Source organism: Paraburkholderia solitsugae (assembly GCF_013177695.1).
Lineage (GTDB): Bacteria > Pseudomonadota > Gammaproteobacteria > Burkholderiales > Burkholderiaceae > Paraburkholderia > Paraburkholderia solitsugae.
This window is the reverse complement of sequence record NZ_WOEY01000092.1, coordinates 1-54,140: the sequence shown is the minus strand read 5'-3', so window position 1 is coordinate 54,140 and position 54,140 is coordinate 1. Positions and strand designations below refer to the sequence as shown.

The 54,140-nt window shown below is 61.3% G+C and carries 63 protein-coding genes and 1 other RNA gene (1 of these 64 running past the window's edge); 15 read left to right on the top strand and 49 right to left on the bottom strand.

Annotated elements, in window-relative coordinates:
- A protein-coding gene (locus GNZ12_RS24250) for a hypothetical protein (RefSeq protein ID WP_172314409.1) crosses the window boundary here: on the bottom strand, window positions 1-417 show its 5' portion. It extends 300 nt beyond the left edge of the window; 417 of the gene's 717 nt are visible here — the first part of the coding sequence; the start codon lies at window positions 415-417; its stop codon lies beyond the left edge, outside the window.
- 97 nt (window positions 418-514) lie between these two features.
- The gene (locus GNZ12_RS24245) at window positions 515-721 is read right to left on the bottom strand and encodes a helix-turn-helix transcriptional regulator (protein ID WP_328806067.1); all 207 of its coding nucleotides are present in this window, start codon (window positions 719-721) and stop codon (window positions 515-517) included.
- Window positions 722-1,108: 387 nt separating this feature from the next.
- On the opposite strand from GNZ12_RS24245, the gene GNZ12_RS24240 reads away from it, so the two are divergent.
- From GNZ12_RS24240 to GNZ12_RS24220, 5 genes are all read left to right on the top strand, one after another.
- Window positions 1,109-2,797, top strand: coding sequence for a hypothetical protein (locus GNZ12_RS24240; protein ID WP_172314407.1), 1,689 nt, complete (start codon window positions 1,109-1,111; stop codon window positions 2,795-2,797).
- 47 nt (window positions 2,798-2,844) lie between these two features.
- Window positions 2,845-3,087, top strand: a complete 243-nt coding sequence (locus tag GNZ12_RS24235; RefSeq protein WP_172314405.1) for a hypothetical protein — start codon at window positions 2,845-2,847, stop codon at window positions 3,085-3,087.
- Window positions 3,088-3,568: 481 nt separating this feature from the next.
- Window positions 3,569-3,973, top strand: a complete 405-nt coding sequence (locus GNZ12_RS24230; RefSeq protein ID WP_172314403.1) for a hypothetical protein — start codon at window positions 3,569-3,571, stop codon at window positions 3,971-3,973.
- The gene (locus GNZ12_RS24225) at window positions 3,970-4,359 is read left to right on the top strand and encodes a hypothetical protein (protein ID WP_172314401.1); all 390 of its coding nucleotides are present in this window, start codon (window positions 3,970-3,972) and stop codon (window positions 4,357-4,359) included. Before GNZ12_RS24230 ends, GNZ12_RS24225 begins: the two co-directional genes overlap by 4 nt.
- Before the next feature lie 156 nt (window positions 4,360-4,515).
- Entirely contained in the window at window positions 4,516-5,217 is a 702-nt protein-coding gene (locus tag GNZ12_RS24220; protein WP_235993862.1) for a DUF6680 family protein, read from the top strand.
- Between the two features lie 22 nt (window positions 5,218-5,239).
- On the opposite strand, the gene GNZ12_RS24215 is transcribed toward GNZ12_RS24220, so the two are convergent.
- Together GNZ12_RS24215 and GNZ12_RS24210 are read right to left on the bottom strand one after the other, a co-directional pair.
- A complete protein-coding gene (locus tag GNZ12_RS24215; RefSeq protein WP_172314399.1) occupies window positions 5,240-5,422 on the bottom strand; it encodes a hypothetical protein in 183 nt (60 codons plus the stop codon).
- On the bottom strand, window positions 5,419-6,174 hold the full coding sequence (locus tag GNZ12_RS24210; protein ID WP_172314397.1) for a DUF5677 domain-containing protein: 756 nt from the start codon (window positions 6,172-6,174) through the stop codon (window positions 5,419-5,421). The genes GNZ12_RS24215 and GNZ12_RS24210 overlap by 4 nt, the downstream gene beginning before the upstream one ends.
- A 242-nt stretch (window positions 6,175-6,416) precedes the next feature.
- Here GNZ12_RS24210 and GNZ12_RS24205 point away from each other — a divergent pair, with 242 nt between their 5' ends.
- The gene (locus GNZ12_RS24205; RefSeq protein WP_172314395.1) at window positions 6,417-7,109 is read left to right on the top strand and encodes a GIY-YIG nuclease family protein; all 693 of its coding nucleotides are present in this window, start codon (window positions 6,417-6,419) and stop codon (window positions 7,107-7,109) included.
- 182 nt (window positions 7,110-7,291) lie between these two features.
- Here the strand turns inward: GNZ12_RS24205 and GNZ12_RS24200 are convergent, their stop codons facing one another.
- From GNZ12_RS24200 to GNZ12_RS24180, 5 genes are all read right to left on the bottom strand, one after another.
- Window positions 7,292-7,753 carry a hypothetical protein gene (locus tag GNZ12_RS24200; protein ID WP_172314393.1) on the bottom strand — a complete coding sequence of 154 codons (462 nt, stop codon included), beginning with the start codon at window positions 7,751-7,753 and terminating at the stop codon, window positions 7,292-7,294.
- 251 nt (window positions 7,754-8,004) lie between these two features.
- Window positions 8,005-8,658 (bottom strand): hypothetical protein, encoded by a 654-nt coding sequence (locus GNZ12_RS24195; RefSeq protein WP_172314391.1) that lies wholly within the window; start codon window positions 8,656-8,658, stop codon window positions 8,005-8,007.
- A gap of 2 nt (window positions 8,659-8,660) precedes the next feature.
- Window positions 8,661-9,491, bottom strand: coding sequence for a hypothetical protein (locus GNZ12_RS24190; RefSeq protein ID WP_172314389.1), 831 nt, complete (start codon window positions 9,489-9,491; stop codon window positions 8,661-8,663).
- An 86-nt stretch (window positions 9,492-9,577) separates the two neighbouring features.
- A complete protein-coding gene (locus GNZ12_RS24185; RefSeq protein ID WP_172314387.1) occupies window positions 9,578-9,760 on the bottom strand; it encodes a hypothetical protein in 183 nt (60 codons plus the stop codon).
- Between the two features lie 29 nt (window positions 9,761-9,789).
- On the bottom strand, window positions 9,790-10,005 hold the full coding sequence (locus tag GNZ12_RS24180) for a hypothetical protein (protein ID WP_172314385.1): 216 nt from the start codon (window positions 10,003-10,005) through the stop codon (window positions 9,790-9,792).
- Window positions 10,006-10,463: 458 nt separating this feature from the next.
- Between GNZ12_RS24180 and GNZ12_RS24175 the strand changes: the two genes are divergently transcribed.
- Window positions 10,464-11,765, top strand: coding sequence for a hypothetical protein (locus GNZ12_RS24175; protein WP_172314383.1), 1,302 nt, complete (start codon window positions 10,464-10,466; stop codon window positions 11,763-11,765).
- A gap of 11 nt (window positions 11,766-11,776) precedes the next feature.
- Here GNZ12_RS24175 and GNZ12_RS24170 read toward each other — a convergent pair whose 3' ends face one another.
- The 19 genes from GNZ12_RS24170 to GNZ12_RS24085 all read right to left on the bottom strand — a co-directional run bounded on the left by GNZ12_RS24170 (window position 11,777) and on the right by GNZ12_RS24085 (window position 22,272).
- Window positions 11,777-12,511: a pentapeptide repeat-containing protein gene (locus GNZ12_RS24170; RefSeq protein ID WP_172314381.1), complete on the bottom strand. Its 735-nt coding sequence runs from the start codon at window positions 12,509-12,511 to the stop codon at window positions 11,777-11,779.
- Between the two features lie 152 nt (window positions 12,512-12,663).
- Complete coding sequence (locus GNZ12_RS24165; protein ID WP_172314379.1) at window positions 12,664-13,014, bottom strand: KilA-N domain-containing protein; 351 nt, start codon at window positions 13,012-13,014, stop codon at window positions 12,664-12,666.
- A gap of 29 nt (window positions 13,015-13,043) precedes the next feature.
- Entirely contained in the window at window positions 13,044-13,364 is a 321-nt protein-coding gene (locus tag GNZ12_RS24160; RefSeq protein ID WP_172314377.1) for a hypothetical protein, read from the bottom strand.
- Window positions 13,357-14,154, bottom strand: a complete 798-nt coding sequence (locus GNZ12_RS24155) for a hypothetical protein (RefSeq protein WP_172314375.1) — start codon at window positions 14,152-14,154, stop codon at window positions 13,357-13,359. The genes GNZ12_RS24160 and GNZ12_RS24155 overlap by 8 nt, the downstream gene beginning before the upstream one ends.
- A 561-nt stretch (window positions 14,155-14,715) precedes the next feature.
- Window positions 14,716-15,051 carry a hypothetical protein gene (locus GNZ12_RS24150; RefSeq protein ID WP_172314373.1) on the bottom strand — a complete coding sequence of 112 codons (336 nt, stop codon included), beginning with the start codon at window positions 15,049-15,051 and terminating at the stop codon, window positions 14,716-14,718.
- Window positions 15,052-15,056: 5 nt separating this feature from the next.
- Entirely contained in the window at window positions 15,057-15,713 is a 657-nt protein-coding gene (locus tag GNZ12_RS24145; RefSeq protein ID WP_172314371.1) for a TolB family protein, read from the bottom strand.
- Between the two features lie 48 nt (window positions 15,714-15,761).
- Window positions 15,762-15,992, bottom strand: a complete 231-nt coding sequence (locus tag GNZ12_RS24140) for a hypothetical protein (RefSeq protein ID WP_216673338.1) — start codon at window positions 15,990-15,992, stop codon at window positions 15,762-15,764.
- On the bottom strand, window positions 15,989-16,375 hold the full coding sequence (locus GNZ12_RS24135) for a hypothetical protein (RefSeq protein WP_172314367.1): 387 nt from the start codon (window positions 16,373-16,375) through the stop codon (window positions 15,989-15,991). The genes GNZ12_RS24140 and GNZ12_RS24135 overlap by 4 nt, the downstream gene beginning before the upstream one ends.
- Window positions 16,376-16,386: 11 nt before the next feature.
- Window positions 16,387-16,557 (bottom strand): hypothetical protein, encoded by a 171-nt coding sequence (locus GNZ12_RS24130; protein ID WP_172314365.1) that lies wholly within the window; start codon window positions 16,555-16,557, stop codon window positions 16,387-16,389.
- 45 nt (window positions 16,558-16,602) lie between these two features.
- A complete protein-coding gene (locus tag GNZ12_RS45080; protein WP_268959049.1) occupies window positions 16,603-16,737 on the bottom strand; it encodes a hypothetical protein in 135 nt (44 codons plus the stop codon).
- 73 nt (window positions 16,738-16,810) lie between these two features.
- On the bottom strand, window positions 16,811-17,185 hold the full coding sequence (locus tag GNZ12_RS24125; protein WP_172314363.1) for a hypothetical protein: 375 nt from the start codon (window positions 17,183-17,185) through the stop codon (window positions 16,811-16,813).
- Window positions 17,186-17,242: 57 nt separating this feature from the next.
- Window positions 17,243-17,434 carry a hypothetical protein gene (locus tag GNZ12_RS24120; RefSeq protein ID WP_172314361.1) on the bottom strand — a complete coding sequence of 64 codons (192 nt, stop codon included), beginning with the start codon at window positions 17,432-17,434 and terminating at the stop codon, window positions 17,243-17,245.
- 411 nt (window positions 17,435-17,845) lie between these two features.
- On the bottom strand, window positions 17,846-18,421 hold the full coding sequence (locus GNZ12_RS24115; RefSeq protein ID WP_172314359.1) for a hypothetical protein: 576 nt from the start codon (window positions 18,419-18,421) through the stop codon (window positions 17,846-17,848).
- Between the two features lie 68 nt (window positions 18,422-18,489).
- Window positions 18,490-18,627, bottom strand: a complete 138-nt coding sequence (locus GNZ12_RS24110) for a ribbon-helix-helix protein, CopG family (RefSeq protein ID WP_172314357.1) — start codon at window positions 18,625-18,627, stop codon at window positions 18,490-18,492.
- 59 nt (window positions 18,628-18,686) lie between these two features.
- On the bottom strand, window positions 18,687-19,637 hold the full coding sequence (locus GNZ12_RS24105; RefSeq protein ID WP_172314355.1) for a phage antirepressor KilAC domain-containing protein: 951 nt from the start codon (window positions 19,635-19,637) through the stop codon (window positions 18,687-18,689).
- Between the two features lie 368 nt (window positions 19,638-20,005).
- A complete protein-coding gene (locus tag GNZ12_RS24100; RefSeq protein WP_172314353.1) occupies window positions 20,006-20,353 on the bottom strand; it encodes a hypothetical protein in 348 nt (115 codons plus the stop codon).
- Window positions 20,354-20,355: 2 nt separating this feature from the next.
- Window positions 20,356-20,526, bottom strand: coding sequence for a hypothetical protein (locus tag GNZ12_RS24095; protein WP_172314351.1), 171 nt, complete (start codon window positions 20,524-20,526; stop codon window positions 20,356-20,358).
- A gap of 907 nt (window positions 20,527-21,433) precedes the next feature.
- Window positions 21,434-21,949 carry a DUF1376 domain-containing protein gene (locus GNZ12_RS24090; protein ID WP_172314349.1) on the bottom strand — a complete coding sequence of 172 codons (516 nt, stop codon included), beginning with the start codon at window positions 21,947-21,949 and terminating at the stop codon, window positions 21,434-21,436.
- Complete coding sequence (locus GNZ12_RS24085; protein ID WP_172314347.1) at window positions 21,949-22,272, bottom strand: hypothetical protein; 324 nt, start codon at window positions 22,270-22,272, stop codon at window positions 21,949-21,951. The genes GNZ12_RS24090 and GNZ12_RS24085 overlap by 1 nt, the downstream gene beginning before the upstream one ends.
- A 530-nt stretch (window positions 22,273-22,802) precedes the next feature.
- Here GNZ12_RS24085 and GNZ12_RS44530 point away from each other — a divergent pair.
- Window positions 22,803-23,258 carry a hypothetical protein gene (locus tag GNZ12_RS44530; RefSeq protein ID WP_235993861.1) on the top strand — a complete coding sequence of 152 codons (456 nt, stop codon included), beginning with the start codon at window positions 22,803-22,805 and terminating at the stop codon, window positions 23,256-23,258.
- A gap of 43 nt (window positions 23,259-23,301) precedes the next feature.
- Here GNZ12_RS44530 and GNZ12_RS24075 read toward each other — a convergent pair whose 3' ends face one another.
- The 10 genes from GNZ12_RS24075 to GNZ12_RS24030 all read right to left on the bottom strand — a co-directional run bounded on the left by GNZ12_RS24075 (window position 23,302) and on the right by GNZ12_RS24030 (window position 34,585).
- Window positions 23,302-23,862, bottom strand: coding sequence for a hypothetical protein (locus GNZ12_RS24075; protein ID WP_172314345.1), 561 nt, complete (start codon window positions 23,860-23,862; stop codon window positions 23,302-23,304).
- The gene (locus GNZ12_RS24070) at window positions 23,859-24,191 is read right to left on the bottom strand and encodes an STAS-like domain-containing protein (protein WP_172314343.1); all 333 of its coding nucleotides are present in this window, start codon (window positions 24,189-24,191) and stop codon (window positions 23,859-23,861) included. The genes GNZ12_RS24075 and GNZ12_RS24070 overlap by 4 nt, the downstream gene beginning before the upstream one ends.
- Window positions 24,188-25,036, bottom strand: a complete 849-nt coding sequence (locus tag GNZ12_RS24065; RefSeq protein ID WP_172314341.1) for a hypothetical protein — start codon at window positions 25,034-25,036, stop codon at window positions 24,188-24,190. Before GNZ12_RS24065 ends, GNZ12_RS24070 begins: the two co-directional genes overlap by 4 nt.
- A gap of 659 nt (window positions 25,037-25,695) precedes the next feature.
- Window positions 25,696-26,748 (bottom strand): tRNA dihydrouridine synthase, encoded by a 1,053-nt coding sequence (locus GNZ12_RS24060; RefSeq protein ID WP_172314339.1) that lies wholly within the window; start codon window positions 26,746-26,748, stop codon window positions 25,696-25,698.
- A gap of 341 nt (window positions 26,749-27,089) precedes the next feature.
- A complete protein-coding gene (phaR, locus tag GNZ12_RS24055; RefSeq protein WP_172314337.1) occupies window positions 27,090-27,707 on the bottom strand; it encodes a polyhydroxyalkanoate synthesis repressor PhaR in 618 nt (205 codons plus the stop codon).
- Window positions 27,708-27,839: 132 nt separating this feature from the next.
- Window positions 27,840-28,580 (bottom strand): 3-ketoacyl-ACP reductase, encoded by a 741-nt coding sequence (locus GNZ12_RS24050; RefSeq protein WP_074284259.1) that lies wholly within the window; start codon window positions 28,578-28,580, stop codon window positions 27,840-27,842.
- Between the two features lie 192 nt (window positions 28,581-28,772).
- On the bottom strand, window positions 28,773-29,954 hold the full coding sequence (locus tag GNZ12_RS24045; protein ID WP_172314335.1) for an acetyl-CoA C-acetyltransferase: 1,182 nt from the start codon (window positions 29,952-29,954) through the stop codon (window positions 28,773-28,775).
- A 135-nt stretch (window positions 29,955-30,089) separates the two neighbouring features.
- Complete coding sequence (phaC, locus tag GNZ12_RS24040; RefSeq protein WP_172314423.1) at window positions 30,090-31,895, bottom strand: class I poly(R)-hydroxyalkanoic acid synthase; 1,806 nt, start codon at window positions 31,893-31,895, stop codon at window positions 30,090-30,092.
- A gap of 543 nt (window positions 31,896-32,438) precedes the next feature.
- A complete protein-coding gene (gene pgeF, locus GNZ12_RS24035) occupies window positions 32,439-33,296 on the bottom strand; it encodes a peptidoglycan editing factor PgeF (protein ID WP_172314333.1) in 858 nt (285 codons plus the stop codon).
- Window positions 33,293-34,585, bottom strand: coding sequence for an RluA family pseudouridine synthase (locus tag GNZ12_RS24030; RefSeq protein WP_172314331.1), 1,293 nt, complete (start codon window positions 34,583-34,585; stop codon window positions 33,293-33,295). The genes pgeF and GNZ12_RS24030 overlap by 4 nt, the downstream gene beginning before the upstream one ends.
- Window positions 34,586-34,623: 38 nt before the next feature.
- Here GNZ12_RS24030 and GNZ12_RS24025 point away from each other — a divergent pair, with 38 nt between their 5' ends.
- Complete coding sequence (locus GNZ12_RS24025; RefSeq protein WP_074284264.1) at window positions 34,624-35,484, top strand: outer membrane protein assembly factor BamD; 861 nt, start codon at window positions 34,624-34,626, stop codon at window positions 35,482-35,484.
- A 114-nt stretch (window positions 35,485-35,598) separates the two neighbouring features.
- Here GNZ12_RS24025 and rlmD read toward each other — a convergent pair whose 3' ends face one another.
- The 6 genes from rlmD to surE form a co-directional block, all read right to left on the bottom strand.
- On the bottom strand, window positions 35,599-37,017 hold the full coding sequence (rlmD, locus tag GNZ12_RS24020; protein WP_172314329.1) for a 23S rRNA (uracil(1939)-C(5))-methyltransferase RlmD: 1,419 nt from the start codon (window positions 37,015-37,017) through the stop codon (window positions 35,599-35,601).
- A 155-nt stretch (window positions 37,018-37,172) separates the two neighbouring features.
- Window positions 37,173-37,949: a 3'-5' exonuclease gene (locus tag GNZ12_RS24015; protein ID WP_172314327.1), complete on the bottom strand. Its 777-nt coding sequence runs from the start codon at window positions 37,947-37,949 to the stop codon at window positions 37,173-37,175.
- Window positions 37,950-37,953: 4 nt separating this feature from the next.
- On the bottom strand, window positions 37,954-39,036 hold the full coding sequence (gene rpoS, locus GNZ12_RS24010; protein ID WP_172314325.1) for an RNA polymerase sigma factor RpoS: 1,083 nt from the start codon (window positions 39,034-39,036) through the stop codon (window positions 37,954-37,956).
- An 11-nt stretch (window positions 39,037-39,047) separates the two neighbouring features.
- Window positions 39,048-39,986 (bottom strand): peptidoglycan DD-metalloendopeptidase family protein, encoded by a 939-nt coding sequence (locus tag GNZ12_RS24005; protein ID WP_172314323.1) that lies wholly within the window; start codon window positions 39,984-39,986, stop codon window positions 39,048-39,050.
- 5 nt (window positions 39,987-39,991) lie between these two features.
- Window positions 39,992-41,083: a protein-L-isoaspartate(D-aspartate) O-methyltransferase gene (locus GNZ12_RS24000; protein WP_172314321.1), complete on the bottom strand. Its 1,092-nt coding sequence runs from the start codon at window positions 41,081-41,083 to the stop codon at window positions 39,992-39,994.
- A complete protein-coding gene (gene surE / locus GNZ12_RS23995; protein WP_172314319.1) occupies window positions 41,080-41,838 on the bottom strand; it encodes a 5'/3'-nucleotidase SurE in 759 nt (252 codons plus the stop codon). The genes GNZ12_RS24000 and surE overlap by 4 nt, the downstream gene beginning before the upstream one ends.
- Before the next feature lie 228 nt (window positions 41,839-42,066).
- Here surE and GNZ12_RS23990 point away from each other — a divergent pair, with 228 nt between their 5' ends.
- Entirely contained in the window at window positions 42,067-43,041 is a 975-nt protein-coding gene (locus tag GNZ12_RS23990; protein WP_172314317.1) for an NADPH:quinone oxidoreductase family protein, read from the top strand.
- A gap of 123 nt (window positions 43,042-43,164) precedes the next feature.
- Here the strand turns inward: GNZ12_RS23990 and GNZ12_RS23985 are convergent, their stop codons facing one another.
- The 5 genes from GNZ12_RS23985 to ffs all read right to left on the bottom strand — a co-directional run bounded on the left by GNZ12_RS23985 (window position 43,165) and on the right by ffs (window position 48,743).
- Complete coding sequence (locus GNZ12_RS23985; protein WP_172314315.1) at window positions 43,165-44,397, bottom strand: CaiB/BaiF CoA transferase family protein; 1,233 nt, start codon at window positions 44,395-44,397, stop codon at window positions 43,165-43,167.
- A 122-nt stretch (window positions 44,398-44,519) separates the two neighbouring features.
- Complete coding sequence (recR, locus tag GNZ12_RS23980; protein WP_063496327.1) at window positions 44,520-45,116, bottom strand: recombination mediator RecR; 597 nt, start codon at window positions 45,114-45,116, stop codon at window positions 44,520-44,522.
- Between the two features lie 267 nt (window positions 45,117-45,383).
- Window positions 45,384-45,710 carry a YbaB/EbfC family nucleoid-associated protein gene (locus GNZ12_RS23975; protein ID WP_007182071.1) on the bottom strand — a complete coding sequence of 109 codons (327 nt, stop codon included), beginning with the start codon at window positions 45,708-45,710 and terminating at the stop codon, window positions 45,384-45,386.
- Between the two features lie 63 nt (window positions 45,711-45,773).
- The gene (dnaX, locus tag GNZ12_RS23970) at window positions 45,774-48,437 is read right to left on the bottom strand and encodes a DNA polymerase III subunit gamma/tau (RefSeq protein ID WP_172314313.1); all 2,664 of its coding nucleotides are present in this window, start codon (window positions 48,435-48,437) and stop codon (window positions 45,774-45,776) included.
- Between the two features lie 207 nt (window positions 48,438-48,644).
- Window positions 48,645-48,743: signal recognition particle sRNA small type (ffs, locus tag GNZ12_RS23965), an RNA gene on the bottom strand.
- Window positions 48,744-49,186: 443 nt separating this feature from the next.
- Here ffs and trxA point away from each other — a divergent pair.
- The 5 genes from trxA to GNZ12_RS23940 all read left to right on the top strand — a co-directional run bounded on the left by trxA (window position 49,187) and on the right by GNZ12_RS23940 (window position 54,123).
- Complete coding sequence (gene trxA, locus GNZ12_RS23960) at window positions 49,187-49,513, top strand: thioredoxin TrxA (protein ID WP_054039468.1); 327 nt, start codon at window positions 49,187-49,189, stop codon at window positions 49,511-49,513.
- 237 nt (window positions 49,514-49,750) lie between these two features.
- Window positions 49,751-51,019, top strand: a complete 1,269-nt coding sequence (gene rho / locus GNZ12_RS23955; protein ID WP_006048863.1) for a transcription termination factor Rho — start codon at window positions 49,751-49,753, stop codon at window positions 51,017-51,019.
- Window positions 51,020-51,199: 180 nt separating this feature from the next.
- The gene (locus GNZ12_RS23950; RefSeq protein ID WP_172314311.1) at window positions 51,200-51,721 is read left to right on the top strand and encodes a MerR family transcriptional regulator; all 522 of its coding nucleotides are present in this window, start codon (window positions 51,200-51,202) and stop codon (window positions 51,719-51,721) included.
- Complete coding sequence (locus GNZ12_RS23945; protein WP_172314309.1) at window positions 51,718-53,274, top strand: MFS transporter; 1,557 nt, start codon at window positions 51,718-51,720, stop codon at window positions 53,272-53,274. The genes GNZ12_RS23950 and GNZ12_RS23945 overlap by 4 nt, the downstream gene beginning before the upstream one ends.
- A 15-nt stretch (window positions 53,275-53,289) precedes the next feature.
- Complete coding sequence (locus GNZ12_RS23940; RefSeq protein ID WP_172314307.1) at window positions 53,290-54,123, top strand: M90 family metallopeptidase; 834 nt, start codon at window positions 53,290-53,292, stop codon at window positions 54,121-54,123.
- Window positions 54,124-54,140 lie beyond the last annotated feature (17 nt).

Below are 54,140 nucleotides of genomic sequence, written 5' to 3'. Positions count from 1 at the left end.
TGGATTGGTCACGCCGAGCGTCTTGGCGGCCTTGTCGAACGCCGGAGCGAGCGCCTTCAGCATCGCGCCGTCGGTCGGCGTCTGCGCAGCGGTCGGGCCTGCCTTCAGCGTCTTGATGATTGCCGCCTGGTCGAGCCCATCGTTGAACCGGACGACCTCACGCGGGCCGCTTGCCACCGGCAGCGCCTTAGTCACCGTTTCTTCAGCCTTGGCGTTATTCAGTTCTTTGAGCAGCCCAGCAAAGCCGCCCCGGCTTCCGGTCTTCTTCAATTTCGACCTCCGTTTCTTGACCGCTTCGGCAGCGTCGTCTTCTGCACTCGTTGCGCTGGAGCCGATCACCTTCTGCGGATTGTCGGGGCTGTGGGTTACGGCGTCTTTCGCGCCGTGCATTACTTGCAGCCGGTCTTGTTCACTCACTTGCCACCCCCGTTCCTTTTGGCCGCCGCGATCCTGCGTTTAAGCTCGGCCTTTTCCGCGCGGTAACCAGCGCTTAGACGCTTAGCGTGTTTTGCCTTCATTCCGCCACTCCGTTCGCCGCGTCGATGCGGCCTTGAATCCAGTTATCTACTGAGATTTCCGGCCACGCCACCGCGGTCGCGGTCAACCTCACAGGGCTCGGGAACTCGTCTCTCTTGATCAGCGCGTACAGCGTGGAGCGGGTAAGCGCTGTGCGATCCATTACTTCAGCGAGCCGGATCAGCCGCTCTTTGGTTTCATGCACATTCGCACTCCCATGGAAACGTCAGGATATGAATGGATGTTCGTATCACGACGCGGACACGTCTGGACTTCCTCGGACACGTCTGGACTTCCTCGGACACCATGGTTCGCACTTTATCGACGGTCGCACCCACCCACACCATGCAGAGCGGCAATTGAGCCGCAGGACTCGCCGAGATTCGCTGCGTGTGCAATGGATTCTTTGTGGCGGCAAGCGCGCACGAAACTAGCACGATGGATAACGCACAAGCGGAAAGAGCAGACCGCCCATGGTTGCCCACGCATCTATCGAAAATCATCGGTATGCAAAGGGTTTTTGGCCCCTTCGCACGGGGGAGTAGTGACAGCCCAATAGAGCCTATCGAAAAGAGAACAGACAGGCGGCATCATGAGTTATCGCGAAAAGGTCATTCCAGTTTTTCGGTCAATCGACCGGCCCATCGTGATCATGCGGCCCGAGGACGTTGTCCTGAAGCCCCACGCCGACTATCCGGACATCAAGACCTTCCATTGCGCGTCGCTGAGCGCCGATCTTCAGGCATCGACGTGCAAGGCGAATCACCTGGCCGAAGTTGGTCCGATGGCCTGCAAGGGTTGCGCCGTGGGCCGCATGCACGCGGCCGGCAAGGTCCGCAAGGTCTACAGCCGCCATGCAGCCATCGAAGCCAGCTATGGGCTCGCCTGCATCCGCTGCGAGCGCTCTGGATCGACCGCGACGAAGTTCATCGGCCGCTTTAAGCTCGTCCGCAAGCACAGCCTGTGCGTAAGCTGCTTCAATCGCGAGCGCGAGGTTGAGAAAGGGGCGAACAGCAAGGGCGCAACGCCAGTCAAGCACTCGGGTCTGCGCCCCGCCACTATCACCATTGAGATCGACGGCAAGCGCGAAACGTTAGGCATCGGCATGCGCAGCGGATACTTGGAATGCTCGCGCTACGTCGAGCGAATCCACCCGGGCGCAACACTCATCGAGACTGCTATCGACGGCGAGATCATCCCGCAGTTTTCGTTGTGGACGCCATTGCCGTTTTCGCCGTGGGCACCGAAGGCACAGCCCAAGCTCAAACTGGTTAAGCCCAAGGCTCTGCGCGCAGCGAACGACCGCGAGGCCGCCGAGACTGAAGACAAGCCGCTCAGGCCGCGCAAATCGTGGCTCCCGCCGATGACGCCCGAGCAGGCCGCCGAATACGAGGCATCGTTTGAGGACGACGAGCCGATCATCACTGCGCCGGCCGACGCGGTTGAGCCACCGTGCGCCGACGAGTCTATCCCGCTGCAGAGCGACGACGACATTCTCGTGCTCGACGCATGGCCCGCGCTTGAGGTCAATCCAGAACTCGGACTGGCCCCGTTCATCAATTGGCTCACCGAAGACTGGCCCGAGCCGCGCGCATCCGATGCAATGGCTGCGCAGGTAGCGGATATCGAAGGCCAACGCTTCGGCCGTCTGCTGGCTACCGGGTTCTTAGGGACTGGCGTGGGCAGGAATGCCATGTGGCGATTCGCCTGCGACTGCGGCGGCAATGTAGACACTCGTGCCGCCGACGTAAAGGACGGCAGCACGCAATCCTGCGGATGCCTGTATCGGGAGGCAGCACGGAAGCGCGCTGCGCCGTCCGAAGGCGTATCCGCCACTGAAGCGGATGCAGACCTCACGTGGGCAGGCAAGACGCTCGCGCACTGGTCTAACTCCACTGGCATGTCCGTCGATGTGCTGGCCGCCAACATGGTCCGCACCGGCTCACCGTTCGTAGACACGCAGGCGAGGATTCGCCCGGCACCGTCGCACAGTCAGCCCGTCGCGCCGCCCGAGCCGGTTGCCGATGTCAACGCGCGGCCCGAGATCATCGTGCCGGTTGTGCAGGCCGTAGCGCAGCCGCAGCCGTCGAAGAAGTGGCTTGCGAAGCAGGCCGCACGCCGCGAGCGCGAGGTACGTAAGGCAGCAGCAGAGCAGAAGCGCGCAATCCCGCTCCCTGCCACCCGGGCCATGCAGGGCGCTATCGCGGCTCGCGGTGCGGCACTGGTCGCGCAGTTCCTCAACTACAAGCTCGCGCTTACCGAGCCTAAGCGCACCGCCTGATCGTGACGCGAATCTGCAAGTACGCCTTACATACCAAGGGGAAAACCATGAACTCGCCAGTCGGCCAACTCGTAGGCGCGCTGCACACGAACACCCTCCACACGCTGCGCGACGTTGTCGTGCCCGTCTACGCGCCGAGCCTGTTCGATGCGGGCGTCGTACGTTGGCTCGAAGCCGAAGGCCAGCGTTTCCGCCACGAACTACCGAGCGATGATCCGGACAGCGTTCGCTTCGCCCGTCACCTGGCCGTGTTCCGCTACACGCGCCACGCTCGCACGCAGGGGCTGTGAGCATGCGTCGGCCGTACCGACAGCTTTACGATGGCCTCACAATCCAGCAGCACCGGAGACGCCCAATGAACACTCCATTCAACGCGGCGGCCACGCTGGCGGCATTCCAGAAAGAAGCACTGCGCCGGCTGCTCGCCAATGGCAGCGTGATCGAGCCGAAGTCATGAGCGGCAGGCCAGCTATTGACCTCGCCGGGCGCACGTTCGGGCGCTTGCGCGTCGTATCGCGTGCCGGGTCGCAAAAGAGGTACGCGACATGGAACTGCGTTTGTGACTGCGGCAATACCGCCGTGGTCAGCGGCTGCTGCATGACGCGCGGCGATACCTTGTCGTGTGGCTGCCTAGTCAGCCTCGTTCGTCGCTCGCAGCCAGCGACCCTCTACGATGGCCTTACGCTCGCCGAACACGTGGCACGCAGCGGCATTCCGAGAACCACACTACAGAAGCGCGTACGCAAGTACGGTCACCCATTTCCGCCACATTTGAGCGACGAACTACGTGTTTTCGAGCAGGACCGCGAGAACAACCGCAGGGCGCGATCCAAGAGAATCGGACGCGCAGCGAACACCCACAAGCAGGCCAACGTATTTTCCGGAAGCGCGACGAACTGCGGCACACGCGAGATTGCCGAAGATCGCGACAGCGCCGAGTACCTTGCCGAGTGGATTGCTCGCGCCAACGAGCAGCGTGCAAATATGATTCAGGCGGTCGAGCCCGAGCCAGCACGCGCAGAGATTGGGCGCCCGGTCGAGGAACCCGACGGCCATGACGTACTGTGGAAGGGTCTAACGCTCGCCGAATGGTCGCGCCTGAGTGGCGAGACTGTACGGACGCTCTTTGTGCGCATGCTCACCACCGGGACGCCATTTCCCGAGCGCCTATCATGATCGCGGCGAGGGTCTACGACGGCTTGACGTTGGCCGAGCATGCCGAGCGTAGCGGCATCAGCTATCAAACGCTCAACCAGCGCGTGAAGAAGTATGGTCACCCCTTCCCCGAGAAAGGTCGCGGCACGGACTACACGGGTAAGCGCTTCGGAAAACTCACGGCATTGCGGTACAGCGACCGGGATGGTCCGCACGGCGCGCGATGGGTATTCATGTGCGTCGAATGCGACCGGGAAACCATCTTGCCCGTCAGCGGAATTCTCATGGCGCAGTGCCAATGCGGGAAAAAGGCAGCGCCCCTATGGCCGTTTCCGCGCGTCGTAGGTCTGGACGGCCTGCCAGTCAGCCCGATCTGGAGAGCCGCCGACTTACAGGACGTTGCTTAGACAGGCTCACAGGCATCCAGGAATAGACGAGGCGGGCGGAGCGGACCAGGTCCATGCGAACTGGTGCCCAACCCTCGGCACGGCTGGATGGCTCTTTACCGCCCTGATAGACTCCCGCGGTAGACGGGAAACAACGGGGCGAGGAAAATGTCGGCAATGGAAACGAAAGACTGGGTGACGGTTGGAGCGACGATCGCCGGGCCGATCCTTGCCGTCCAGGCCCAAAAGTGGGTCGAACGTGCCCGAGCTGCTGCGCAGCGGAAAGATTGGGTCTTCAGCACCCTGATGGCAACGCGGCAAGCCCGCGTCTCGCCCGATCATGTCCGCGCACTGAACATGATAGACCTCGCCTACTACGGCACCCGCATCCCTCTAATCGGGTGGGTGTGGCGAACCAAGCGCGAAAAGCAAGTCCTGACGGCATGGCATGACTACCACGCTCACCTGAATCTTCCCCCGGAGCGTCGCCCCAAGAACGAAGCAGAGCAAAACAACTGGAATGGTCGAAGTGACGAGCTGCTCACGAACCTCCTCGACTGCATTGCGACAGCGAACAACTTCCGGTTCGAGCGTAACCAACTGAAGGGCGGCAGCTATTCGCCGGAAGCACACAATACCGTCGAACTACAGGGGCAGGCCATCCGACATTTGGCGATCGAAGTGCTCGCTGGCAACAAGCCTCTGCCGATGGAGGTCAAGGCATGGCCCGTTGACGCAGCCGCCGCTGAGCAGCAGCGCAACACACAAGCCGAACTAGTCCAGACACAGACCGAACTGGTCCAGAACCAGAGGGAAATGATGGGCGACTTTAAGCAGATCCTGGAAAGGCTCACCGATCGAGCAGTTGGCCCACAGTGAGTCGTCTTTCAGCGTAGAGCAGCTACTGTGCGTTAGAGCGGCGCATCTCGCGCACCTTGATCGGCCTGAGCAGCACCGCCGTGGCCTTGGCGCGATCAGCGGGCGGCAGAGTAGCCAGCTTGGCTTGCCACTCGGCCCACTTGGTTGATCTGTTCGACGCGCGAAGCTCAATACCTGTGAGCAAACCAACTCCGCCGATGCTCATGCTAGTTCGCTGCCGGGAGAGGTCGAGTCAATACCCTCCGCCATGAAGTCGCCCCAGCAATCATTCATTGATTTGAAGACGGGTTCAAGCAAACCCTCTGGGTATAACGCCAAAGGCGCAGCTTCGTGGGTTGCTTGCATGATCACTTGTACCGCAACGGACAATATCGAATGCACGATTTCCGGCGCGATCGGTTTCTTATATGTCGTGGCCGTTTCGCCTTGGTGACGCACAGCCAGCACAGCCAGGTCGTTGTGTGAAAAACCACACAGGACGCCATACGGCGCTGAGAGATGTGTTAGCTTCGTCTCCGAAAAAAGCTTCGATATGACCGTCTTCCGGAACCCCAAATCGTGCAGCCGTTGATACTCCGGGATACACTCGTCCAATCGCCCCTTCAGATACGCTCGGGCCGCATCATCAAGTTCAACGTTTTCAAGCAACTCAGTGTAGAACTTCTTTTCTCCATGCAACTTGTCGTAAACCATTTGATTGACATAGGTTGCATCGTTGGCGAGCATGGTCATCGTGACTAGTGCTTCGACCATCGATCGGACGTGCGATGCCGCATGAGATGGCATGGCCGAGCGGATCAGGATCAAAGCCGCTTCGTAGGACTCGGCCATCGTCAAATAGAGCAAATATCGCGGCCGATCGGGTGCGTGTTTTGGCGGACGCGCGTTCTTGATGAGACGAGCCATGCCGTGGGCAATGGCGATTGCGTTTTCCAGTCTCGCCGAAGACACATCCATCGCTACTCCACAAGGCAAAAAGAGACAGTGCAATCATACGCCACACGAAAACGAGCAACGAACACGACGTATGGTTCGATACTTTCCGAGTCATCCCACCGGTTAGCATGAAACTCGAAAGTCTCACCGAGCCTGCCAAAAAGCGCCGCCAAACGTCGTGACGAGCAACTAAAAATGCTTTGGAAGTCTGCAAGGATTCGATGTACCGTTCGAGGCATTCCATCCATAGAGCCGAGATCACTGTGAACAAGCCATTCGAGCCATCAAGGGCGTTTTGTTATAGCTTTGCCCGCAACCAAGTACTACCACAGATCCTAGTGCTCCCTACGGTCGCCAGCGGCAGCTCGTTTCGCCTTGCCGATCTTGCGAAGCCCATCATCGACGCGCACCTCACATTGGAGCAGCAAGCGACGATGGTGACAGTGGGCGGCTCGGGTCGCCAAGTATCGATATTGCAGAGCGTGAAACATTTCGTTCAGCAGGTAGCCAAAAACACCGGGGCGCTGATTTCACTAGGTAACGGCTTGTTTAGGGCTCCTACGCCGGCGGATGTCAGCGAGGACGATCTGGCAGACGCGGACTTAGAAGAAGCAGTATTGGAAGGCGACGATGCCGAGGCAGACACATATGACGGCCACGTCTACGCCTTCAGCTTCCCGGCGCTCATCAAAGAGGGAGCGCCGTTCCCGATCAAAGTTGGCAAAGCGACGGGCGACGTGGATAAGCGCGTTGAAGTGCAATGCAAGGGATCGGCGACATTCGATAACCCTGTGATCCTCGGCCGCTGGCAGGTAAAGCGAGTGGGCGCTGTAGAGTCAGCGATCCACAAGGTCTTGCAATCGCGCGGCAAGTGGCGCGAGAACGCACCAGGCACGGAATGGTTCGACACAACGATCGAGGAAATTCAGTCGATCGTCACGTTCATTGCGAATTAGGTCATAGCTGAAGGCAGTGCATGCTTCAGTTACTGAGCGGTGGACCGGGCGGCGCGCAACCCGGAACAGTCGACGCGCGAGGCTCAATGTCTCTGCGCGACCCAAATCTGACGTTGCGGCCCGCCCAGAGCCGACGTTCGTTGCTGCGAACTGAGATGGCCTTGACTGGGACTACGGTCAGTTTAGTCGGGTGCGCGCCGTGCCAACCAGCGGCCCAATAGCGTAGCCAAAACGCCAAGAACTACACCCCATCCCCACTGCAGCATGCCCGCCGTTCGGCTATCTTCGGCGTTTTTCTGCGTGCGTTTGAGGATTTCACGATCGCCTAAATTCATCCGTACGAGGGCAGGGCCGCAGTACTCCAAATGCATGGGCGATCCAGACGGCATTCCGTCGAACATCGTCATCGGGAAAGGCCCGCGATTACGTCCGGCCTCCCGTGCCAAGAGCATAGATTTTCCATTGTTGAGAAAAGATATCTCCTTGCCTAGGAAGCGATTCTCAATTTCGAGTGTCCCGTCATAGCCCACCGAATGACACGGTAGTCCGACAGGACTAGCCACCCAGTAAATGTATGCGAGCGTGACTGAAGTCCCGCCAATAATTATCCCCAGCAAAAAAAGCATTACGCCTACCATTTTCATTGTTATGACCTTTGTGTATGGACTGGCCGCAATAGGCCGTCAGCTTTTAATGGTCGTGCCGGTTTATTGATATTTCGAACCTCTCGCAGCCCGTGGCCCCGTGCATCCGAATATCGACGATGTCAACGATCCAGCTCCTTGTGTCGAACGTCTCTTCCTGGCCGATCTCTGCCTGTTGCCGATTGTCGCGCCGAGATCTAACGAGCGCATCATATCAATGATGGCGGCCTCGATGCTCGCGTCCGTAAAGGCTATCGGTTGAACAGGTCGAAGTCGCGCAGCGCGATTTTCCGTGGCAGCGCGAGCCCCTGCTGAAAATTGCGGTTCGTCGGGAACATGCCGAAGGCGTAGTAATCAAGCATCTTCGTCCCCGTGATCGTGTACTGCGCACCGGCAGGCGGCTCGCCACCATTCGGCCATGCCAGCGTCCCGTCCGCGTTGACCGTCGGGATACCGCCCTCCACCACTGCCGTACCGTCAGGCGTCAACCAGAATACGCGCGTCACGCCGATGACCGACGTGGTCGTCCACAGCCTCTCCAGCGGGTCGCCGCTCGTCAGGACGAGGCTGAATACCTGCTGCGTGTTAAGAGCCGTCACGCGGTCGAATTGGCCCATTGCATAGACCGGCGATGCAGACGGGATCGTAATGACGAGGTCGCCCTGCTCGTACACACCGAACTGCGCCCATTCGCGTTGTGCGCGCTGCCCGGCGATACCAGCCACTCCATTGACCGGAGCGGCGTACTGACGCCCCCTACCGATGCACAGCGGGCACGACGGATTCGCCGCACCCGAGTGCGGATCAACGCATGGGCATGCGAACGACTGATACCACGCATACTGCTGGCCGATGTTGCCGTTCGGGCCAAGGAACTGATTGAAGGCCTGCGGACTGAATTGCATGCTTACCCCAGCGCCTGCGAGTTGATGCCATGGATCGACGTGAACAGGCCGCCGTTCGAACCCTTGGGACCAAACAGGTCTTCATTGATCTGGTCCTGCCACGCCTTGTAATTGAAGCTGTTCGACTGCGACAGGCCATCCGCCGAGATCGACGCGGACGCAGGCAGGTAGGCCATCTTCATGATCTTGCCGATAGCCATCCGCTTGACGAGGTCCACAAGGTCATCCCAGTGCTCTGCGAAGCTCGTAACCACGGTGCCATTGGCGTTGATCAGGCCGCACGTATAGCGCACGCCAACAGCCTGCGGATACGTCACAGCGCCGCCCATCGCCACGAGCGCGAACGCGCCGACCGGCGAAACCTGAGCCGCTGTGGTGGGCACAAGCTGCATGTCACCGTACTTGCGGTCAATCCGAATCCACTCGAACGGGACGACGTAGTTCATGAGGAACGGCGCCGGGAAAGCGACGGTCACCGACTGGACCTGCTGCACCGGCTTGTATGGCAGCCGCATGAGGCCCCAGCGCTCGCCTTCGAACATGGCCGGATCGTAGTCGAATGCGCCGATCGTGCGGTATCGCGTACCGGCTGCTTCGAGCGCGGCGATTTCATCGGGCAGCGCCGTATCGGGGATGATCTGCACGGCGTCAAAGAAGGTCTTGAGCAGGCGCTCGGCTTCCGTCTCGGCCGCAACCAGCTTGTCCCAAATCATCGCGTCCGTGACGACCGCATAGTTGATGTATTGCGCGGGCCCCATCAGCAACTGCGCGCGGAGATCAGCGACGGCGGCAGTTTGATCGGGGAATAGCGCGGTAGAGGTTTGCGATGCCATAGCGAGGGGTCCCGGAAGGATAGCCCTCAGTTTGGAATCACGATGCAAGCGGCAGCGTGTTGAATTTTTCGCCGGACGGCGAGAGGTTATTGAGCAGAGCGGGCGGCGCGGATCTTCATCAGCTTGATCAGGACCGCCGTGGCTTGCGCCTTCTGCTCGGCCGTAATGTGCGGCGGCAGCGAGTCGAGCTTCTCTTGCCATGCCAGCCACGCTTCCCGTACGAATTCTGACGGTGCAGAGTTCAGGGCGGCGATCTGATCGGAGTTCATGCCGAGACGATAGCGTGGAATCACTTGGTTTACAAGCGATTCTGCACCCTGCGAAAGTAGATGATCCGGAACCGGCCGAACTGGGTATAACGGCGACTGCGGCGCTCCATCCGCTTGCACCATCCCCGCAGTTCGAGCAGCTTCGCGTGGGCGCGATCGGCGTCCTCGGCGAGGCAGTTCGTGTCGAGCAACTCACGGCGCATGCATGCGGCGGCGTAGTCGAGCAGCGTGAGCTTTTCAGTCATTGGTCATGACTCCCATGGCGGGCGCGAGGATGTCGGTGAGCATCGAGTCCAGCCGCTCACCCATCGCGGCGTACTCGGGCGACGCGGCGAGGCGGCGCGCAATCGCTGCGGTTGCGTGAAGCCGCCCGAGCGGTTCGTTTGGCCCTTCCCGCCCGTCTTGGGTATGGATGGCATGCCAGTCAGTCCGGTATGGCGCCGCGCCGATACGCAACGCGGCACATAGACGGGTTGGCAGGCATCCAAGGATACAGAGCGAGTGCTTGTGAGCGATGCTGTTCAGAAGTGAGCCTATAAGAACGTCGGCTGCGGCACCAATCTCCACGCTACAGATGCTAAGTCATCCGTCTCAATGTGGGAGAACCGGGAGCCCCAATTGACCGCGCATCGGTCATACTACCTATGGTTCCCTTGAATCGCCCCCATCCTGGGCGTCGTTTCGGTTACCGAAGGAGGCCCCCGTGATCGTTAAGTCGAAAGGTCCCGACAAGCTATTTGGCAGATACAACGAACTTGTCCTCCTTCTGCTCGCGTTCGTGCTGACGACCGTCGTGGGCGGCATGTTGACCTACGCTTTCCAGACGAAAGCCAGAGCCAATGAGGAACACTCAGCGCGGCTTCAGGCAGATCTCGCGCGAGCGTCTCAGGTATCTGAGGAAATCAGTCGCACGCTCGATCGGCGTCTATACCGCACAAGAGTCCTGTTGTGGGCCATGAAGGATGACGCTCGGGATAAAGATTTGTCAGTTGCGCGGGATGACTACAGAGCAGCACTGGCCGACTGGAACGAGAATTTGAACCGGCGATACTCTCTCGCGGAATACAGTTTCGGCAGGCCAATGCGAATAACGTTGGAGGATGGCCTGACTGCGAGCTTCCTCGCCATTCACAAGGAGATAGATGACTGCCTGCGCAAAGCCGGAACGTGCGACCGCACTAAGATAGAAACTCTCGAAGACGTCATTAACGACCTCAATTTGAACGTCTATCGCTACGACACACAAATGCTATCCCTAATTCGCGCGGGAACCGTTGGCTCGTTCTTGTCGCCACCGGTACCCCTCCCTGATAGGTTCGACATGATCGTCTTTCTCGATCATTGGCAGACATTGATTGGAGCGACAGCGGGCGGTCTCATGGGCGTTGTAGGTGCGCTCATCGTCGCGTCGCGCGCGACCCGGCGCGAGCGGCGTATCGCGGCAAGTGCACTGCTTCCCGAGTTGATGAGCTTTCGCGGAGCTCATGAATCGCTGGAAGAACGTGCCCGTGCGAGCCAGTTCTCGCGGACCGAAGTAGAAAAGGCGACCTGTCGAAGCTTGGTGAGAGTTCAGCCTCCTGCTGTGATCTTGCACAGTCCCGCGCTCGGACAGCTATCCGACATTGATGCGAGGCTTTACGCCCACCTGAACCACTGCGAGTTGATTCATCGCTACTTCGAGCGTGGTCTCGCAGAGTTTGAGCGGATGGACAATGATGCCAAGGCGCCTATGCCTGCAGCGAATATTGCCGAGTCAGAGGAGCGCCTGCAGAAGAAGGCGGCAGACGTGGTAACGAACTGGCATCTCGTCGCCGAGCACGCTTCGTTGGCGAACTACTATCTGGATCGGTTCATTTTCAGGCGGTGGCCGGCCTGGGCATTCAAGCTGCGCATGCGGTTCTTGCCGAATGACCTTGATCAGCGCTCGAAGCATCTGCTGAAGACTGGAGAGTTACTGCGCGACAAGGATGCGAAGCCCTCAATCGACGAGGACAAGCCAATCTGAGCGCTGCGCTCCTAATGAGTCGCGTTTGTATTTGCATTGCCGGACCATTTGTCTCCCCATTTTAAATCGCAACCTTCGCCTTGGGGGGCATCCGGCCATCTGAGGCCTGGTGGAAATTCAGGTTCATGCCCCTTCTGGTAGCACGCGCCTAGAAACGCGCCGGAATCAAACCCGGCTGTCTCGTATGACAACACCTTGCCAGCTTTGACATGGCCAATTTGAAGGTCAGATATGTCGGCGCCGTCGAAGTTAGCGTTACGATAGTCGCCGGGTGATATTTTGGCGCCTCTAAGGCTTGCATCATAAAATAACGAGCCGTGACAATTACAAGCCTCCAACTCAGCGCCTTCGAAATTAACGTTTTCAATGTCGGCGTCAGTTAAGTCAACTGCGACAAGTTGCGCGTTTTCGAACGACGCTCCACTCAACAGCGCTCGACGCAGGTTAGTTCCTTCGAGATGTATGGCGTGAGCATCCAAGCTGGTAAGTGCCACTCCATTCTTTACGAGGGTCTCAAGAGCGAAGCTCTGGCCTTCATCGAAGCCCGCGCGCTTGTCGCCTTGCAGATAGTTTTGCAAGATCTGCCATGCGGCGATATTAGCTTGCTCGGGGCGATCGTGGATCAGTATCACCAGGGCAACCACGGTGGCAATGGACGCGATCAGCGTGGTCACATCGATGAAGAAGTGGAACGTGAACTCGGTGCGCAGACGCGCTCCGAATTTCCGGAAGAAGCCTCGGATCATTATTCACCTCGTTAGGCAGACACCTCACTTCGCACGCGCCAGTGCAATCGTAGCCTCTTTGCCACTGTGTTGTCCGTGCTCCACATTCTCAATCCACGCCCGGGTATCCGTGAGACGCGCACAGGCCGCAGCAGCGTAGCGCAAACTCTCAGTCATAGGTGAGGATATCCGGGAGCCGATCGTCGGCAAGCGCAGGGAGGATCGAATCGAGCGTCGCACCACACTGCGAACTTCGCGTCACACCAGCGGGCGAACTCGACGGCCAATTCCGGATGCAGCCACGTGCCGCCGCCGCTGTCGGCGCGCGCATTGCTCGTGTGATACCACTTACCAGCCATGCCGGTAACTGAATTTGAGTTACCAGCCGCGCCGGTAACTAACTCGTCATCCAGACCGGCGACGTATTCCAAGGTCGCCGTCTGACCGAGCCAGTCGTTCGGGCGCTTTTTGTAGCGTTTAGCTACCACCGTCGCATTGAACCAGGCCTCATTCGTGAACGACACTTCGAAGCCAGCGTGAGCTTGTCAGTCAGTCATTCGTCCGCACGCGCTGCGGTTCCGCGGGCTTTTCCTGCAATGGCGGAAAAGGGGCTTCCCCCCACAGGTGGAGCACTCAGGATATCGGCAAGCATCGCATCAGTCTCTGCGCACAGCCGGTCATAGTCCGCGCCCATCCGCGTATCGGCGGCGGTATGGATATCAGCCAGCGAGCCACCGGCACGCGGCAGAATCACCAGCGTGACGACCGGCCCATGCGGCTCGATCTTCGGGCGGCAGGCGCGCTTCGCCTCATTGCGCTCATCAATCATCCGGTCGAACGCCGCGCGGGCGATAAGGGCTTGCGCCTCAGACATCCTTCGCCTCCACATCGAGAACCTCGGCAGCCTTGCGGGTTTCCACAAAGCGCGCGGCGGACTCAGCGCGCCGAGCTACCGATTCGTCATCATTTGGCCCGTCAATCGAGAAGCCGGTCGTCATGTTGACGACAATGCGAACCGCACCGCGGCCAGCAGCCAGCACCGGCAACTGCATCAGCTTGATCCGAATCCAGTCCTCCAGGTTCTTGCGCTGCATCTCGTGGCGGATCTTCGTGGACTCGGCCAGCGTCTTTTGCCTGCGAGCAGCAGACACGTCACTTGGCTTCCGAGCCTCGGCAGCAAAGTCCGCCTGCAGCACGCGCAACTCTTGAGCGTGGCGGTCATTCTGAGCCTGCAGCAGTTTCTTGCACTCAGCCTCGGTCCAGTCCCTCAACTCCCATTCTGTCATGTCAGCCGGCGGCGTGGGGATGCTGTAAGCGCCAGGAACAGGAGCGCTCGATGCCTGCGGAGCAGAAGAAACCGGCGCGGCAGCATTTCCGGCAGCAGGGGCAGACTCGGCGCGACGTTCCCCCATCGGCGACGGCGTCCGGGTCGATGGAGCACGGGCATTTTCTGTAAATAATCCCGCAGCAGCCTTCGGGGAATTCACTCCCAAAATCGGAGCGTCAGAAGCCCGTCGCCAGCCCTGTTTCGTAATGAGCTTGTGCGCGTAGGTCTTAGAAACCTTAAGAAAATCAGCAACCTGCTGCGTGGTAAGGCCTGCGTCCTCAAACTCCCTGCGCACCCGCTCAATGTCGGCATTACTGACGCGGCTCTCTTTCGCCATGGCCCTTCTCCCTGTATTTGATGGGACCATCGTAGGGTCACGAACCGGTCTGCGTTCACCATCGTTCACCATTCATTCCCCATCGTTCCCCACCCCGAAAACGGGCTCAGATTGTAATTTCTCCAGTGTGGCGGACGAGGGCGGCGAGCGGGAATGCGGCAGGGAATCGAATGGCTGGATCTGCGGCGGCCCGGCGATGGTTCGCCCATGTCGTGCATCGGCAATTGTCTTCGGGCGGCTTGTGGAGCCTATGGCGGAAATGAAAAGGCCCCTGCATGGGTTCGGGCACCATGAGGGGCTTCTCGTTATCCGGTAAAGCACCCGCCGCACGGTTCCGGCCATGGGCGGGGTCACTGCATACCGATTACGGTCGGCTCACGTCGCAAGCACTCTGCTCGGCTCCGGAACACCTGTGGAGGTCGGGATAGGGCGATCATCAAACCCTTCGCGGCTGCCAAGTCCTGCGATGCGCCCGATGTTCTATGCTCCCATGTCGGCGCGCTGCACGGCGATGCTACCCAAGTACAGGTACCATATTCCGCTCACGACTGCGGAGCGACATCACATGCCGTGCGCGGAGCCGTACGCCGTCGGCGTCATGTCAAGCACCGGGTAACGCCCCACCGCACCATCAGCCCACGCGATTTCGATTTCTTGCCCGCCAGCGGGCGAATTCCAGCACCCGACGGCTTTATGCCCACCCGAGGACATGATCGTTGCCACGCCAGAGACGGGGATTGAATCCTGGTAGGGTTTCGGCCCTCCCTTGCACTGGGTATCTGTCAGGGCAATCTGGACGGTCGTGCTACCGGCTTGGAATCCGTCCGTAGCCAGTATCCCGGCATGGGCGCTCATGGCGGCGAGAGCCAGAAGTGTGGCGATTGCGATGCGTTTCATTGCGGTCATTGCTGAGCCTCGACGTTTCGAAGCGCGCGGCCTACCGCGTACTCATCGTCGCCGAACTCCCCCAGCACACGTACATCCTTCCCGGCCGCGCTCACTATGACCTCTGGATTCCACGACCCGCGACCGGCCATGTAGCGATGCTTTTTCACCACAAGATCGCCCACGTATTTCCCGTGGCTCACCACCGCGAAGCCGTTGCCGTCAGTAACGAACCGTTGACCGCCGTGCAGGGGAACGGCGTGTATAGCGCCAGCGACCGCCCATGCAGGCGTTTCGAAGTAAAGCGTCGCGCCGTCAACCGAGAATGTCAGCGAGCGGATGCCTGACAGTTCCGCCGTCGGGTCATTTGAGTGCGCCGCCGAAACGATCTTCGTCACATGGTGATCGGCGAGCCGCATCACATACACGTCAGCCAGCGGTCCGCTCTGAGGGTCATCTGATCCAGCCTGCTCGCCTTGGCGCAGCCGCGTGAACGCAACCAGCCTGCCGTCAGGAGAAAGGACCGGGCTCGCATCGGCACCGGTATCAGTCAGGACCGTGCGCTCGCCAGTCGCGGACGCGTACACGATATTTCCCCACTGAACGCCAACGGATTGAGCGTGCGCCGATGCAGCGGCGAGCGCGAGTAGTGCCGCGAGGATGGTCTTTTTCATGGTCTTCCCTCTTTTTGATGGCGCGATTGTGGCGTGGAATCTTAACGTTTACAACGGTTTCTTTGGGGCTACCCGCAGCGCGCGCCAGATGTCGTGCCCTTCGCCGACGCCAGCATAGAACGCATCGGCCTGCACTGTGCCCGTCGCGTACGGCCGCGGCAACTTGACGCCGTTGATGCGGAGTTCCAGAAGCGCGCGCACGCCGGCCTTGTATTCGGCGCTGCGCGGATCGCGGCCCGGCGAGAACGCCTTCTTCATGAGGTCGTCAACGTTCTTCATACCCGATCCCATCCGCGCGGCCGGCGCACGGGATGCGCTCGGAAATTCGGGCGCGGCTTCGTCCGGTACATCGGGATTTCCTGCAACTCCTCCAGCACCGCGTGGACCTCATGGTACGCATGCAAAAGGTGCGAATCTTCGACGCTCCCCTTAACATTGAAATAATCGATTGCCAGAAGGCGCTCGGCTATGACCGTCGCCACGGTCTGACGCGGCAGGAACGCCCTGTATCGATAGTCGCGGGCCTCAAGCTCCACCACCGGAACGTCTGCACCAAAGATCTGCTGCAGGTCACCAGTACGGCGCGCACGCACGACCAACAGGTTAGGATCGCGGTCGCTCGCGATGACGCTGATAAAGCTATCGTTAAAAAGTAGCCACATTTGAAAACCTCTTACTTGAACGATTTAAGATCGCGGGAGCGGCGAGCGATGAACTCGCAATGCTCCTGAGTCGGCTCCAGCGGCCGGATTGTCGGAAAGCGGATACGCAGGACCACGACCACGGTAAAAACGATCGACAGGACGCCGAGGTAGGCCAGCAGCAGGTATGAGTACGCATCCACCAGTAACCTCGTTGCGTCTTGTTGATCTTTGTCGGCGTTGCCGGGTTAGTGCGCGGCGGGAGCCAGCATCGGGCCAGCGAGCGCGACCATGACAACCAGGCCACTGCAGGCAGCAATGAGGCCACCGAGCCAGTAAGCGGCCAGCTCTACGACGGCGTCTTTCGTAACGTACTTAAACATGGCGAAACCCCTTAGTTCCTGTGGACTACTGATAGAGTTAGCCGCGGACGCCTGCTCGCGGCGATACGACTGGTTAGGCTAGAGCCTTCTCGTGCTCGGCTATCATCTCACCGGACCAATCACCGGAGAGCACGCGAATCGCGGCGAAAATCGAATTGGACGCTGCCAGCGCGCGGTCCATCAGCCCGAGTGCGTCGTCCATGCCGATGTCGCTACCATCCTTGACATGGTCAAGACAGGCCGCATGCGCGTCGCGGATGGTGCTGAGCCCAACGGCGGCGAGCAGCGCAACGTCAGACTCTCGGCGCTCCTCGGCGAGCATTTCAAGCGACGTGAAGGTGCCAGCGGACAGCGCGAACTGCGCCATCGCTTGGTCAAGCTGTTCCCGGCGCGTCTGTGTCGGTACGGCGGCGAGGTGCAAAACGTTGGTTTCGGTTTGAGCGTTCATAATGTTGTGGATGCCTAAATGTATGAAGTGGACTGTTTTCAGCGACGGGACGACTGGTTATACCTGAGCGGGTTTGAACACGACGGCCGCGCCGTTTGCGACTAGCTCGGCGGCCTTCTCCTCGCGCTGCGCTTCGGTTTCGAACGACAGCGAGCAAGCCACGCCACCGACCCCGTACTTGATCGAGAACGGGCGCTCGATGGCCTGGGCGACGGGATTTACGTACTGCAGGACTCTTGCTGTTTGCATCACTGTCTCCAGGTTGGTTCGTTGCTGCTGTGACCGAACTATAGTACGATGTATCTACGCAATCAAGTGATTTCGTAGATACATTTTCATTAGAGGAAACACCCATGGCTGAAAAGAGGCCACCAAATGACCGCGACCAAGGCAGAAAGCCCGTCAGCCCGACAGGCGAGGTAATGAAGGCGCGGCCGATCCGCATGACGGATGCCGAATGGGTCAAGTGCAAAGCGCTAGGCGGTGCAGCCTGGGTCCGCGAACGCATCCGGCTTGCAAAGCCACCCCTAGACGAGTGACGCAACACGCACGCAAACAAGGGAGCTGCGCGGTGGGATGGATTGCATGATGGTCATTCCTTTGTAGCGTGGTTCAGAGGGGGCGAACGAATCATCGTTACCCCCAATCCCGTCGTGGCGCTTAGAACGGGATTTCTGATTCGTCGCGCGCGATGTCGAGGAACGCCTCGCGGTCCTTCAGGATCGGATCGCCGTTGTCGTAGCGCATGGCGAGCGCGTCGCGCATTGAGACGGTCCCGGCAATGATCGCGTCCCACAGGTCGGACTGGCGCTTGCGGTCAGCGGGCGAGCGCGGGTCTACATACTTCTCGCGCTTCGGCGCACCGTGCAGGCAGTTGTGGCAGGCCGTCTTGAGGCGAGCCTGGGCCTTCTTCACTTCGTCTTTCGCGACCAGGTAGGCATCCCATTCCTTCGCCGTATAGGTGCGGAACGCCGGATCTTTGTGGTCCACGCGCTCCAGGCCGTTAAATTCCTTGAACTGCTCGGCCATGATGATCGCGCTGTTGAATGCGCACTTGGCGGTACGCTCCAGCGCGTACAGGTCCAGCGCACGCTTCGCGACCTCAGCCTCATCCCAAACACGCGTCACAGGGCGGCGAGCCGGGCGCGTGGAGGCTTCCTTGCGAATCGACACTACGTTGCTGCATGTGGCGCAATGTTCTTCAGCATCCGCGATGATTTCATTGAAACGATCCATGATCAATCCCTTAAATTTAGTTATCCTACTGTTCATTTCGTCGCAGATCTGCTCGGCGTTGGCCCTGCTTAGACTTTGTTCTGCCGCGCGATGAATTCGAGCAGCGCCTGCCGGATCAATTCCGAGATGGTGCGGCCATCCCGGGCGGCGATAGCATTCAGCGGTTCAAAAATCTGCAGGGGCATAACAAGGTGTAGGCGCTTCATGTTGCATACTCCAATACAGGTTGTTTGCGGCGGGCCGCAGTGGCACCGCCGCGCATAAGTTACTCAGTCGCCTTGGCGGCTTCCTTCGCTGCGCGCCGCGCGGCTGCTTCGCGCGTGGCGCTCTCTACCTCCTCATCCACGTCGCCATCCTTGGGCGAATGCTTTGCGCGGTATGCGTCGCGATCAAGGTTGTACTCGGCCCACTCGCGCGCCAGCCATGTGACACCCTTTGCCGTGATTTTGGCGGTCGTGTAGGCGCGGTTTGTGTCGTGGTCTACGCCAGTCTTCACCTTGAAGCGCTTCAGGTGACGATGCTGCGCCCGCGGAACGAGCGCACCTTCAAGGCGGTACATGCAGCGCAGCGCGTTCACCATGAAGTCCGTGAAGTCGCGCTCGTTCTCAATATCGAGCGCCTGGCAGGTGCTGCGCACGCCGAGCAGGCCATCAGCATCGACGTACCGCTTCACGAACTCCACATCCTTAGCTTGTTCCGCTACCGCCAGCCGAAGCTGGTTGCGTTCCGTCTCTGCGACCGCACGACCACGGAACTGCTGCGCCCACGCTTCAGCCGCAGCAGCCGGGTCCTCAAAGTTTGGAAGCGCGGCGGCGGGGCGCGGCGGATGCGCAGCTTTCATGCGGCGCAACTCCTCACGCATAAGCGTGAACGCGTCCACGAGGCGAACCTGCCCGGCGCGCGACTTCACGCCGCCGATAAACGGCATCGAAATCAGAGCGCCGCGCTCAGTCAGTTCGATGCACGGCTGTTTGCGACCGCGTCCGTCCACATACTCAATCTCCCTGAAATCGGGGAGATTAAGCGTCTTGTCTGCGATCAGCGAACGCAGACTATCCATGACCTTGTCGTGGCGGCGACCGAACTCCTCGTGCATCGTCACCGAGTCCGTGACGATCCTGCCATCGGCGCGCACACGAACCAGGCCAGCATCAGCTTGGAGCGGTGCCATCAGGCCATCCGGCGAACCGGCACGGACATTTGAAACTTGATTCACGTCAAAACTCCCAGTTGTCGGAGTCGTGAAAACACCATTGACTTGTCGTTTGGTGCGTTCACGATTCCGTGTACTTCAGCAATCGGGTCGGCGGCGACCACCGCCGCCTTCCCTCCTCACCTCCAGCTACTGGGTTTCCTCGGTACTACTTTGATTCGGCCGCTTCATGTTCGGCCAGGTCAAGCACCATTGCTCGACCGTTGATGCCATTTTATGCGTCACGACCCACGCAATACACATTCGATGTGGGTATCTCGATGCACGCGTCCATCGTTTCCCCCGGCACATCAAGCGATTTATCATTGTTCAACACTCCGACAAAACGAGAGTCTTCGATCACGTTTTCTAGGTTCTCTCAGATTGGCGACCTACCGCTTTGCGTTCGCCGCCCTCCTCGCGTTCTCTGCTCGCGCCTTGGCGGACTGCGCGCTGTACTCCGTGAAGTCCGGAATCTTCACGCCGCCGTCGGCATCTTCTAGCCAGCCGCACGACCACAGCGCCTCGGCGAAGCCGGGGACGCCCACCTTACGGTCGATCGCCTTGCGCGACATGCCATACAGGAGGCCATCGACGCTATGCGCGTCCGCAGTGCTCCACAGCCAGAACAGACTGCCGACGATCTTCGCCTCGCCAACATCGCACAGGTCGGCCATGGCGCTCACCCGTGGGTCATCCCACAGGTTTGTCCTCATGCGAATCCAGTCCGTTGCTGCCATGGCTAGAACGCCTCGCCAGGCTGCTCGCGCTTGCGCTGCTGTGCCTCAAACGCAGCACGGTACTGCGCGAAGTCATCCTCGGACGTGCCGAATACGGAACTCATGACCTGTCCAATGCGATCAGTCACTGCGGATTTCTTCGCGTGGATGATCGGGAAAATATCTGCTTTCAAGGCAAAACTCCTTCGGTTTGAAAATCCGCGTCCGAAAATTTGCGGACAGAATCCGGACAAAAAGCGCCGAGTCACGGACGATCCATGGACAAACCACGGATTAGCTATGGCCTAGCGATAGCTGAGCCATAGCTTTGCTTCGGCTTGCTTTGGTTATCCCAAAGGTTAACCATCCCCCTAACCACGCCTCAACCATGTCCTTATCCAAACCACGCTAGGCCCTTGTTCGGCCGCCATTCCGGCCTAGCAGACACTGCTCCATCACTCAGCGCCGCCAACGCGATTCCCGCCCGTAGGATTCCCAATCGACGCCCTGCGAGGCAAACCGATTAAAACGCCCCACGAGCCGCTGGCGATACCCGCCGCGTTGCCAAGGTACTCACCGAGTCACCCCATCGTCGTCACGGGGCTGTGTGCAAACCAGCATCGATTCTGGAACTCACTCGCTGCCCTGCAAATCACATACACACAATCGAACGCCAGTTCGATGCCCACCCGGCGAGGGTCAGCAAGCGCTCTCCGCGCGCACGCGTATCCACCCTGTAGAAACGCTAGTGGACCACCAAGGCAGTAGGCGCTCGCCGCGCGGGCGTCGCGCGACTGGCGTCGCACGACCGTTCACATTCTTAGAACCACAGGTTTTTCTCTCTCTCCCTCTCACTGTCCCTATCCCTCTCCCTCTCCCTATCCCTCTCTCTTGGATCGGGACATTGAGGCGACAGGGCCGGGACGTCCCAGGGGACAACACACCATGTCACCCGGGACACGTCACCATGTCAGCCGGGACAATTCCTCCTGTCGCCAGAGACATCGCAGGGACATCACGTGTCACTCGGGACAATTGCATATGTCACCCGGGACAACTAAGGGACAGCGCAGGGACACCGACCGCGCAAATTTTGTGCTCCTAGCCAGTCCCCTGGCTGTCCCCCGGGACATCCAGCTTCTGTCCCTGGGGACATCCTTGGGACATCCAATCTTCGAACGACGGGCGCGGGACGTTCGTCTTATGGCGCTCGTTGTGCTTTTTGATGCGGGCACATTCGGTATTCCAGCGCTGCTTAAACTTCCCTTGCCAGGCGGAAATAGCCTTCTCTGCTACGACAGGATGGTAGAGGCGGCCATCCGAGCACTTGACCCAGCCGCGCATCGCTCCATCCTTTACAGCCTTCCATCCTTCAGTGTCGCGACCGTAGCCAATGAGATTTGCAAGCACGCGATCATCGTCAGGCAGCGACGCAGCGGGGACTTGATGCCACGCAGCGCACCAAAGCAACACTGCAGCGCGGAACTCGTCGCCAGTAGAGAGCGCAGCAAGGTCGCTATCACGCAGGCGCAAGGCATCAAGCGGAAAGAATTGAAAATCGCGAAGGTCGCAATCGAACGGCGTCAGCGGCTCGGGCGTGCAGTTGAGAGCTTCCATTACTCAACGCCCCCGATATCGTTAATGGTCCACGCCTGCGCCTCGCGGTAGCCACAGACCACAATGCCACCCCCTACTTCGGCGATAAGCCCGACAGCCAGGAGGGCGTCGCCGAGGCCGGGAACGTCCACGATTGCATCCACGCTCTGTGCATCCATGTCGCGCACGATGCCGTCGTCAACGGCCTGGTCTGCCGCCGCCATCCACAGCGTCAAAATGCAGTGGAATACCTTACCGACATGCACCCCGAGGCGCTCACTGACTCCGAGCACGCGACCGTCACGGGCGAGCCCAACGGGAAAATTGATACACGTGCGGGCCATTACATGCCTCCCACCGTACCGCTATCTACTTCTGAAAACATGGCGACTCCTTTGCCGTTAGTACTACTTACGTCAGACCGTTGATCGGGGCCTAGAAACGCAAAAAGCCCCGGAACTTTCTTTGGTTGGCGAGCGATGCGGTTGAGAGCCGCGCCGACAGGCAAGGGACAGGGACCTTGGATGTCGAACTATCACTCGACCACCGAAAAAAGCTACGGGGCCGACACTACGTTACTGCTCCTGTCATCGGTTTCTCACGCCGACGGACCGCATTAAAAGGCAAATCAAACGGCAAGTAAACTTCCCCAAAAGCAGAATTCACGCTATGCGTGAGTTTATTTTTAGAGTTGTACGAAAAGGGGCCTATTTGTGCTGCTGCCCTTAAGTCGTTAAAAATAAATTGAACGGCCACCAGTAATGGATTGATCGGCGCGGGTTGTTCAAAAACGTATATGGTCGAGTTTCGTGCTTGTTGCGGCTAAAGCAGATTTGCCCGATGGTGGCGACTTTCGCACCCACACGTTGACGATATGACTACATTCTTTGGACTCTCGGCGCTCACAACGAGCTACCGGTCGCCGCGCGTAGGCCGCGCCGCCGAGCGTCGCTATACCGACACCATCCGGACGCTATGCGAGGCGCGCCAGCACGATTCTGCGCAGCCGGAAGCGGGAGGCGGATCACCCGCGCCAGCACGCACGCCACGGCGCGCACCGGGACGCAAGCCGGCGAACGGCGGTGACGACGCAGACCCCGAGCCGGAGCGACGATACACTCTGAGCGCAGTCGCGCATGAGGGCTTGACCGTCCAGACCGCCGACGGCCAGCGCGCGCGGCTCTGCGTGGTCACGGATGACGGCGAGATCCTGAGCGGCGATGTCTGCGCTGAGGCGTTCAAGGTCGCGGTCGCTGCGTACCGGCAGTTCCTGCAAGGAACCGGGCATCTGCGCGTGCTATCGAAGCCGCCGGATCTTTCTAAGCGATAACAAAAAACGGCACCACCAGGTGCCGTTTTTTTGACTACATGATCTATCGACCACGCAGTGTGGCTTTCGCAGCATTCCAACGACTCAGGATCTCGTCACGATTTCTGACAACGAAACCCGGCAGAATGTAAGGGAAGCCGTGCGGGTAGTGCATAGCGTATTGCCGGTCGAACTCATCTTCCAGGTTTGAGCAAGCGTCGGAGATGTTCTCAAGAACCTCGCTCCCCGCCACTTGGGCCACAAACGTCGACTTCGAAAAATTGAGCAGCGTTATCGACTGGCGAAGCGCTTTGACGAATGGAGCCACCTCCACCGGATCAAGAATCGGCACGCGTGCGAAAAGGCGGTTCAGGCGATAAATTGCCGTTTGCAGTTCCTGCGCCTCATGCTCCGAGAATGCAGCACTCTCATGAAACGCAAACGCCTTTTTGCGAAGTTCCTCCAGCGAAACCAGGATTTTATCGAGCGCCGCTCGCACCTCTTTGCGCCGCTCGCGCGCCTCGCTGAAGAAGTGAGTCGCCGCCCAGCCCACGATGGCGACAGACGCGGCAAGCCACGCGAGCGACGAACTGCTGCTCGCAGCGCACGGAACGCACCCCGTCATTGAGCATTTGAGCGGCGTTCTTCTTCCGCATCGTTAACGTACTCCCATATTTCCGTCAGCAAACTTATGTCGGACGAAATAAGGTCAACGTGGTCGCGGATCTCTTGGGCCGAGTAGCCCTCACGCACCAGCCCACCGAAAGCCTCTTCCAGAAACGAGGACCCGTAGCCTCGGGCGCCGTCGAGATCAATGGAGATATGCTCGTTCTCACGGAGCGCCGGCGACAGATACCGCTTACGAAACAACTCGCCACTGAAAGGGCCGTCGCCCAAGAAGCGTCCCGCGGGGTATCGCGAGAACTGTTTCGCAAGGATGATCGAGCTCATCATTCCGCCCTCCCGGCTAAGGGAATCTGCCAATTAATTAACGTACCCAAAATACTACCACCCATCTGGTGAACCTTCACTTCGCCTTGTGCTGTTCTCCGGTAGATCCCTCGGTTGCTATACACAGCGACCGAGGCTCCCCGAACGGCCTCTATGACCTTCACGATTTGACCAAGGCCCTTACCGCGATGCCCTTTCTTTGTTCGACTCACGCTGTCGGCAACCGCGGCCTCAATCACCCGAGCGTCGCCCCGGTTATCCCACCGCATGATTCTCCGCCAGACTTCTGGGCGACTGCCCGGCAGCGTGCCCGAGATCCCGGCGCCGAGGTCGCAAAACACGACCGATAGCTTTCCTTCCTGCTCAGCCGAAAACATCCACCAGTCGCCCTTCATCTGCATGTCGAGCCCGTCGAGCCTTGGCGAAACGTACGCATGGTTCACGACGTTAGTCATCGCTTCCGACACCCCACGATACAGCGCGGAGCTAAGCGCTGGCGTTATCTCCCCATCGTAATCCGAAAGCACGTCGTCAAATCGGCTGCCCTGAGCCCCAGAACCATACGCATGTCGCCACATCACGACATCGTTATCCCGGGGCTGAACCGCGCATTCGACTCCAAGCATTTCGAAAAGCCCAACCTGCTTCGCTACCTGTGCCACTTTGTCATTTAACGGCACGGTACACGTAATTTTGAACTTACCTTCCGTGTACTTTAGCAGGCGGCGCAGTTCGGCGACGAGCAACAGCATGCCATCAGAAAACACTCGCTCCGTCCTGTCGAAGGAAATCAGGATCTCGATACCGGTGCGCGCGCACCTTCTAAGCTCCCGCAACCCATCAAGCATATGCGTCCGAAATGGCTCAATCGCAAGGTTCACCTGTCTGGGAACGTGCCATACCCTCCCGCCCTTTTCCAACACCGCGATTGCACGGTTCCGACTTGGTCTGGCGGCGTTCCGCTGGGCGCGTCGTCGCTTCCTGCGGGATTCGCGCGCCAGCGATGCCTGCTGTCTTCGGGCACGTCGCTGCCAGAACAACTCTCGTTTGCGGTCGATTTTTTTGATTTGATTACCCCGAGCAATTGATATGCCAGTTAGATCTACCGACCGGCAGCCCACCTCTCCCTGACGCCCTTGATGGAGCCACGACCAGAGCGACGCGATTCTATCCGCCGCTTCGATGACGCGTCAAACTGACTGCGACCCTTTCGTCGCACTCCCGAAATTACAAAAGCCTCGGTCGATGCCGAGGCTTTCTGTTTCCTGCTCACCTGCTATTATTGCGTGCGACCCGAGTTTACTTAGGCTACCTCAAGGGCAGCCGAGGCTGACGAAACCGACCTTCGGAATCGATGGGGTCGGCACGGCGGGGGAAATGGTCTGCGACATAGGTGGGTCCGGCGTATAGCGGTGACGATGGCGACAAATGGGGACGGTGCGGCAAGGCTAAGGGTCCGATGGTCACAAAGACCACTGCCCGGACAGCGTCCCGCGCACGCAACCCTTCATTGTACCGCGCCGGCGACCGTGCAGTCGGTCGGGTGGCGGAGCGTTGCTGGGCCAAGTTGGCCGCGTGCTGCGCATAGACGCGCCGGTATCACATCGTTGAATGCCAGGGCGCGCTCGATCACCTCAAGAATTTCACGCGAATCATGCAAGCGCCGGATGGCTGCATGCAGTTCGGCAGCCTGCGGCCAGGTCCGCTTCAGATAGCTGAGCCACATTTTGACGCGCCCGTGCTCATGACGGGCCGCGACCCGGGCTTGCAATTTTTTCAGGTAATCGGCGAGATAACCAAGGACAGCCGGCCATTCCTCGCCGGATGGCGACCGGTCCATCAGTCCGCGTATCCGCAGAGCCAGGAAAGGATCCGACACGGCGCCGCGCCCGATCATCACGTCCGCGCAGCCGCTGACCGCCCGGCACCGTTCCCAGTCGGCCACCGTCCAGACTTCTCCGTTGGCAATGACCGGCACGTCCACGGCGGCGTCGATATGCGCGATCCACTCCCAGTGGGCCGGCGGCCGGTAGCCATGATCACGCGTTCTGGCATGCACGACGAGGGAGGCCGCGCCGCCCTCTGCCAGCGCCGTGGCGCAGTCGATCGCAAGCGAAGTATCGGACACGCCGAGCCGCATTTTTGCTGTCACGGCGATGCTGGCAGGCACCGCGGCGCGAACAGACGAAACGATCCGGTTCAGTTGCTCAGGGTGCGCCAGCAGCATCGCGCCGCCACCGTGCCGGTTGACGACTTTGGCGGGACAGCCGAAGTTCAGATCGAGTCCATGCGGCGACAGACTGGCCGCCTGGGCCGCATTCAGCGCCATCCATTCAGGATCGCTGCCGAGCAGTTGGATCACCATCGGCGTGCCGCAAGGTGTACGGCCTCCGTGGAGGACTTCGGGCGTATCCCTCTCGTAGACACGCTCGGGAAGCACCGAGCCCGTCACCCTGACGAACTCGGATACACACCCGTCGAACCCGCCCGTGCTGGTCAGCACGTCGCGCAACACGTAGTCCGCGAGCCCTTCCATGGGCGCAAGAAACAGCTGGCTCATGTGAGAACGCCGCCCAAGCTGTTGTTGCGAAGCTTACGGTCAGCCAAGGCTGACAAATCCGGCCCCAGGAATCGAGGGCGTGGGTGCGGTAGGGAAACGGGTGGCCGACATAGGTGGGACTGGCATACAGCGGTGGCGACAGATGGGGAAGGTGCGACAAGGGCTGCGGGGTCACAGGATCAAACAGACCACGAGGACCACACCCCGAGACAACGTCAGCGCACGCAACCCGCGATAGTACCGCGCCCGCGGCCGTTAGCTTGCGCCCGGCGCGCGGACCGCCGCGGCCGTGTGGCGAGCGCGTAAAGACATGCTCACCACGTCGGTGTCGCGCTGCGCCGTTACTTCTTCTCCGGCTCCGGATCGGTTTGCGGATTAGCCGGCGTGGCCGGCGCTCCAGCCGCATTCACCGGCCCACCCGGCGTGAACGGGAAGGTGGCGAACATCGATTTCGCCTGGTTCTGCATCTGCTCCTGCATCTGCACGAACATGTTCTTCGACTGTTCGATGTAGCTGGTCATCATGCCCTGCATCATCGGCGCCTGCATGTTCATGAACTGCGACCAGACTTCGGGGTTCATCGCCTTGCCTTCGTACAGATTTTTCGATTGGTCGGCGAGTTTCGCCTGAATATCGATGAAGGCCTGAATATTCTTTTCCAGATACGTGCCCATCATGCCCTGCATCGCATGGCCGTAGAAACGGATGATCTGCGACAGCATCGACGACGAGAACATCGGCAAGCCACCGCTCTCCTCTTCGAGAATGATCTGCAACAGGATGGCGCGCGTCAGATCCTCGTTGCTCTTCGCATCGATGACCTTGAAATCCTCCTGATCCAACACGAGCTGCTTAACGTCCGTCAGCGTGATGTACGTGCTTGTCTCGGTATCGTAGAGCCGGCGATTCGGATACTTCTTGATCAATCGTTCGGCTGTTTTCTTTGTAGTAGTGGTCATGTAACGCCTTTGAGCGCAAGTTAAGCGCCGAAACGGCGTCATGGACTGTGCGATCGGGCAATCGCACAGTCGAGACGCCGCCGGAACCATCTGAGCAGAAGCGCGCTGCCTTGTGAGCGGCGCGCCCATCACTCAGCCCATATGCAAACCGCCGTTCAGCGAAAAATCAGCGCCCGTCGAGAAACCCGATTCGTCCGAGGCGAGCCATGCCACGATCGAGCCGATTTCATCCGGCTGACCGAGACGGCGCACCGGAATCGTCGCGACGATCTTTTCCAGCACGTCCGGGCGGATCGACTTGACCATATCCGTGCCGATGTAGCCAGGCGACACAGTGTTGACCGTCACGCCCTTGGTGGCCACTTCCTGCGCCAGCGACATCGTGAAGCCGTGAATGCCGGCTTTCGCGGTCGAGTAGTTGGTCTGGCCGAACTGCCCCTTCTGGCCGTTCACCGACGAAATGTTGATGACCCGGCCAAAACCGCGCTCGACCATCCCGTCGATCACCTGCTTGGTGACATTGAAGAGGCTGGTCAGATTGGTGTCGATCACCGCCGTCCAGTCTTCGTGCGTCATCTTGCGGAATACGACGTCGCGCGTGATACCGGCGTTGTTCACAAGGATATCGACCTCACCGACTTCGGCCTTGACCTTGTCAAACGCCGCCTTGGTCGATTCCCAGTCGCCGACGTTGCCTTCGGACGCAATGAAATCATAGCCAAGCGCCTTCTGCTCTTCGAGCCATTTCACGCGGCGCGGCGAGTTCGGGCCACAGCCTGCGACTACCTTGAAGCCCTCTTTGTGCAGCCGCTGGCAAATGCTCGTGCCGATGCCACCCATGCCGCCCGTTACGTACGCAATTCGCTGTGTCATAAACTACACTCCGTTATCGTTTTCGAGGCGCCGACCGGCTGCCCCTTCCCTCGCCTGGTGCTTCATCTCCACTGCCGCCGGGCGACCGGCCGACGAGGCCAATGCTCACCGCGCGCCACCTGCTGCCAAGTAACGCGCGGCAACCCTGCTTACTTACCGCCTGCTAATCCACTTGCGCCTGCACGAGGCCGGTTAAGCACGCTCGAGTGCCAGTGCCACGCCCATGCCGCCGCCGATACACAGCGACGCCAGACCCTTCTTCGCATCGCGCTTCTGCATTTCGTGCAACAGCGTGACGAGAACCCGGCAACCGGACGCGCCGATCGGATGGCCAATCGCGATCGCGCCGCCGTTCACGTTGATCTTCGACGCGTCCCAGCCCATCTGCTGATTCACAGCCAGCGCCTGCGCGGCAAACGCTTCGTTGATTTCCATCAGGTCGAGATCGGCCGGCGTCCAGCCCGCGCGCTCGAGACAGCGGCGCGACGCGGGCACCGGGCCCATGCCCATCACCTTCGGATCCAGACCCGAGGTGGCGTAAGCCTTGATACGCGCGAGCGGCGTGAGGCCGAGCGCTTCGGCCTTCTTCGCCGACATCACCAGCACCGCCGCCGCGCCGTCGTTCAGGCCCGACGCGTTGGCCGCCGTGACCGTGCCTTCCTTCGAGAAAGCCGGCTTCAGACCGCCCAGCGATTCAGCCGTCACGCCGTGACGCACGAACTCGTCGGTTGCGAAACGCAGCGGCTCGCCCTTGCGTTGCGGGATCTCGACCGGCACGATTTCGTCGTTGAAGCGGCCCGACTTCTGCGCGGCTTCCGCCTTGTTCTGCGACAGCGCCGCGAACGCGTCCTGCTGCTCGCGCGTGATGCCGTATTCCTTGGCGACGTTTTCCGCTGTCACGCCCATGTGGTACTGGTTATAGACGTCCCACAGGCCGTCGACGATCATCGAATCGATCAGCTTCGCATCACCCATGCGGAAACCGTCGCGCGAGCCCGGCAGCACGTGCGGCGCAGCGCTCATGTTTTCCTGCCCGCCGGCGATCACGATGTCCGCATCGCCCGCGATGATCGCGTTGGCCGCCAGCATCACCGCCTTCAGTCCCGAGCCGCACACCACGTTGATCGTCATGCCGGGCACGGCCGTGGGCAGCCCCGCCTTGATCAGCGACTGACGCGCCGGGTTCTGACCCGAGCCTGCCGTCAGCACCTGCCCCAAGATGACTTCGCTGACCTGCTCAGGCTTCAGGCCGGAGCGTTCGAGCACGGCGCGAATCACGGTGGCGCCGAGTTCGGGCGCGGCAATCTTCGCCAGCGACCCACCAAATTTGCCAACTGCCGTACGGGCGGCCGATACGATCACAACATCAGTCATTTCTATATCCTCCGGGCACATCGGCCAACGACGCCGTAGCCCGTCAAGTTAAAAATCTCGTTGCTCCAGCGCCCTTGCTCAATCAGACGCACACTAATACCGCCAAACAAATCGCGCCTTCAAGCGCACTAAAGCCTACTCCCGTTGCCGCACATAACGCCCCGGCGCCGGTTCGATTGCCGGGAATTCAGCGGAGCCGGCTGTGGCGCGCGGTTTCACTTTCTTGCCGCCATACTGGTCGAGCCACGTGGTCCATTCGGGCCACCAGCTGCCAGGCACCTCGGCCGCCTGATCGAGCCATTCGTCCGGGCTTTCCGGCAATGTCTTGACGTCGCCTTCCAGCGTCCAGTAGTTGCGCTTGTTCTTCGCCGGCGGATTAATCACCCCTGCGATATGACCCGACGCGCCGAGCACGAACTTCAGCGGCCCGGTGAGCAACGGCGCCGACGCATAAGCGGTTTGCCACGGCACGATATGGTCTTCGCGTGAACCGTAGATGAAGGTGGGCACATCGATCTTCGAGAGGTCGACCGGCTCGCCGCAGGTGGTCAACGCACCAGGCTCGCGCAGACGATTCTCCAGATACGTGTTGCGCAGATACCAGACATACATCGGGCCCGGCAAACTGGTCGAATCGCTGTTCCAGTACAGCAGATCGAACGGCACCGGCGTACGGCCTTTGAGGTAATTGTCGACGACGTAGTTCCACACCAGATCGTTCGGCCGCAGGAACGAGAAGGTATTGGCGAATTCGATGCCGCGCATCAATCCGGGCGCGCTGCCGTTCTTGCCGCCGATGGTCTGCTCGCGCATCTGCACATGCGCCTCGTCGACGAACACGTCGAGCACGCCCGTGTCAGAGAAGTCGAGCATCGCGGTAAGCAAGGTCATCGACGCGGCCGGATGCTGGCCGCGCGCTGCCGCCACCGCCAGCGCCGTGGCAAGCATGGTGCCGCCCACGCAGAAACCAAGCGTGTTGATCTGCTCGCGACCGCTGATCTTGCTGACCGTGTCGATCGCCTTGAGGACGCCTTCGCCGATGTAGTCGTCCCACGTCTTGCTCGCGATCGATGCGTCCGCGTTGCGCCACGAAATCAGGAACACCTGATGCCCCGAATCGAGTCCGTGCGCGACCAGCGAGTTCTCGGGCTGTAAATCGAGAATGTAGAACTTGTTGATGCAAGGCGGCACGATCAGCAGCGGCCGCTCACTCACGGTGGCCGTGCGCGGCTTGTACTGGATCAACTGCATCAAGTCATTTTCGAACACCACCGAGCCTTCGGTGTTCGCGAGATTTTCGCCGACCACGAAACGTGATTCGTCCGTCTGCGAAATCTTGCCGCGCTGCATGTCGCCCAGCAGATTCATCACGCCCTGGCGCAAGCTCTCACCTTTGCTATCGAGCAAGGTCTTTTGCGCTTCCGGATTCAATGCGAAGAAGTTACTGGGCGATGCCGCCGCGGTCCATTGCTGAATGGCGAAACGGATGCGCTCGCGCATCTTCGGTTCTGTTTCGAGCGCGTCGACCATTTCCTGCAGATAGCGTGCGTTCAACAGATACCACGCAGCGGTAAATGCATAGGCCGGCGCCGAGCTCCACGCCTCGGAACTGAAGCGGCGATCCTTGAGTTCGGGCGCTTTCGTCGTTGAGGCGGTCGCCTGCTGAATCAGCTCCATCGCCTCGCGCGAATAATCGGTTTGCAGCTTTTGCAGACGCTCCGACGGAATCGCGGCGCTCGGAACGTTGAGTCCGGCGAATGAAGGCATGGACGGCAGGGATCCCGCCGCCAGCTTGCTGAAGTCAGGCATGCCGGGGAACGGCGGCATCTGCGGCAGACCCATTTGCGGCATCTGGGGCATCGGGAAAGTCATGCCGTTGCCACCGGGCGGCGTGCCGGGCGAACGCCATGCGTTCATCCAGGTTTCGAATAACTGCTGCATGCCTGCGGCTGATGTTGCGCCGCTCGTACCGGCCTGCTGCGTGTGCTCCGTCGAGGAGTCCGTGCTGGGGGAAGCTGAGGAATGTGATGCTGCCATACCTGCTTTTACCGGTAAGTCCTTGCGGACGGGTTGAGAGGCAGGTTCATGCGCACGTGGGCGATTGCTCGCGACCTCGTCACGCCCTGTCCCATGGTCGAGGAGCTGTGAGGAACATTCTTGCTCCCCATCGCAAGGCATGTCAATGCTTGTTCCCGATTTTGCCGCAGTGCGATAGTTTTTTAATTATCGTTTTCCCTGTGTAGCAGATCGCGCTTTTGGAACATGGGTTCGTCGGTGCCAACGCAAATGGAAAAAGCTCCCACACTGCACGGCCTTATCTCAATTTATCCATTCGCGCACGAACACTTTTGGTGGCAGATTTACGCATGCGCGGCGAATTCCGGCAGCGCAGCAAAAAAGCGTGCCGCGCCTCCGAATAAACCCTCATACGTTTGCCAGCAGGAGGGCGTCGCGCTTACTGCGGTGGGCGCCAAGGCGGCTGACTTATTCCGCGATCGTCTGCGCCTGATCGTCCAGCCAGATGAGCGCAGCCATGCGGCCAGTCTCGCGATCGCGGCGATAGGAATAGAAACGCTCACGTTGCGTGACCGTACACAGATCGCCGCCGACGATGCGCGTCACGCCGAGCCGCTGCAAGCGCAAACGCGCCAGCACGGCGAGATCGGCGAGATATTTGCCGGGGTTTTGTGGATGCACAATGAATGCATTCGCCGTGGCCTCGCGTTGCGCGCCTTCCACGCCGTTCATGAAGGCGTCACGCACATCTGCACCCACCTCGAAGGCGTTCGGCCCGATCGCCGGGCCGAGATAGGCGTGCAACGACGCGGCCTCCACGCCGGCAAGAGCGGCGACGCGTTGCGCGGTCTGCTCGACAATTCCCGCCGCCAGGCCGCGCCACCCGGCATGGGCCGCACCGACGGCGCGGCCCGCTTCATCGCACAGAAGCACCGGCATGCAATCGGCCACCATCACAACACACACGGTGCCGGGCCGATCGGTGACGCTGGCATCGGCGCGTGTCGGCGTGCCGATTGCGCGAGCCTGCTCGAGCACGTCTTCGGCACGCACGATGCCGGCGCCGTGAATCTGTTCGAGCCATGCGGCCTCGCCTACGCCGGCCAGATTCAGCAACCGTGCGCGATTGGTTGCCACCGCGGCGGGATCGTCACCGGCTTTCATCCCTAGATTCAGGCCGCCGGGCTGGTCCGTGCCGTCCTGCCAGCGGCCGAACGGCGACTCGCTCACGCCGCCGTTGCGCGTGGTGACGAGCGCGCGCACACGCGGCGACACGTTCCACGCGGGTTGCACAACATCGGCAAAGCTCAGCTCGGGCAAGCTCATGCGTGATCGTCCTCGTCGTGTTCGTCACCTTCGTCGTCAGCACCGTCACCGTGTGCTTCGCCTGCGTCGGCATCATCGTCGTCCAGCGAAGCGTCGCCCGGCGAGGCGTCGTAGTCGTCTTCCTCATAGTACGTCTCGTCGAACTCGCCCGCATCGTCACGCCCAAGGCCAAGCGCCGCCGACAGCACCTGCATGTCTTCCGGTGCATCGGCGCGCCATTGCATGGTCCGGCCGGTTTGCGGATGGATCAGGCCGAGGCGCCACGCATGCAGCGCCTGACGCGCGAAACCGTCCGGTAGCGGCGTCACCGAGCGCTTGCCGCGCGCCCGCCCATAAACCGGATCGCCAAGCAGTGGATGGCCGATATGCGCGCAATGCACGCGAATCTGATGGGTACGGCCGGTTTCCAGATCACAATGAATCGCGGTGACCGGCTGACGCTGCCAGATCGCCGTATCCACGCGCCGGAAATGCGTGCGCGCCGCTTTGCCCGATGCGCTCGTCACCACCGCCATGCGTGTGCGTTCGCGCGGATCGCGGCCGATCGGCGCATCGATCGTGCCTTCTTCTGGCATGTTGCCCCACACCAGCGCGAGATAACGGCGCTTTACCGTGCGCGCCTGGAGCTGGCGCACCAGATCGGTCTGCGCCTCGAGCGTGCGCGCCACCACCATCAGGCCGGAGGTTTCCTTGTCGAGCCGATGGACGATACCGGCACGCGGCAGGCCCGCCGCGGCGTCGCCATAGCGGTACAGCAGACCGTTCAGGACTGTGCCGCTCCAGTTGCCGGCCGCCGGATGCACAACCATGCCGGCCGGCTTGTTGATGACCACCAGCGTGTCGTCCTCGTAGACGATCTCAAGCGGCACCGGCTCGGGCGTGAACGCGAGTTGCTCCGGCAGCAGATCGGGCACGAGCTCGATGGTGGCGCCAAGCGGCACCGGCTGACGAATCTTCGCCGGCTTGCCGTCGATGCGCACCCGCTCCGACTCGATCCAGCTTTGCAGCCGGTTACGTGAAAACTCCGGAAAGAGTCGGGCGATCACCTTGTCAAGGCGTTCACCGGCCAGTTCGTCGGGCACGACGACGCTGCGCGGCGACTCGTCCGCCACGGGGCTGGCCACCGTCGGCACCCTGCTTTGCAGGCCGGCGGAGGCTAGCGCGTCGCTGCCGAGATCGTCGTCGAGTGAATCGGCGCCCAACGCGTCGGAGGGGTCAGCGCTTACGCTATAATCTTTGTTGCTATTCCCGGCACCGGTTGCGGCGCCTGGAGTATTTGAGCGGGTCATTGAGTCTGGGTCACCTGGACGTAAAGCTAGACTGGAAAATGCGAGCCTTGAACACCATCACTAAAGCGGCGATCAATTTGGCGGCCATCAAGAAGGCGGCCCGGAAAGTGGCCGGATACATTGCGTGCGCCGCAGCCGTCGCCGTTGTTGCGGCTTGTCACGGCCTGCCGGAAAAAACCGACGAGACGGCTACGTGGAACAACAACAAATTATATACGGAGGCGAACGACGCTCTGACCGGTGGTGATTTCGGCAAGTGCGCCAAGTATTTCGAGATGCTCGAAGGCCGCGATCCGTTCGGCCACTTTGCCCAGCAAGCGCAGATCAACGTCGCCTATTGCAACTGGAAAGACAACGAAAACGCCGCCGCCGACCAGGCGATCGACCGCTTCATCCAGCTGCACCCGGATCACCCGGACATCGCCTACGCGTACTACCTGAAGGGCATGATCCACTTCAACGACGACCTCGGTCTGTTCGGCCGCTTCTCCGGGCAGGACATGAGCGAGCGCGATCCGAAGTCGCTGCGCGAGTCGTATGACGCGTTCAAGGTCGTGGTCGACAAGTACCCGAACAGCAAGTATGCGCCGGACGCCGCGCAACGCATGCGCTATATCGTGAACGCGCTGGCGGCGCATGAAGTCCACGCGGCGGATTATTACTACCGCCGTGGCGCCTACGTCGCTGCGATCAACCGCGCGCAACTGGCGTTGAAGGAATACAAGAACGCGCCGGCTATCGAAGACGCACTGCACATCATGATGCTGTCGTACGAGAAGCTGAATCAGCCGCAACTGGCCGACGACACGAAACGCATTCTGGCCGGCACCTTCCCCGACAGCCCGTACATCACGGGCCATGCAAGGCCGGGTAAGGAAAAGTCGTGGTGGCAGTTCTAAGCCGCACAACGCACTGAAAACCTGCTTTAAACAAAAACGCCACGACCAAAGTCGTGGCGTTTTTGTTTGTGGGGCGCTGCCAGCTTGGGCGCCCCAAGCCGGCAGCAGGCGCCCTTAGTCCCGCTCGAACAACGCAATCGACTCCACATGCGAGGTGTGCGGGAACATGTTCACCACCCCCGCGCCGACCAGCCGGTAGCCGGCCTCATGCACCAAGAGGCCTGCATCACGTGCAAGCGTCGCCGGGGCACACGACACGTAGACGATACGTTTGGGCAGCGGCCCATTACCGCTCTGCGCGATCTCCGCCAGCGCCCTCGCGACAGCCAGCGCACCTTCGCGCGGCGGATCGATGAGGAATTTGTCGAAATGGCCGAGTGCGCGCAGATCGTCGGCGGTGACTTCGAACAGGTTGCGGCAAGCAAACGACGTATGACCCGCCACGCCGTTCAGTTCAGCATTGGCAAGCGCGCGCGAAGTCAGCACCTCACTGCCCTCGATGCCCATTACTTCCTTCGAAATCCGCGCGAGCGGCAGCGTGAAGTTGCCGATCCCGCAGAACAGATCGAGCACGCGGTCCGTGGGGACCGGGGCCAGCAGACGCAGCGCGCGGCTCACCAGCACGCGATTGATCGCGTGATTCACCTGGGTGAAATCGGTCGGCTTGAACGGCATCCGGATGTTGTATTCCGGCAGCGTGTAGTCGAGTTCCACGTCGAGCGGATAGAACGGCGTGACCGTATCGGGACCGCCCGGCTGCAGCCACCACTGCACCTTGTGCTCGTCGGCGAAATCGCGCAGCACCTGTTCGTCGGCGGCGGTGATCGGCGCGAGATTGCGCAGCACCAGCGCGGTGACCGACGAGCCGACCGCGAGCTCGATCTGCGGCATACGATCGTAAATCGACAGCTTGCGGACCATGAAACGCAGCGGCATCAGCATGGCCGAAATGTGCGGCGGCAACACCTCGCAGGTCTTCATGTCGGCGATATAGCTGCTCTTCTTCTCGTAGAAGCCGATACGCATGCCGCCCTTTTCCGGCAGATAGCGCACAGCCAGACGCGCGCGGTAGCGGTATCCCCACGCCGGCCCATGAATCGGCCGGAACACCGTCTCCGGGCGCAGCTTCGCCAGGTGCTGGAAATCGTCTTCGAGCACGCGCTGCTTGACGGCAATCTGCGCGCGGATGTCGAGATGCTGCATCGAACAACCGCCGCAGATATCGAAGTAGGTACATTTCGGTTTGGTGCGAAGCACGCTTTCGCGGAACACCTGGACGACCTCAGCCTGCTCGAATTTTGGCTTGCTGCGATGCGTCGAGTAGCTGACGCGCTCGCCGGGCAACGCGCCTTCGACAAAAATCACCTTGCCGGGCGTGCCGTCTTCGCTCTCGATGCGGCCTACGCCGCGCGCTTCCATGTCGAGCGAAACGATTTCGATGATCGGCTCAGTGCCGGTAATAACGTGCGCCTTCGCCGGAGCGGGCGCTTTCTGGCGCTTCGGCGAGCGACGTTGGGGGGCAGTTCGGGACACCTGCGACTTCCTGACAAACTTGGGGGAAAGGCGAGATTGTAGACGAAGCGCCGCCCTTGCCAATGATTCGGCGCGGCTGCGATCGCCGCGGCGCGCCTGGCACCTCGGGCGACACTAGCGTGCGCAGCCCCTTCGCTACAAGACCGGCTAGCGGCCTACTGATCAAATGCGGCTAGGTACTCGGCCCATTGCGGCGCCGTTTCCAGCGCCAGCGCATTTTTGACCAGGTTGATCTCATCGGCATACTCTTCGGCCGAAAACGCGCCGCGGATCAGCTGGAAGCGGCAATACAGCAGATAGGTATTCACGACGTCGGTCTCGCAATAATTGCGGATTTCCTCGATGCGGCCTGCCTGGTAGGCGTGCCACACCTGACTGCCGTCCATGCCCATCTTGCCTGGGAAACCGCACATCTTCGCGAGCGCATCGAGCGGCGCATTGGCGCGCGCCTGATACATCGCCAGCACGTCCATCAGATCGGTGTGACGCGCGTGATAGCGGCTGATGTAGTTGTTCCACTTGAACTCGCGGTCGTCCTCGCCGAGGTCCCAGAAACGGGAGGCCGGGATGCCGTTGACCAGCGCGCGGTAGTTCAGCACCGGCAGGTCGAACCCGCCGCCGTTCCACGACACGAGCTGCGGCGTGTACTTTTCGATCACGCGATAAAACGACTGCACGAGCGCAGCCTCGCCGTCTTCCAGCGTGCCGAGCGAGCGCACACGGAAACCGTTGTTGTCGCGGAACACACAGGAAATCGCCGCGATCCGTTGCAGGTGGTGCGGCAGGAAATCGCCGCCGGTTTTTTCGCGGCGCGCCGCAAAAGCGCGCTCGGCGACTTCGGCGTCGCTCAGCGTGGCAGGCAGATCTTCGAGGCGGCGAATGCCGGCGACATCGGGAATCGTCTCGATGTCGAAAACAAGAATCGGTGTCATCAGGTTATAGAACGGCGTCCTTCCGAACACCGTTGGAGGCAAAGAAGCGCTTCAGCCGCACCAGCGCTTCCTGTTGGATCTGGCGCACACGCTCGCGCGTGAGGCCCATTTCGTCGGCCAACTCTTCGAGCGTGGCGGGCTCGATGTGGTTCAGCCCGAAGCGGCGTTCGATCACATGACGATGCTTGTCCGACAGACGCGCGAGCCACGCACGTGTAAGCGTTTCCAGCTCGCGGTGCTGCACTTCGGCATCCGGCGACTGACTTTGGTCGTCGGACAGCAGATCGAGCAGGCTGCTCGCCGGGTCGAGATCGAGCGGCGCGTCGAGCGACGCGGTGTGCTCGTTCAGCGCGAGAATGTCGGTGACTTCGTCGGTGGTCTTGCCGGTCAGATAAGCAATGTCGTCGATGCTGGCATCGCGGCGCTCGGCCGCTTCGCCGGAATTCATCGAATTTTTTTCCAGATGGCGCTTCGCGCGCAGCACCTGATTGAGCTCACGGATCACGTGCACCGGCAAACGCACCGTGCGTGCCTGGTTCATGATCGCCCGCTCGATGCTCTGGCGAATCCACCATGTGGCATACGTGGAGAAACGGAAGCCGCGCGTCGGATCGAATTTTTCGATCGCGTGCATCAGGCCGAGGTTGCCCTCTTCGATCAGATCGAGCAGCGGCACGCCGCGGTTCAGGTAACCCTTCGCGATGCTGACGACGAGCCGCAAATTGCGCTCGATCATCACTTGCCGCGCTTCAAACTCGCCCGCCTTCGCCAGACGCGAATACTTCTGCTCTTCTTCGACCGTCAGAAGCGGCTTGACGCTGATGCGGTTCAGGTAATGCTGAATGGTGTCGGCCGTCAGCTCGGCTTGCAGCAGCGCGCGGAAATCGTCTGCGTCCGGCACGGCTTCGCTGACGCTTTCGCGTGCGTCCCCGGCCTCTTCCGCGCCGCCCTGGCGTTCGTCGACATCGCGCTCCTCTGCGATCTCTTCTTCCACCTCCGAAGCGCCACCTTCGTCCACCGAAGCGGACGTGACGCGGCTGATCGTCTCAGACTCGGCTTGCGGCGGGCGGCGCTTCGATTTCGGCATGGTCGTTTCGCTTATTGCGGCGGCAAGTACTTCAGTGGGTCGACAGGTTTACCCTGACGGCGAACTTCGAAATGCAACATCACGCGGTCGGAATCACTATTGCCCATCTCAGCGATCTTCTGCCCTTTGGTCACCGCATCCCCTTCTTTTACCATCAAAGCGCGGTTGTGTGCATACGCCGTGAGATAAGTTGCATCATGCTTGATGATAATGAGATTGCCGTAACCACGCAGCCCATTTCCGGCGTAAACCACGCGTCCATCCGCCGAAGCTTTGACGGGATCGCCTGCGTTGCCGCCGATATTAATCCCCTTGTTTGTCGAATCGTTGAACGTGCCGAGCATCGGCCCCCGCACCGGCCATGAGAACACGACGTTGCCGGATGCGCCGGCGCTCGAGTCGCTCGCAGCACCCGGATTGGCCGGTGGCGTCAGCGCAGCGTTGTTCGCACCCGAACCGTAGATCGGCGGCGTCGCGACACCTGCTGCTGCACCTGCCGACGGCGGCGTGCTGCCAAGCGGCGCGCTCTGCACCGCACCACCGCTGCCGATCGGCGCCGTCGACACACCCGGCGTCAGTGCTGCAGTGTTCGCGCCTGGCGGCACGACGCGCAGCAGCTGATCGACTTCAATCTGATTCGGGTTGGTGAGATTGTTCCACGTCGAAATATCGCGGTAATTCTGGCCGTTCTCCAGCGCGATCCGGTACAGGGTATCGCCCGGCTTCACGCGATAGTAGCCCGGCGGCGGCGGCCCGAGGGGGACGGCCGGCTGCTGCGCGGCTTGCGTGCCGAGCGCGCCGCTGCCGGAGCGGTCGACGACCGGCGCCTGATCGAGGCGGGTCGCACACGCCGACATCAACAGGGACAAGGCGAGCACGCACACGCTACGCTGGGTTACGGTCATGGGAATAGTCAGTCTGGTTCTTTGCATCGCGCGCAACATACTCATCGGTGTCAAATCACTCCGGATTTTAAGGGTACAAAGAAAACGCGATCAAGCCGCGACTCGCGCCACTGCGCGGGTCCGAGTCGCTCGACCAGAGTCAGCACCTGGTTCTGGCCTTCCTGCGAGCCGACCGGCGCAACCAGACGGCCGCCGATCGCGAGTTGTTCAAGTAATGCTTGCGGTACATCGAGCCCGGCCGCGGCAATCACGATCGCATCGAACGGCGCCGCCGACGGCAACCCCAGCCGGCCATCGCCGTAGTGCAGCCGGATGTTCGGAATGCGCAGCGGACGCAAGTTTGTCTTCGCGCGTTCGGACAGCGGCTTGATGCGTTCGATCGAGTAAACGTCCCGCGCGACCTGGCTCAGCACCGCCGCCTGATAGCCGCAACCGGTGCCGATTTCGAGCACGCTGTTCAATGCGCGGCCGGCGGCCGCCAATTCGATCATCCGCGCGACCACGGAGGGCTTGGAGATCGTCTGGTGATGGCCGATCGGCAACGCGGCATCTTCATAGGCCTGGGCCGCGAGGCCCGGGTCGACGAACATGTGGCGCGGCACCACCGACATCGCGTTCAACACGCGCTGATCGGTCACACCGTTCGCACGCAGGCGTTCGACCATCCGTTCGCGAACCCGTTCCGAAGTCAGTGCTAAAGCGCCGTTCAACGCGACGTTCGGCACAGCGGTGCGCTCGCTGAGTTTGGCGCCGGCCTTGTTCACCGGCGCCGGTTTCGGCGCGGCGCGCACAGCCGAACCTTGCGCGGCGGCTGTTGCGTGTGGTTTGGCCTGCGTCCTCGTCTGGACGCTAGCAGACGCGTTCGGCGACGCGTTCGCCGGCGCCTGCATGGACGCCTTAGCCTGCGGCTTTGCTTGCGGCGTCGCTTGCGATTGGGTCTGCGCCCTCGCCGGCGGCTTCGCCTGGACCTTCCCCGCGGAGCCGAGCGGCGAGTTCTTCGCCGGTTGCTGGCGTGCGTTCAGCGCCGCGCTCGCGGCGAGTACCGCCGCGCGCACTTCGCCCGGACGCCCTTCAGGCCGGCGCGGTTCGCGCACCAGATCCTCGAGGCCAAGCGGAAAGCGCTTTGCGCGCTCGCTGGTCATGAAGCGCTGCTACCGGCGCGCGCCCAGTCGCGCGCTGCGGGCAGCATTTGCGTGTCGGTCAGGTCGAGCTGCAGCGGTGTGATCGACACCTGGCCGTTGGCGACGGCGTGAAAATCAGTGCCTTCGCTCGCATCGCGCGCGCTGCCCGACGGGCCGATCCAGTAGATCGGTTCGCCGCGTGGGTTGGTCTGGCGGATCACCGGCTGCGACGGATGCCGCTTGCCAAGACGCGTGATCTGCCAGGCGCCGAGTTGCTCGTACGGCAGGTTCGGAATATTGACGTTCAGGAGCGGATGCCCCGGTAACGGTTGTTCGAGGTAGTGCGCGACGATCTCGGCGGCAACACGCGCAGCATCTTCGAGATTCACCCAGTCTTTGTCGACCAGCGAGAAGGCGATGGCCGGCACACCGAACATGATGCCTTCGGTGGCGGCGGCGACGGTGCCCGAATAGAGCGTGTCCTCGCCCATGTTCTGCCCGTTGTTGATGCCCGAGACGACGAGATCCGGCGTGTGGTCCAGCATACCGGTCAGCGCGATGTGCACCGAGTCGGTTGGTGTGCCGTTGACGTAGTAGAAACCGTTCGCCGAACGCAGCACCGAAAGCGGACGCGACAGCGTCAAGGAGTTGGACGCGCCGCTGCAGTTCTGCTCGGGGGCCATCACGGTGACGTCCGCGATCGGCTTGAGCGCTTCGTAAAGCGCGGCAAGGCCTAGCGCCAGGTAGCCGTCGTCATTGCTGAGTAGGATTCGCATGCGGCGATTGTAACCGAGGAAAGAAGGCACGCGAACGACACGGCAGGCGGTCCGCGCATCACATCCAAAGCGCACGCGCCGGACCCTTCGCCGACGGGTATCGATCGCGCAAGCACCGGGTTGCGAGCAATAAAAACGCACGATCGTGCGAATTGTTTTACACTCAGAATGGTTGCGACGCCCCCGAAGGAAGTCCCCTTTGGGGACCCTGATCGATATGGAGACACGATGCGCGCGATTCGCTGTAATCAATACGGGCCGCCGGAGAGCCTGGTCGTCGAAAATCTGCCGGACCTCGAGCCGCCGCCCGGCCACGTCGTGATCGACGTCAAAGCCGCGGCCGTCAACTTTCCCGATGTGCTGATCATCGAGAACAAATACCAGTTCAAACCACCCCTGCCCTTTACGCCCGGCTCGGAAGTCGCAGGCGTCGTGCGCGCGGTCGGCGCCGGGGTGACGCAGTTCATGCCCGGCTCGCGGGTGGTCGCATTCACCGGCTCGGGCGGGTTTGCGGAGCAGGCGCTGGCGCCGGTCGCGGCGTGCGTGCCGCTGGCGGACGGCGTCGAATTCGAGCTGGCCGCCGCGTTCACGCTCGCCTATGGCACTTCGCATCATGCGGTGGTCGATCGCGGCCAATTGAAGGCCGGTGAGACGATGCTGGTGTTGGGTGCGGCAGGCGGCGTCGGGCTAGCCGCCGTCGAGATCGGCAAGGCGCTCGGCGCGCGGGTGATCGCGGCGGCATCGAGCGAAGAGAAGCTTGCCACCTGCGTGAAGCACGGCGCGGACGCCACCATCAACTACAGCACGGAAGACCTGCGCGAGCGCATCAAGGTGCTGACCGACGGCAAAGGTCCCGACGTGATCTACGACCCGGTAGGCGGAGTGTATGCGGAGCCGGCGTTTCGCAGCATCGGCTGGCGCGGGCGTTATCTGGTGGTCGGCTTTGCAAACGGCGAAATCCCGAAGTTGCCGCTCAACCTGACGCTGCTCAAAGGCGCAAGCCTGGTCGGCGTGTTCTGGGGCGACTTTGCGAAACGCGAGCCGCAGCACAATCACGCCGCTTTCCAGCAGATGACCGGCTGGATCGGCGAGGGCAAGCTCAAGCCCTATGTGTCGGAACGTTATTCGCTCGACGACACCGGCCGCGCATTGCGCGATATGGCGGAGCGCCGGGTGATCGGGAAGGTGGTGATTACGCCTTAACCGTTAGCCGTAGCGTGCTCAACACGCGCTTCGTCGAGCTACACATAGAAACGGCGCGCGGTTTTGAAATCGCGCGCCGTTTTTGCTGGGCGTTCACTTGTTGAGCCTTAACCGCGCGCTCACTCACACAATCTGTTGCGCATGCAACCTTGCAATGTGGTCAGAGTCATAGCCCAGCGATTGCAGGACTTCATCGGTATGTTCACCCAGCTCCGGACCTAACCAGCGCGTTTCGCCGGGGGTTTCCGAGAGCTTCGGTGTCACCGACGGCAGCGTGATTTCCTGTCCGTCCTGCCACTTGAAGCGCTGGATCATCTGGCGCGCCATGAATTGCGGATCGGTGAACATGTCCGCGACGCTGTAAATACGGCCGACCGGCACGTCGGCGGCGTTCAGCACGGCGAGCGCTTCGTCGATGGTGCGCGTGGCGAGCCACGCGGCGATCGCGCCGTCGATTTCCTGGGTCCGCGGCACGCGGCCGTCGTTGTGCGCCAAGCCTGGATCGTTCGCCAGGTCTTCGCGTTCGATAGCGATCATCAAGCGCTTGAAGATCGGGTCGCTATTACCGCCGATGACGATGCTGCCGTCGCGGCAAGGATACGTGTTCGACGGCACGATGCCCGGCAGCGACGCGCCGGTGCGCTCGCGCACCATGCCGTACACGCCGTATTCAGGCACCACGCTCTCCATCATGTTGAAGACGGCCTCGTACAGCGCGACATCGACGACCTGCCCTTTGCCGCCGTTCACCTGCTTGTGGTGCAGCGCCATCAACGCGCCGATCACGCCGTGCAGCGCGGCAATCGAATCGCCGATCGAAATGCCGATGCGCGGCGGCGGCAAATCCGGATAACCGGTGATGTGGCGCAAACCGCCCATCGATTCGGCGATCGCGCCGAATCCAGGCCGGTCGCGATACGGCCCGGTCTGGCCGTAGCCGGACAGCCGCACCATCACAAGCCCGGGGTTCTCCGCCGACAACACGTCATAACCGAGCCCGAGCTTCTCCAACAACCCCGGCCGGAAATTTTCGACGACGATATCGGCTTCCTTCGCCAGACGCAGCACGATCTCCTTGCCCTCTTCTGCCTTCAGATTGATCGTGACGGATTTCTTGTTGCGCGCCTGGACGGCCCACCATAGGGACGTGCCGCCGACTTCCGGATAAAGCTTGCGCCATTTGCGCAGCGGATCGCCGCCCTTGGGATCTTCGATCTTGATGACGTCGGCGCCGAACTCGCCGAGAAAGCGCGCGGCGAACGGGCCGGCAATCAGCGTGCCGAGTTCGAGCACCTTGACGCCGGCAAGCGGGCCTTTAGCTGTGGCGGTGGCGCTGGGGTCGGGGTTGACGCTCATGTGTCTCCTCTGTGTTCTGTTCTTGCCCAAGCGGCGCGCGGCGCGAAGCGTGGCGGCTCGGTCTCGCGCGGCTCGCTCAGGCATCGCAGGCGCCGCGACGTGGCGCTTTCAGTTGCGCCGCGCTACATCGAGCGCCGGTCGAGCATCGCGCGGGCGATCGTGCCGGCGTCGACGTATTCGAGTTCGCCGCCCACTGGCACACCGCGCGCGAGACGTGTCACGGCAAGACCGCGCGCCTTGAGCGTCTGCCCGAGGTAATGCGCGGTGGCCTCGCCTTCATTGGTGAAATTGGTTGCAAGCACGACTTCCTTGACGATGCCGTCCGAGGCGCGCTTGACCAGGCGGTCGAAATGGATCTCCTTCGGGCCAATGCCGTCGAGCGGACTGAGCCGTCCCATCAGCACAAAATAGAGGCCGCGATAGGTCATCGTCTGTTCGAGCATGATCTGGTCGGCGGGCGTCTCGACGACGCACAACAACGCCGGATCGCGCTCCTCATCGAGGCAGACCTCGCAGATCTGCGCTTCGGTAAAGGTGTTGCACTTCTCGCAGTGCTGCAGATGTTCAGTCGCGAACAACAACGAGCGGCCGAGTTTTTCGGCGCCGTCGCGATCGTGCTGCATCAGGTGGTACGCCATGCGTTGCGCGGATTTAGGCCCGACACCGGGCAGCACGCGCAGCGCTTCGACGAGCGCCGACAAGGCGGAAGGTTGTTTCATGCGGATCGGCGGTGTCGAAGTGGGTGTTGCCCGGTATGGCCCGGAATGCGGGTGGCGATGCGGTTGCTTCGGTTGCTTCGGTTGCTTCCGTGACTTCTATCAACTCGATAACGAATCGGCCAGGGCGCTCAACAAACGAACCGAAGCGACCTGCGCCGATGCGAACTTGCACGAGCCGGAGCAAGGGATTGAACAAGCCCGGCTCGCGTATTCAGTTCACGCCGCGGTCCAGCCGGCGGCGTGCGCCCCTTCTTGCAGCGACGTCACTCAGAACGGCAGCTTGAAGCCCGGCGGCAGCGGCAGACCCGAGGTCATACCGCCCATCTTTTCCTGAGCGGTGGCTTCGGCCTTGCGCACGGCGTCGTTGAACGCAGCAGCGACCAGGTCTTCCAGCATGTCCTTGTCGTCGGCGAGCAGGCTCGGGTCGATCGATACGCGGCGCACGTCGTTCTTGCAGGTCATCGTCACCTTGACGAGACCGGCGCCCGACTGCCCTTCGACTTCGATCAATGCAAGCTGCTCCTGCATCTTCTTCATGTTTTCCTGCATCTGCTGGGCCTGCTTCATCAGCCCGGCGAGTTGGCCTTTCATCATGGACATGCTCCTTCTTGATAGCGTGAAATCCGGAAAATCGGGTGCGCCACAAGGCGCGGCGAATCAGTGGACGGACGGCGCGCCGTTCGGGCCGGCGTCCTGCGTAATCGGGCGGATCGAACCGGGCACGATGCTCGCACCGAACTCGCGGATCAGCGACTGCACAAACGGATCGGCGCCGATTTCGCGCTCCGCTTCCTGCTGGCGCTGGGCGCGCATCGCGGCGTCGTGCGCGGCTGCCGTGCGGCGCGCCGGGCCGACTTCGACCAATACGTCGACGTTCTGGCCAAGCTTGTCAGCGAGCGCGGCTTTCAGTTTAGCGACCTGCGAGGCTTCCGCGTACTGGGGCACCGGCACGTTCAATTTCAGCGTGCTGCCTTCGAGTGCCATCAGTTCGCTGTTGAACGCGAGTTGATACGAAATGCCCTTGAGCGGCAGGTCGACGGCGAGCGCGGGCCAGTCGCCCTGGAAACCCAGCGAATCGAGCGGCACGGCGGGCGGCAACGGCCGCTTGTCAACCACCGGCGCGGGGGTCGACGCAGGCGCGGCGTTGACGCGGACATCGTCGGGTCCACTGTCGAACACCGGCATGTAGTTGTCGTCCGGCAGGCCGTAATAGCCTTCGTCCGCTGCCGTGAGCGGCATGTATTCATCAGGTGGCATGTCGTCCCATGGCGCGGTTGACGAGCCGTTTTGCTCCTGGGCCTGCAGCGACGGCGCACGCGCTGTCGGCGCGGCGTCCTGTTCCGGCGCCCGGCGCGGGGCGCCCGGCGCCGGCACATTGACGACAACGCGTGGTGCGGCAGGCTTCGGCGCAGCCGGGGCTGCAGCGGGCCTGGCGGCGGCTGCCGCCGTGGCGCGGCCACGGTCCGACGAGACTTTCAGGCCGGCACTGCGCAATACATTGAGTGCGTCGCTCGCGCCGCCTGCGCGGCGCGGCGGAATGTCGGCTGCGGGCGGCGGCTCTTGCGATGCCGTTGCGGGCGCGGCCTCTTCTGCCTGTGCGAACGCGGCTGCGGCCGGGGCGGTGAGAGAAGACACCGGAGCCGATTGCTGGGAAGCGGCCGCAGCGGGTGCCTCGATTGGGGCTGACGCGGTGGGCGCGTCGTCCCACGGCGCCAAAGCCCGCGCAGTCGCTACCTTCGTTGCTTCTGTCGAGTCGGTCGCTTCAGCCGCCGGCGCCGGGAGCGACGCTTCAGACATCGGGGCCACTCGGGTCGCGCTCATGTCCGCAGGTGCGGGCACCGGATCGCTCAGAACCGGTTCAACGGACGTTTCATCCTGCCACGGCGCTAGAGCCGGCGCAGCAATGACGTCTGCCGCCGCGTGCGCAGGCGCTGCGCCAGAGGCGGATGCAGATGCGGCTTTCGAAACGATCGCCGCTTCAACAATAGTGGGTTTCGGCGCGTCAGTATTTTCAGCAGACCCCGCTGACGCAACGTGCTGCGAATCCTGCGTCGTGGACCGGGCTTCCACCACCGGATTGACGGATCGGACCGGCACGGCAGCGGCTGCTTCAACCGCACGCGACGGCGCCGCCGCCTGCTGCGCAGTCACGGCCGGGGAACCCGCGCGTTTAGCGCCGCCTGCCCCCGCTGGTCCCGACGCACGCGCCGCAGCCGCGCCGCCACCACCGCCGGTGGGTGCCGGCTCGAACGCCAGCATGCGCAACAGCGTCATCGTGAAACCGGCGTATTCGTCGGGCGCGAGACCCAGCTCGCTTCGGCCGATGGTCGCAATCTGATAGAACAACTGCACCTGCTCGGCGCTCAATGCTTCGGCAAAGCGGCGCAGATCACCCGCTTCCGGCCACTCGTCCAACACCGACGACGGCGCGAACTGCGCCCACGCGATTCGGTGCAACAAGCTCGCCAGATCCTGCAACGCCGTCGAAAACGACAGGCTGCGCAACGCCATCTCGTCCGCGACCGCCAGCACGGCGCCGCCGTCACCATCGGCCAGCGCGTCCAGCAGGCGAATCAGATAGCTTTGGTCAAGCGCGCCGAGCATGCCGCGCACTGCCTCTTCATTCACCTGATTGGCCGAATAGGCGATCGCCTGATCGGTCAGCGAGAGCGCGTCGCGCATCGAGCCGTCGGCCGCGCGCGCGAGCAGGCGCAATGCCTGAGCATCGAACGGCACCTTCTCTTCGCCGAGAATGTGCTCGAGATGCGACACGATGTGCCCGGCCGGCATCTGCTTCAGATTGAACTGCAGACAGCGCGACAGCACCGTGACCGGAATCTTCTGCGGATCGGTGGTGGCGAGAATGAACTTGACGTGCGAAGGCGGCTCTTCCAGCGTCTTCAACATCGCGTTGAAGGCGTGATTGGTCAGCATGTGCACTTCGTCGATCATGTAGACCTTGAAGCGCGCATCGACCGGCGCGTAAACCGCGCGCTCCAGCAGCGCCGCCATTTCGTCGACACCGCGATTACTCGCCGCGTCCATCTCGACATAATCGACAAAACGGCCTTCATCGATCTCGCGGCACGCGCGGCACCCGCCGCACGGCGTGGAGGTCACGCCGGTTTCGCAATTCAGTGCCTTGGCAAAGATGCGCGACAGCGTGGTTTTGCCGACGCCGCGGGTGCCGGTAAACAGATAGGCATGATGCAGACGGCCACCATCGAGCGCGTGCGTGAGCGCGCGCACCACGTGCTCCTGTCCGACGAGCGAAGCGAAATCCTTCGGCCGCCATTTGCGTGCGAGAACTTGATAGGTCATCCGGAAATTGTATCAGTAACGATGGCGCGCAAAACCGAATCGAGACGGCGCACGAACGCGTGTTGCCGCTTCATTGAAACAGGCTAACGGACCGATAGAAAAAAATAGATGAAGCGCGCGAGAAATGCCACCGCAGTGTCCGCGTGACAGCGCTTGGGGTAAAACAGGAGATGGGAAGTACGGCAGAAGAGAAACAAGAAAAAGGAAGGTGACGAGCCTGACCCTCGGCACTGGTGGAAAACGGCTGTGGCTGCTTCGTTCCCGACCTGACCAGGTTGACCATCCCTCCATGCGAGGAGGCCCGTCACGAAACATTCTATCATCGCTTGGGCGGTCGCGCGACTGTTAATACGACCAAACTGACATCGACACGCCGAATCAGGCGCTTCGCACTATATAGGCAGTGTCCCGCAAGTACGCGTCCGGGGCACTTGAGTTTGCGCTGCCCGCCACCAGATAAGCTGCGTCGCGGTTATCAAAACGGAGAGACACTTCACCGGCAGCCGTTGGCCCCCTGCCCTTGATGAGTACTATCACCACCGGCAACGCATAGCGAATTAAGCTAAACTGCCGTACGGATGACCCGCAAACGCGAGCTTTCCGCACATTCCGGACAAGGTCTTTCGACTTTTTCAGGCATGCGCCGGCAAGACTGCGATGGCGGCAAAGCGAACGGAAGTTTCCCTAGATTTTGACGTATCGTGGCGAGCAATTCAGGCGGGCCTCGAACCGATAGAGGTATTCATACAATGAGCGAATCAATCAAGCATATTAGCGACGCATCGTTCGAACAGGACGTCGTGAAATCCGATAAACCCGTGCTGCTCGATTTCTGGGCTGAATGGTGCGGTCCGTGCAAGATGATCGCGCCGATCCTCGACGAAGTCGCGAAGGATTACGCCGATCGCCTGCAAATCGCCAAGATCAACGTCGACGAACACCAATCGACGCCGGTCAAGTTCGGCGTGCGCGGCATCCCCACGCTGATCCTCTTCAAGAACGGCGCTGTCGCCGCGCAGAAGGTCGGCGCACTGTCGAAGTCGCAACTCACCGCGTTCCTCGACGGCAACCTGTAAAACGGTCGTATCGGCGCGCTCCAGGTCTCTTGAGACCTTCAGGCGCGCTGTCTTAAGCGTGTTGTCAGCAGGCAACACGCTCAATAAGAAAGATGCCATGTCGTCGCACTGGCGGAAATTGGCGTGTGCTATGCTAGAATCCGCAAAACGTCGAAAAGACGTGTAAGTCCTTGAGCGGTTCCGCTCACTCTCCTCCCAGATTTCATTTCGTCGCACCTTCTCCTGCGGGTTCTCCGTATGCATTTATCCGAGCTTAAGACTCTGCACGTGTCCGAATTGATCGAGATGGCCAATGGCCTCGAGATCGAAAGTGCAAACCGCCTGCGCAAGCAGGAATTGATGTTTGCCATTCTAAAAAAACGAGCCAAAACGGGCGACACGATCTTCGGCGACGGCACGCTCGAAGTGCTGCCGGACGGCTTCGGCTTCCTGCGTTCGCCGGAAACCTCGTATCTCGCCAGCACGGACGATATTTACATCAGCCCGTCGCAAATCCGCCGCTTCAACCTGCACACGGGCGACACGATCGAAGGCGAAGTGCGCACGCCGAAAGACGGCGAACGCTATTTCGCGCTGGTGAAGGTGGACAAGGTCAACGGCCAGCCGCCGGAAGCCTCGAAGCACAAGATCATGTTCGAAAACCTGACGCCGCTGCACCCGAACAAGGTGCTGCTGCTCGAACGTGAAATGCGTGGCGAAGAAAACGTCACGGGCCGCATCATCGACATGATCGCGCCGATCGGCAAGGGTCAGCGCGGCCTGCTGGTTGCGTCACCGAAGTCCGGCAAGACCGTGATGCTGCAGCACATCGCGCACGCCATCAAGCAAAACCATCCGGATGTCGTGCTGTTCGTGCTGCTGATCGACGAACGCCCGGAAGAAGTGACCGAAATGCAGCGTTCGGTGGCGGGCGAAGTGATCGCCTCCACGTTCGACGAACCGGCTGCGCGCCACGTGCAAGTCGCCGAAATGGTGATCGAAAAAGCCAAGCGCCTCGTCGAAATGAAGAACGACGTCGTGATTCTGCTCGACTCGATCACGCGTCTCGCCCGTGCGTACAACACCGTCGTGCCGGCCTCGGGCAAGGTGCTGACAGGTGGTGTCGACGCGAACGCGCTGCAACGTCCGAAGCGCTTCTTCGGCGCGGCGCGCAATATCGAAGAAGGCGGCTCGCTGACCATCATCGGCACGGCGCTGATCGAAACCGGCAGCCGCATGGACGACGTGATCTACGAAGAGTTCAAGGGCACCGGCAATATGGAAGTGCACCTGGAACGCCGCCTTGCTGAAAAGCGCGTCTATCCGTCGATCAACCTGAACAAGTCCGGCACGCGCCGTGAAGAACTGCTGATCAAGCCCGAAGTCCTGCAAAAGATCTGGGTGCTGCGCAAGTTCATTCACGACATGGACGAAGTCGAGTCGATGGAATTCCTGCTCGACAAGATTCGCCAAACGAAGAGCAACTCCGAGTTCTTCGACATGATGCGTCGTGGCGGCGGCAGCTAAGACCTCACGCCTAAGCCGCAGCTCCGGCTGCACCGCATAAGAAAGCCGCTCGCCAGAAACGAGCGGCTTTTTTTCGTCCGTAAGGTTTCACCTGAAAAAGTGCGTGCCGGCGCAACAACATGTACGTGAACGCACACGTTGCAGTACAATGCAACCAGTCCGTCATGCCTGCCCCACCTTATGTCGAAGGACTCACCTACCCTGCTCACCGTACGTGATGCCGCCGAACGCCTCGGGGTCACGCCGCGCACGCTGAAGTACTACGAGGAACGCGGCCTCGTCTCGCCTACCCGCAGCGAAGGCCGCTATCGTCTTTATGACGAGGAAGACCTGAAGCGCTTCGGCCGTATTTTGCGCCTGCGTTCGCTCGGCTTCTCGCTGCACGGCATCACCGAAATGCTCAAGCGCCCGCCCGAACCGGTCGAAGGCGGCCATCGCTATTCCACCGAATCGCTGCGGCAGATTCGCGACGCCATCCATGAACAGGTCGAAGCGCTCGATGTCCGTATCGAAACGATGCGACGCGAACTCAAGGAAGCGCAAAAATTGCGGGCCGAACTGAGTCCCGACCTCGACTATCTCGAACGACGTCTCGCTGGTGAAAATGCGGACGCGCTGCTCGAGCAGCGGCGCAACGCACGCGCCAAAGCGGAGAACACATCACTCGCGAAGCGCTCGAAGAAATCGGTCGCGCCCACATGAGCGCGACCTCGTCCCGCGTACCGTTGTTTAGCGCCGCAAAATTGCGCGGCGATTTTTTCCCATGGGTGCTGGCCGTCGTTACCGGCCTCGACTATTTCGACAACTCGATTTTTTCGTTCTTCACCAGCTACATCGCCGGCGGCATCAACGCGTCGCCGGATGAACTGGTCTGGGCGTCGAGCGCCTATGCGGTGGCGGCCGTGCTCGGCATCCTGCAGCAGCAATGGTGGGTCGAGCGTTTCGGTTACCGGCGCTATGTGGCCGGCTGCATGCTGCTCTATTCAGCGGGCGCGATCGCCGCCACATTGTGCGAGTCGTCGATCGAGCTCGCGTTGGTGCGTGGCTTTCAGGGCTACTTCATCGGCCCGATGATGGGCACCTGCCGCATCCTGATCCAGATGAGCTTTACACCGCAGCAGCGGCCCGCGGCGACCCGTGCTTTTCTAGTGATGATCGTGTTGAGCAGTGCGCTTGCGCCGCTGATCGGCGGTCAACTGGTCGCGCATTTCGACTGGCGCGCGCTGTTCGCCTGCACGGCGCCGGTCGGTGTGCTGTTTGCCGTTCTCGCCCTGCTCGCACTTCCCGACACCGGCAACCGCCTGCCGGAAGAACGCGGCACGGCGCACTTCTGGCCCTATCTGATCTTCGCGTTCGCGCAAGGCGCGCTGCAAATCGTGATGCAGCAAGTGCGGTTCCAGTTGTTCAGCGCGTCGCCGGGGCTGATTCTGCTGACGGTCGCGGGCATCGTCGCGCTCGGCTGGTTCGCGTACCAGCAATGGCACCATCCCTCGCCGCTGGTGCGCCTGCATGCGCTGCGCGAAAAGGTATTCCAGGTGGGGCTTGTGCTGTACATGTTCTACTACTACATCTCGACCGTATTCAGCTATCTGACGTCGCGCTTTCTCGAGAGCGGCCTCGGCTATCCGGTCGAGAATACCGGGCGACTGGTCGGCGTGACGTCACTGATTTCGGCGAGCGCGCTGTTCGTCTACCTGCGTTACGCGAAGCTCCTGCCACGCAAGAAGTGGATCATTGTGCCGGGCTTCGCGGTGGCCGCGTTTGCCGCGGCATGGATGACGCGCATGTCGCCAGGCGTGGGCGAAGCCGCGCTGGTCGTGCCGATGCTGCTGCGCGGCTTGCTGTTGCTGTTCATCGTGCTGCCGGTCGCCAATCTGACGTTTAGAATCTTCGCCATTGAAGAATTCACGCATGGTTACCGGCTGAAAAACATCGTGCGGCAACTGACGATCTCGTTCGCGACGGCCTCGGTCATCATCGTCGAACAGCATCGGCAGGCGCTGCATCAAGCTCGCCTCGCGGAGTTCGTGAATCCGTACAATCCGTTGTTCCAGCATTCGCTCGCTGTGCTGACCCGCAGCTTCAGCGCCGCCGGCCGCTCGTCATCCGAGGCGCATTCGCTGGCAATAGTGGAAATCAGCCGGACGGTCGCGCAGCAGGCAAGCTTCCTGAGCTCCCTGGACGGCTTCTACTTCCTGATCGGCGTTGCACTATGCGGCGGCATTTTCGCCGCATGGCAAAAGCAGATCGACTAAGGGTTTCATCACGCCATGCTTTCGAAACTCACCCATTGGTTCAGCACGCGCCGCCGCGACCGCGCGCTACGCGACTACGCGATCGACGACACCCTGTGGCAAGCCACGCTCGATGAGCTACCCTTTCTCGCTCACCTCGAGGCGCCGGATCGCGTGCGTCTGCGCGAACTGACCAGCCTCTTCATCGCGCAAAAGGAATTTTCGACCGCGCACGGACTCGAGCTGACCGACGCCATGACCGTGGCGATCGCCGCGCAAGCCTGTTTGCCGGTACTGAACCTGAGCCTCGACCTGTATCGCGGCTGGGTCGGCGTGATCATCTATCCGGGCGAGTTCGTGATCCGCAAGACGGTTGAGGATGAAGACGGCGTGGTGCACGAGGTCGAGCAGGACGCGAGCGGCGAAGCGTGGGAAGGCGGCCCGGTGGTGTTGTCGTGGGAAGACGCGCAGATGGCCGGCGGCACGGACGCCTATAACGTCGTGATTCACGAGTTCGCGCACAAGATCGACATGCTGAACGGTGAGGCAGACGGCCACCCGCTGCTCATGCGCCGCTGGCATGCGCCGCTCGATTCACAGGCATGGGCCGACATTTTCGACCATGCCTACGACCACTTCTGCGCCAAAGTGGACGCGGTGCCGGATAGGCGCTGGGCGCGTTTCGAGCGCGATTCGCTAATCGATCCGTATGCGGCGGACCATCCATCGGAATTTTTTGCCGTTTGCAGCGAGGCACTGTTCGTCCAGCCGCAGGCCTTCGAGGCGGAGTATCCCGAGCTATACCGGTTGCTGGCGCGCTTTTACCGTCAGGACCCGGCACGGATCGGGATCGCATTCGCACCGTCCTGACGCCCACCGCGCAGCCC

What these genes read in the sequence shown, in the direction of transcription:
- GNZ12_RS24000 (WP_172314321.1), bottom strand. Translation starts at nt 41,083, where the DNA reads ATGACCAGCGAGCGCGCAAAGCGCTTTCCGCTTGGCCTCGAGGATCTG.
- GNZ12_RS24050 (WP_074284259.1), bottom strand. Translation starts at nt 28,580, where the DNA reads ATGACACAGCGAATTGCGTACGTAACGGGCGGCATGGGTGGCATCGGC.
- GNZ12_RS45080 (WP_268959049.1), bottom strand. Translation starts at nt 16,737, where the DNA reads ATGTTTAAGTACGTTACGAAAGACGCCGTCGTAGAGCTGGCCGCTTAC.
- GNZ12_RS24185 (WP_172314387.1), bottom strand. Translation starts at nt 9,760, where the DNA reads ATGAACTCCGATCAGATCGCCGCCCTGAACTCTGCACCGTCAGAATTC.
- GNZ12_RS24015 (WP_172314327.1), bottom strand. Translation starts at nt 37,949, where the DNA reads ATGACACCGATTCTTGTTTTCGACATCGAGACGATTCCCGATGTCGCC.
- GNZ12_RS23975 (WP_007182071.1), bottom strand. Translation starts at nt 45,710, where the DNA reads ATGATGAAAGGCCAACTCGCCGGGCTGATGAAGCAGGCCCAGCAGATG.
- GNZ12_RS24220 (WP_235993862.1), top strand. Translation starts at nt 4,516, where the DNA reads ATGGAAACGAAAGACTGGGTGACGGTTGGAGCGACGATCGCCGGGCCG.
- GNZ12_RS24125 (WP_172314363.1), bottom strand. Translation starts at nt 17,185, where the DNA reads ATGAACGCTCAAACCGAAACCAACGTTTTGCACCTCGCCGCCGTACCG.
- GNZ12_RS23990 (WP_172314317.1), top strand. Translation starts at nt 42,067, where the DNA reads ATGCGCGCGATTCGCTGTAATCAATACGGGCCGCCGGAGAGCCTGGTC.
- GNZ12_RS24215 (WP_172314399.1), bottom strand. Translation starts at nt 5,422, where the DNA reads ATGAGCATCGGCGGAGTTGGTTTGCTCACAGGTATTGAGCTTCGCGCG.
- recR (WP_063496327.1), bottom strand. Translation starts at nt 45,116, where the DNA reads ATGAAACAACCTTCCGCCTTGTCGGCGCTCGTCGAAGCGCTGCGCGTG.
- GNZ12_RS24210 (WP_172314397.1), bottom strand. Translation starts at nt 6,174, where the DNA reads ATGGATGTGTCTTCGGCGAGACTGGAAAACGCAATCGCCATTGCCCAC.
- GNZ12_RS24045 (WP_172314335.1), bottom strand. Translation starts at nt 29,954, where the DNA reads ATGACTGATGTTGTGATCGTATCGGCCGCCCGTACGGCAGTTGGCAAA.
- rho (WP_006048863.1), top strand. Translation starts at nt 49,751, where the DNA reads ATGCATTTATCCGAGCTTAAGACTCTGCACGTGTCCGAATTGATCGAG.
- GNZ12_RS24030 (WP_172314331.1), bottom strand. Translation starts at nt 34,585, where the DNA reads ATGACCCGCTCAAATACTCCAGGCGCCGCAACCGGTGCCGGGAATAGC.
- GNZ12_RS24075 (WP_172314345.1), bottom strand. Translation starts at nt 23,862, where the DNA reads ATGACGGGGTGCGTTCCGTGCGCTGCGAGCAGCAGTTCGTCGCTCGCG.
- GNZ12_RS24110 (WP_172314357.1), bottom strand. Translation starts at nt 18,627, where the DNA reads ATGAAGCGCCTACACCTTGTTATGCCCCTGCAGATTTTTGAACCGCTG.
- GNZ12_RS24195 (WP_172314391.1), bottom strand. Translation starts at nt 8,658, where the DNA reads ATGCAATTCAGTCCGCAGGCCTTCAATCAGTTCCTTGGCCCGAACGGC.
- GNZ12_RS24070 (WP_172314343.1), bottom strand. Translation starts at nt 24,191, where the DNA reads ATGATGAGCTCGATCATCCTTGCGAAACAGTTCTCGCGATACCCCGCG.
- GNZ12_RS24240 (WP_172314407.1), top strand. Translation starts at nt 1,109, where the DNA reads ATGAGTTATCGCGAAAAGGTCATTCCAGTTTTTCGGTCAATCGACCGG.
- GNZ12_RS23950 (WP_172314311.1), top strand. Translation starts at nt 51,200, where the DNA reads ATGTCGAAGGACTCACCTACCCTGCTCACCGTACGTGATGCCGCCGAA.
- GNZ12_RS24065 (WP_172314341.1), bottom strand. Translation starts at nt 25,036, where the DNA reads ATGCTTGATGGGTTGCGGGAGCTTAGAAGGTGCGCGCGCACCGGTATC.
- GNZ12_RS24060 (WP_172314339.1), bottom strand. Translation starts at nt 26,748, where the DNA reads ATGAGCCAGCTGTTTCTTGCGCCCATGGAAGGGCTCGCGGACTACGTG.
- GNZ12_RS24135 (WP_172314367.1), bottom strand. Translation starts at nt 16,375, where the DNA reads ATGTGGCTACTTTTTAACGATAGCTTTATCAGCGTCATCGCGAGCGAC.
- GNZ12_RS24005 (WP_172314323.1), bottom strand. Translation starts at nt 39,986, where the DNA reads ATGAGTATGTTGCGCGCGATGCAAAGAACCAGACTGACTATTCCCATG.
- GNZ12_RS24180 (WP_172314385.1), bottom strand. Translation starts at nt 10,005, where the DNA reads ATGACTGAAAAGCTCACGCTGCTCGACTACGCCGCCGCATGCATGCGC.
- rpoS (WP_172314325.1), bottom strand. Translation starts at nt 39,036, where the DNA reads ATGCCGAAATCGAAGCGCCGCCCGCCGCAAGCCGAGTCTGAGACGATC.
- GNZ12_RS24200 (WP_172314393.1), bottom strand. Translation starts at nt 7,753, where the DNA reads ATGAAAATGGTAGGCGTAATGCTTTTTTTGCTGGGGATAATTATTGGC.
- GNZ12_RS23985 (WP_172314315.1), bottom strand. Translation starts at nt 44,397, where the DNA reads ATGAGCGTCAACCCCGACCCCAGCGCCACCGCCACAGCTAAAGGCCCG.
- GNZ12_RS44530 (WP_235993861.1), top strand. Translation starts at nt 22,803, where the DNA reads ATGACTACATTCTTTGGACTCTCGGCGCTCACAACGAGCTACCGGTCG.
- GNZ12_RS24190 (WP_172314389.1), bottom strand. Translation starts at nt 9,491, where the DNA reads ATGGCATCGCAAACCTCTACCGCGCTATTCCCCGATCAAACTGCCGCC.
- GNZ12_RS24025 (WP_074284264.1), top strand. Translation starts at nt 34,624, where the DNA reads ATGCGAGCCTTGAACACCATCACTAAAGCGGCGATCAATTTGGCGGCC.
- GNZ12_RS24100 (WP_172314353.1), bottom strand. Translation starts at nt 20,353, where the DNA reads ATGGCAGCAACGGACTGGATTCGCATGAGGACAAACCTGTGGGATGAC.
- phaR (WP_172314337.1), bottom strand. Translation starts at nt 27,707, where the DNA reads ATGACCACTACTACAAAGAAAACAGCCGAACGATTGATCAAGAAGTAT.
- GNZ12_RS24155 (WP_172314375.1), bottom strand. Translation starts at nt 14,154, where the DNA reads ATGGCGAAAGAGAGCCGCGTCAGTAATGCCGACATTGAGCGGGTGCGC.
- GNZ12_RS24090 (WP_172314349.1), bottom strand. Translation starts at nt 21,949, where the DNA reads ATGGAAGCTCTCAACTGCACGCCCGAGCCGCTGACGCCGTTCGATTGC.
- GNZ12_RS24145 (WP_172314371.1), bottom strand. Translation starts at nt 15,713, where the DNA reads ATGAAAAAGACCATCCTCGCGGCACTACTCGCGCTCGCCGCTGCATCG.
- GNZ12_RS24085 (WP_172314347.1), bottom strand. Translation starts at nt 22,272, where the DNA reads ATGGCCCGCACGTGTATCAATTTTCCCGTTGGGCTCGCCCGTGACGGT.
- trxA (WP_054039468.1), top strand. Translation starts at nt 49,187, where the DNA reads ATGAGCGAATCAATCAAGCATATTAGCGACGCATCGTTCGAACAGGAC.
- GNZ12_RS24140 (WP_216673338.1), bottom strand. Translation starts at nt 15,992, where the DNA reads ATGAAGAACGTTGACGACCTCATGAAGAAGGCGTTCTCGCCGGGCCGC.
- GNZ12_RS24225 (WP_172314401.1), top strand. Translation starts at nt 3,970, where the DNA reads ATGATCGCGGCGAGGGTCTACGACGGCTTGACGTTGGCCGAGCATGCC.
- GNZ12_RS23940 (WP_172314307.1), top strand. Translation starts at nt 53,290, where the DNA reads ATGCTTTCGAAACTCACCCATTGGTTCAGCACGCGCCGCCGCGACCGC.
- GNZ12_RS23945 (WP_172314309.1), top strand. Translation starts at nt 51,718, where the DNA reads ATGAGCGCGACCTCGTCCCGCGTACCGTTGTTTAGCGCCGCAAAATTG.
- GNZ12_RS24150 (WP_172314373.1), bottom strand. Translation starts at nt 15,051, where the DNA reads ATGAAACGCATCGCAATCGCCACACTTCTGGCTCTCGCCGCCATGAGC.
- GNZ12_RS24235 (WP_172314405.1), top strand. Translation starts at nt 2,845, where the DNA reads ATGAACTCGCCAGTCGGCCAACTCGTAGGCGCGCTGCACACGAACACC.
- surE (WP_172314319.1), bottom strand. Translation starts at nt 41,838, where the DNA reads ATGCGAATCCTACTCAGCAATGACGACGGCTACCTGGCGCTAGGCCTT.
- GNZ12_RS24170 (WP_172314381.1), bottom strand. Translation starts at nt 12,511, where the DNA reads ATGATCCGAGGCTTCTTCCGGAAATTCGGAGCGCGTCTGCGCACCGAG.
- GNZ12_RS24115 (WP_172314359.1), bottom strand. Translation starts at nt 18,421, where the DNA reads ATGGATCGTTTCAATGAAATCATCGCGGATGCTGAAGAACATTGCGCC.
- pgeF (WP_172314333.1), bottom strand. Translation starts at nt 33,296, where the DNA reads ATGAGCTTGCCCGAGCTGAGCTTTGCCGATGTTGTGCAACCCGCGTGG.
- dnaX (WP_172314313.1), bottom strand. Translation starts at nt 48,437, where the DNA reads ATGACCTATCAAGTTCTCGCACGCAAATGGCGGCCGAAGGATTTCGCT.
- phaC (WP_172314423.1), bottom strand. Translation starts at nt 31,895, where the DNA reads ATGCAGCAGTTATTCGAAACCTGGATGAACGCATGGCGTTCGCCCGGC.
- GNZ12_RS24120 (WP_172314361.1), bottom strand. Translation starts at nt 17,434, where the DNA reads ATGCAAACAGCAAGAGTCCTGCAGTACGTAAATCCCGTCGCCCAGGCC.
- GNZ12_RS24160 (WP_172314377.1), bottom strand. Translation starts at nt 13,364, where the DNA reads ATGTCTGAGGCGCAAGCCCTTATCGCCCGCGCGGCGTTCGACCGGATG.